We start from the raw sequence: 55435 nt of genomic DNA on the forward strand, positions 1-55435 counted from the left end.
CCGTACGGTGAATGACCCGCCCAGCTTCCCGGTTCCGCCTTGGCGGGGCAAGCGAAAATCTACAGGCCGGCCGCGTCGATATCGATTAACAGCAAGCGCTGACCGTTATCGAAGAATTGTCCGGCGGTGAGGCAGTACTGGTTGGTGGTGGCATCGCGGTAGGTCGAGGACAGCGTCAGGCGACGCTCCTCCCAACCTTCGGCCAGCAGGTGATAGAAGTACGGGCGCCATGACCAGTTGTGGCCCAGGTAGCGGCTGTCGGCCTGCCAGGCGTCCTGGCGCCATTCGAAGTTGGGGGTCAACTGGGTGCCATGCCGGTCGCATTGGTAAAAACGCAGCAGCCAGGGGAAGGCCGGCAGTTGGGGCAAGTGATCCAGCGGGGCTTGGGCCTGTGCCCAGGATTGCAGGATCTTCATCAGTTCGGTCAATTGCTGGCGCAGTTGCATGATGCGCCCGCGTTCGGCCAGCTTCTGCTGGACATACGCCGCGCGCAGTTGGTCAAAGCGCGGCACGAAGGCGTCGGTGGCGAACCAGTCCAATTGCGCCTGGGCAAACAGATAGCCCTGCACGTAGCGCGAACCGCATTCCAGGGCGAAGCTCAGCTGCGCCTCGGTTTCCACGCCTTCGGCAATGATCCAGCAGCCGGTCTTTTCCGCCATCTGCGCCAGCGCCCGCACGACGTCACTGCTCGGTCCGCCCCTGGCGGCTTGCTGGAACAGGCGCATGTCCAGCTTGAGGATGTCCGGCTGCAGCGCCAATACCCGGTCAAGCTGGGAATAGCCGGCGCCGAAATCATCGATGGCGATGCGCGCACCGGCCTCGCGATAACGTGCCACCACCTCGGCCAGGCGCTGGATGTCGCCGCCCAGTTCGGTGATCTCGAACACGATGCGCTGCGGGTCGACGCCATGGCTGTGGATCTGTTTTAGGCTAGGCAGCGCCTGGCCCGGGCGCAGTTGGTTGATCCAGCGCGGCGAGATATTCAGGCTGAGGAACCAGTCTTCGGGGGCTTCATGCAGGCGGCTTAACGCGTTGTCGCGAATCTGCCGGTCGAGACGGCGCAAGCTCGCGCCTGGCGTGCGTGGGTCGGCGAACAGCGGGCCAACGGACTGCAGGCGGCCATCAGCCTGGCGTAGACGCCCCAAGGCCTCGACGCCGGCAATGCGCCCGGTGGCGGTATCGATAAACGGTTGGAAGCAGGCGAGCGGTTGCCCGTCGATCACGGGGCCTCCTTAAAAACACTGGCGAAAAAAGACCCGGCCCTCGAAACGAGGACCGGGCCATTCTGTTAGCAAGAATGCAGCCAGCAGGCTCAACCTTTGCGTGAATTGCCCTGCATGGCCAGTTTGATCAGCGGGATCAGGCCGGCACCGAGGCGCACCAGGCGCGTCACACTGCTGATACCGCCGCCCTTGGCGCCCTTGCCGGTGAAGAAACCGATCAGGGTTACAGCGGCCACGCCCCACAGCGGCGCGTGCTTGATGCCCAGGCCGCCCTGAAAGTTTTGGCCCAGGTTGCGCACCTTGTTCAGCGGCGCCATCAATTGCTGGGATTCGTGGCGTATCTCCTGGCGGTGCATCTCCATGCGCAGGCGGATCAAGGCCTTGCGCATTTCCCGGCGGGAGGTTTGCTGGATTTCATTCGAGCTCATGGCAGCAGGCGCTCCCGATCATTGGCCAGCTCTTCAAGGGTGGCGTGGAACGGCGTGGACTCATCGAACACCGCCGCTTTCAAGCGCACCCCGCAGAAGGCAGCGGCCAGGCTGTAGAACACGCAGAGGCAGATGATCCCGGTCAGGCGGTAGCCGGTGTCCCATACCAGGATCATCACCAGTGTCGACAACCCCACCAGCAACAACAGGGCAAATACCAGCGCCAGGCCGGCAAACAGCAGCAGGCTGACGGTACGGGCCTTCTGCTCCTGCAATTCGATGCCAAACAGTTCGACGTGGCTGTGCAGCAAGCCAAGAACGGCCGCGCCCAGGCGTCGTGAGGTGGTACCCGTGGACGAGCCAGTTTCGCCGATAGACATGATTAGCGCCTTGTGGCCAGCAGGCCGATCAGAAAGCCCACGCCGGCGGCAATGCCTACCGACTGCCAAGGGTTGGCCTGCACGTAATCTTCGGTCGCGGTGATCGCCGCCTGGCCGCGTTCGCGCAGGGAGTCTTCGGTTTGCTTGAGGGTTTCGCGGGCCTGCAACAGCGTGTCATGAATCTTGGCGCGCAGCTCATCGGCCTGGTCGCCCGCAAGCACCTTGGTGTCGTCCAGCAACCTTTCGGTGTCAGTCACCAGGGTTTGAAAATCCGCCATCAGTATTTCTTGAGCAGTCTTTGCAGTTCTTCTGGCCATGGTTATCTCCGTGATTGGCTGATCGGTACGTGTGGTTTCGAGTCATCGGTATCGGTGAAGGTTCAGTGCAATTGTCTGGTACAGCTTTTGCTTTGCCTTGGTGCGCACGCCCCGTGGCTTGCGCTGAATCCGGGCGGTCGGGGCTCAGGTCTCGAAAAACCTTACCCTAAATAACTCAAACTCGCGGAAAAACCCTGTCGGCAACGGCCGGTTGTGTTGAACGCTGCGCTAAAGCGGTTCACGCCCTCTGAAGAGGGGCGGTGCCGGAGGTGCCAATTTAGTGCGCGCAACCCCTGGCTTGAACCGCTTTGGTGCTTTTTGCCTTACACAGGCCTGCCAACTTCAATGGAAAATCTGCAAAGTGCGGTGGACACTCTGGTCCACAGCTCCAATACCCTGTTTATCCTGATCGGTGCGGTCATGGTCCTGGCCATGCACGCCGGCTTCGCGTTTCTGGAAGTCGGGACGGTGCGCCAGAAAAACCAGGTCAACGCCCTGTCGAAGATCCTCAGCGACTTCGCCATCTCCACCCTGGCCTATTTCTTTATAGGCTATTGGATCTCCTACGGGGTGAGCTTCATGCAACCGGCGGCCGTGATCAGCGCCGACCATGGTTATGGCCTGGTGAAGTTCTTCTTCCTGCTGACGTTTGCGGCAGCGATCCCGGCGATCATCTCCGGCGGTATTGCGGAGCGTGCAAAGTTCGCTCCGCAGTTGTGCGCCACCGCGTTGATCGTGGCGTTTATCTATCCGTTTTTCGAAGGCATGGTGTGGAACGGCAATTTCGGTTTGCAGGCCTGGTTGCTCAAGACGTTCGGCGCCAGCTTCCATGACTTTGCCGGCTCGGTGGTGGTGCATGCCATGGGCGGCTGGCTGGCGCTGGCGGCGGTGCTGCTGCTGGGCCCGCGCAATGGGCGCTACCGGGAAGGGCGCCTGGTGGCGTTTGCGCCGTCGAGCATTCCGTTCCTGGCGTTGGGCTCGTGGATCCTGATTGTCGGCTGGTTCGGCTTTAACGTGATGAGCGCGCAGACCCTGGACGGCGTCAGCGGCCTGGTGGCGGTGAACTCGCTGATGGCCATGGTCGGCGGCACCGTCGCCGCCCTGGTGATCGGCCGCAACGACCCAGGCTTCCTGCATAACGGTCCGTTGGCCGGGCTGGTGGCGATCTGCGCGGGTTCCGACCTGATGCATCCGGTGGGCGCGCTGGTCACCGGTGTGGTTGCGGGCGGGCTGTTTGTGTGGTGCTTTATCGCCGCCCAGGACCGCTGGAAGATCGACGATGTGCTGGGGGTGTGGCCACTGCATGGCCTGTGCGGTGTATGGGGCGGGATTGCCTGCGGTATCTTTGGGCAAAAGGCGCTGGGGGGATTGGGCGGCGTGAGTCTGATCAGCCAATTGATCGGTACGGGGCTCGGTGTGGTCGTCGCGTTCGGCGGCGGCCTGCTGGTGTATGGCGTGATCAAGCGCGTACACGGGCTGCGCCTGAGCCAGGAGGAGGAGTATTACGGCGCAGATCTGTCGATCCACAAGATCGGTGCGGTCAGTCAGGATTGATAGGCGCCTCTTCGTCGGTGCTCGGGTGCGTGTAGAAACCGTGCAGCAGGCGATAGCGGTTATGCCGGACTTCATCGACCCGCGCCTGCACCTGTTGGTCCGGCAGGCCCAGCAGGATCAAGGCGTGGGAGGCGAGCATCAGGCTTGACTCCAGCAGCTCGGGCACCACTTCGCTGGCGCCCGCGGCTTTCAATTCAGCCCATTGGCTGTCATCGCGGGTGCGCACCAGGATCGGCACGTCGGGGTTGATATGGCGGGCTTCCTTGAGCACCGCCAGGGCCACATCACTGTTGTCCACGGCAATCACCACCAGGCGCGCCCGTTCCAGGCCCACGGCACTGAGCAAGGCGCCACGGCGACAGTCGCCGTAATGCACGCTGCTGTCTTCGGTGGCGGCTTCCTGGACCCGTTCCGGGTCGTCATCCAGGGCGATAAACGCCTGTTGCTCATTGCGCAGAAAGCGCCCGATGGATTGCCCGACCCGGCCATAGCCGCAGATGACCGCATGCCCGTGTAATTGGGCGTTGAGGGCGGCAATTTCTTCAAGTTGTACCTGTTGGTTGGGCTTACGATGCAGGCGCAGGGCAATCGCCGGCGCGGCGCGCAACAGCAGTGGCGTCAACAGCATCGAACAGAACGTGGCGGCGAGCAGCAGACCGTTGAATTCATCGGGTATCAGCCGGCTCTGTTGCATCTGCGCCATCAGCGCAAAACAGAACTCACCGCCCTGGGCCAGGGCCAGGCCGCTGCGCCAGGCGGTTTCACTGTCGCTGCCGCGCAGCTTGACCAGCGCAGCCACCACACTGCCTTTGATCAGCATCAGCGCGAGGGTCATGCCGAGGATCAACAGACTGTGGCTGACGAACAACTGCAGGTCGATAAGCATGCCGATGCTGACGAAAAACAGCCCCAGCAGGATGTCGCGGAAGGGCCGGATATCCGCTTCGATCTGATGGCGGTAATGGCTTTCGCCCAGCAGCATGCCGGCCAGGAAGGCACCGAGGGCAGGGGAGAGGCCCAGCAGATGCGTGAGCCAGGCGGTCAGCAAGACGATCACCAGCGCCAGCAGCACAAACAGCTCCGCCGAATGGGAAGCGGCGACCTCATGAAACAAGCGCGGCAATAACCAGCGGCTGGCGAGCAACAGGCCCACGAACAACACCACGGTTTTGCCCAGCGTCAGCGGCAACGCCCAGTACCAGGCCTGTTCGCTGCTGCCGGCGAACACCGGCACCAGCGTCAGCAGCAACACCGCCACCACATCCTGGAACAGCAACACGCCGATCGCGTTCTGGCCATGGCTGCTGAAGATTTCGCCGAGGCTGGTCAGTTCCTTGCTGACGATCGCCGTGGACGACAGCGCCAGCCCCGCACCCAGCAACAAGGCGATGCCCGGTGCCACACCGAAGGCCATCAACAGGCCCCCCAGCAGCACGCTGCACCCCAGCACCTGCAAGCTGCCGAGGCCAAACACCACGCGGCGCAGGGCGAGCATCCTGGTCAGGGAAAACTCCAGGCCCAGGGAAAACAGCAGGAACACCACGCCCAGTTCGGCAAGGTCGGGCAGCTCTTCGCTGTCATTCACCCAGTCCAGGGCAGTCGGCCCTACGGCCAGGCCCACGCACAGGTAGCCCAGCACGGGTGGCAGTTGCAGCCGGCGAAACAGCGCAATCACCACCAGGGATGAGGCCAGAATGATCAGCAGGTTGGCGAACACAAGCATCTCCGTTGCAGGGTGAGCGGGCAAAAAGCCGCGAGAATCGCTGAATCAGTTATAGGCCATGGTGATCTGGGTCAGGGTTTATTGTGGCCGGCAGGTTTCCGGGGAGCGAACGCTGTACCTGTGGCGAGCGGGCTTGCCCCGCGTTGGGCTGCGAAGCGGCCTCAAAACAAGCACCGTATTTCTGTCTGAAGGAGCGCGGTGGCACTACCGGGGCCGCTTCGCGCCCCAACGCGGGGCAAGCCCGCTCGCCACAGGTTTTTGTGAGGATTAGAATGCTTGTCTACTTACTGATCAGGGCCATTCGTCATGCTTCCTGAATGCCAGTTGTTCGGCACCCTGGGTTGCCATCTTTGTGAAATTGCCGAAGCCGAAATCATGCCGCTCGTCGAACGCGGGTTGCTGGTCGAGTTGGTTGATATCACCGACCCCGACGACCTGACCGACGCCTATGGCCTAAGGATTCCGGTGCTTCGGCGGGTGGACACGGGGGCTGAACTGGATTGGCCCTTCGATGCGGATCAGGTTGTCGCCTTCCTGCGCTGACGTTTATGCGATGGCGGGTTTCCGAATATTACGTTACTGTATGTTTGTACAGCGATTGAATAGAGGGAACGCCCGTGGTGAATGTTGAACAACTGAAAAGCAGCGTCAATCGCATGTCTGCCGATGTCGTGCGCGACGCGGTGAACGAGCTGCGCCTCGACGGCCTGGTCACGGAAGGCAAGACGCCGTTTAACAAAGTGCATTTCAATACCTGCTTTGCCGAGATCGAGGCGTTGTTCCAGCGCGCCGGTTATCACAAGCAGCTCGATGTGGTGGGTTATCAGGGCCTGTTGTACGCGCTTTACGATCCCGGCCGCTGGGAAGCGGTGGACGTGCTGCGCTGGCTCAAGGAGTTCACCGAGGCGGCGAGTGCTTCGCCGATCCTGCGCGCGGAATTGGCCAAGGCCTGAGATCCGCCCTAGGTTTCATCCCGCTTGATGCGGGATAATGCCCGCCTGTTTTTTCAAGGCTTCGAGCATGTCCACATCCGCTTTTTCCGCGTCCCAGCACCAAGCCAGCACCCTGTACCTGCCACCTGGCCCCTGGGCGACGGTGCTGGAGTGCCTGTGCGAGCACTTTGCGGCGATCAGTCGCGAACAGTGGCTGGACCGCATCGCCCGTGGGCGGGTGCTGGATGTCACTGGCACCCCGATCCCCCTGGACCTGGCCTACAGGGAAGGCCTGTGCATCTATTACTTCCGTGAAGTCCCCAACGAAAAAGTCATCCCGGTGCAGGAAAGCATCCTCTACGCCGATGAGCACCTGGTGGTGGCGGACAAACCGCACTTCCTGCCCGTGACCCCGGCCGGCGAGTACGTCGAGCAAACCCTGCTGCGCCGCCTGATTCGCCGCCTGGACAACCCGGCGCTGGTGCCCCTGCACCGCATCGACCGACACACCGCCGGGCTGGTGCTGTTCTCGGCCAACCCGGCCAGCCGTTCGGCCTATCAGCAGCTGTTTCCCACGCGCCGGATCGATAAATTCTACGAAGCCATCGCCCCGGCTTTGCCTGGCCTGACGTTCCCGTTGGTACACAAAAGCCGCCTGGTGGATGGCGAACCTTTCTTCCGCATGCAGGAAGGCCCCGGTGCCAGCAACACCGAAACAGCGGTGGAGGTGCGGGAAAAGAACGGCGACTTATGGCGCTACGGCCTGTTTCCCGTGACCGGCAAGAAACACCAGCTGCGTGTACACATGACCGCGCTGGGGGCGAGCATCTGCAACGATCCGTTCTATCCGGACGTGATCAAGGATGCGGTCGATGATTACGCCAATCCCCTCAAGCTGCTGGCCCAGGGCGTGCGGTTTATCGACCCGGTCACCGCTGAAGAACGCCGGTTTCGAAGCCTCATCACCCTCGACTGGTAACCCCCGGAAACGACAAGGCCCGCGCGAGGCGGGCCTTGTGTGCAAGCGCTGAGGCTTACAGGTCTTTAACGGTGCGAACCTGATCTTTGTTGATGCGGGTTCGCTTGCCATCAAGCTGTTCGAATTCGTAGAAACCCGAATCTTCGTTGTATTTCGGGGTGTCGACGGCCTGGATTTCGCGACCGTCATTCAGGGTGATCACTGTCGGCGAGGCGCAACCGGCGAGGGTAGCCAGGCCCAGTGCAAGCATGAGAGCGGCGATGGTCCGTTGAGTCATGGGTGTTGTCTCCAAGAGAATACTTTTTGATTGCTGACCTTGAGACGTGTGAGACGTCGCCAAAGTTCCTTGTGCGAAGGTTCATTCTGACACGTCAGACCTTGGGCGCAACAGCTCTGGTGTATTCAGGTTGGCCAGGCGCGGGTCATCGGTTGGGCATTCCACGCCCACGCCGCCCAATTGCAGGAGGATCTTTCGCGGGCTGCGTTCACCGGCATGCCAGGCCTGTTCTACCTCGGTTCGCAGGCCGATGGGGATGATGCAGATCAAGGGTTCCCAGAATTCACCGTGGCGCACCATCACCGGCAACAAGGGATGGCGTTGTGCGGTTTCACGCAGGTCGGCGAGGAGTCGAGCGTCGATATGGGGCACATCGCACGGCAGGATCAGCAGGTGCCCATGGCGCGCGGCGGCCAGTCCTGCGCGGATACCCGCCAGCGGCCCGGGAAAATCCGGGCTGTCGTCGCTTACCAACTGGTCGGCATAGGCGGCGTACTGCGCCTGGTTGCGGTTGCACGAGATGATCAGGTCATCGGTCAGTGGCCGTACCAGGCGCTGCACGTGTGCGATCAAGGGCAGGCCGTGCCAGTCCAGCAGGCCTTTGTCCTGGCCGCCCATGCGCTGGCCGCGGCCACCGGCCAACAGCAGGATCGAACAGGGCAGGGGGATTGAGTCGAGTGGCATGTGGGTTCCGCGCAGGCAGCTGAACAGGGGCCTGTGATATAACATCGGGCCGTTCCTTCGACAACCGGACCGTGCCATGAAAGCCAAGGCCGATGCACCCTTCGTACCCCTGAATATCGCGGTATTGACCGTCAGCGACACCCGCACCCTGGACACCGACACCTCGGGCCAGGTCTTCGTCGACCGCCTCACCGCCGCCGGCCACCACCTGGCCGAGCGCGTGCTGCTCAAGGACGACCTCTACAAGATCCGCGCCCAGGTCGCCCACTGGATTGCCGAAGACGTGGTGCAAGTGGTGTTGATCACCGGCGGCACCGGCTTCACCGGCCGCGACAGCACCCCCGAAGCGGTCGGCTGCCTGCTCGACAAACAGGTCGACGGCTTTGGCGAACTGTTCCGCCAGATCTCCGTGGCCGACATCGGCACCTCCACCGTGCAATCCCGCGCCCTGGCCGGCCTGGCCAACGGCACCCTGGTGTGCTGCCTGCCGGGCTCCACCAATGCCGTGCGCACCGGTTGGGATGGCATCCTCGCCGAACAACTGGATAACCGTCATCGCCCCTGCAACTTCGTGCCGCACCTGAAGCTGGCCGAACCCTGTGAATCCCGTGGGTAAGCCCGGCAAGACCGGCGCCCTGATGCCGGTAGAACACGCCCTGCAACAGCTGCTGGCGATGGCCGAAGCCGCGCCGATCCGCGAGCAGCACGTGCTGCCCCTGGCCGAGTGCGACGGCCGTGTATTGGCCCAGGACCTGGTCTCCACCCTCGACCTGCCGCCCTGGCCCAACAGCGCCATGGACGGTTACGCCGTGCGCCTGGTGGATTGGACCGGTGAACCCTTGCCCGTCAGCCAGCGTATTTTCGCTGGCCAGGCGCCACAGCCGCTGGCGGCCGGCACCTGTGCGCGCATCTTCACCGGGGCGCCGGTACCGGAAGGCGCGGACTGCGTGGAAATGCAGGAAAACGCCGTGGTCCACGCCGATGAGCGCGTGAGCTTCAGCGAACCGTTGCAGCCCAACCAGAACATCCGCCCCCAAGGCCAGGAAACCACCGTCGGCGAGCGGGTGCTCACGGCCGGTACGCGCCTGGGCCCGATCGAGCTGGGCCTGGCGGCTTCCCTTGGCCGTGATCGGCTGGACGTGATCCGCCGCCCGCGTGTCGCGGTGTTGTCCACCGGCGATGAGCTGATCGAGCCCGGTTTGCCCCTCGGTCCGGGCCAGATCTACAACAGCAATCGCCGCGTGTTGTGTTCCTGGCTTGAGCGCATGGGTTGCGAAGTCATCGACGCAGGCATCCTGCCGGACGACCTGGAGCAGACCCGTTCGCGACTGGCAGGCTTGAGGGCGGTTGATCTGATTTTGTCCACGGGCGGTGTGTCGGTGGGCGAGGCGGATTTCCTTGGTATTGCCCTGCGCGAAGAGGGTGAGCTGGCGTTATGGAAGCTGGCGATCAAGCCGGGCAAACCCCTGACTTTTGGTCATTTCCGTGGCGTGCCGGTGATCGGCCTGCCGGGCAATCCGGCCTCGACCCTGGTGACCTTTGCGCTGTTGGCGCGCCCCTACTTGCTGCGCCGCCAGGGTGTGGCGGACGTGGAACCGCTGCGTTTCGACGTGCCGGTGGGGTTCACCTGGCCCAAGCCGGGCAACCGCCGCGAGTATCTGCGCGGGCGCATCGAACAGGGCAAGGCGATCATCTACCGCAACCAGAGCTCCGGCGTGCTGCGCAGCGCGGCGTGGGCGGAGGGGTTTGTGGAGGTGTTGGAAGGGACGACGCTGGAGGTGGGTGATCGGGTCAATTTCATCCCTCTGAGTGAAGTCTTGAATTGACCCCCAATCCAAATGTGGAAGGGGGCTTGCCCTGATGCCAGTCAGTTAAGCGTACATCGCCTCCTGTAGGAGCGAGCTTGCTCGCGAAAAACGTCAACGATAACGCGTTCTTCCTGAATGAACGCGGCGCCTGTGAGTTTTTCGCGAGCAAGCTCGCTCCTACAAAAAGCCTTAGGGCAAGCCCCCTCCCACATTTGAACCTGTATATGCCTGTGGCTATTCAGTAATCGTCGCCACGCTCCGTGACATCCCGCTCCACCGGGCGCGCATCCGGGTCATAGCCCACCGGGAACTTGCCCTTCAACGTCCAGGCAAATGCAATGATCTCGGCGATGGTGCGGTACAACTCCTCCGGAATACTGTCGCCCAGTTCCATGCGTGCCAGCAGTTTCACCAGCTCGGCATTTTCATAGATCGGCACTTCATTTTCCCGTGCCAACTTGAGGATGGCTTCGGCCAGGGCATCGTCGCCCTTGGCGGTCAGGGTCGGCGCTTGCTGGCCGTCGTACTTGAGGGCAATCGCCTGGCGCGGCGGGTTGGCGTTGTTCATGCGGTTTCATCCACCCAGCGTTGTTCAAGTCCGGTTTTCGGCCCGCGTGGCGGGGTGCCGAGGTGGCAGTCCAGGTCGCCGACATTCAGCCCTGACGACACCAGGCGCTCGCGCAGGCTGCCCAAATGGCTTTCGATCAGGCTGGCAGTGAAAGGTCGGGTTGCCCACAGTTGGCTGGACAGCTTGCCCTGAGTCAGCTGCGCCTGGACCTGCAACGGCCCCAGGGGCTCCATGTCGAAGGCCAGTTCGACGCGCCAGAGCATCTGTTTGGGCTCCTTGGAATCCTTGCGTTCGGGCTGGTCCTTGTCCGGCGCCGGCTCTTCGCGCTGGAACTTGACCTGCAACGGCACGATGTCCTGCAGGGTGCGCATGGGGATCTCCAACTGCCAGGTGGTTTGCAGGCGGCCATCGGCGGTGGTGCCGGTTTGCTCCAGGCTCGACAGCTGGTGGCTCTGCAAGCGGGAAATGGCCCCGGCGGCCAGGCGCAGCAGGTTTTCCAGGTCGCCTTCGCCCTCCAGTTTTGCCATCAGCCGCTCCGGCAGTGGGAAGCTGACCGGTGCTTGCCGCGCGCCGACCTGGCCGAGGGTGCCCAACGGGCTGCGCACGAAGTTGGGCAGCACCTGGGCCAGGGTGTTGGCGGCAAGAATGGCATTCAGGTTGGTGCTGGCGGGCAAGGCAGGCAGCAGGTCGGCGACCAGGCGCAGCAGCGCGCCCTTCATATCCAGCGGTGGCACCTGCGGGTTTTGCCCGGCGAGTAACTTGGCTTCAAGAAAGGCGCCGCTGTTCTGGATCACCTGGGCCAGCACCTTGGGGTTGCTCACCTGTGCCAGGTCGGGCAAGGCCGCCAGCAAACGGTCGGCGGCGGCGCGCAGGTCGGTGGAGGTGCTGTCGCCGCGGGGCAGATTTTGCAACGCCTTGAACACCGCATCCAGGGAGCCCTGGCGACTTTGCTGGGTCGACAATTGCTGGGTGACGGCCAGTTGATCCTTGAGCCCGCTCAACGGCACAAAATTCAGGGTTTGCGCGTTCTGCACCACGGCGCTGAGCAAGCTGCCCACGCGCAACGGTTGCGGGCTTTCCAGTGTCAGGGTCGCGCCGGCCAGGGCGCTATTGAGTACGGTCACCAACGAACGGTAGATCGCCGGCTGCGCGGTGCCTTGGGGCAGGGCCTGGGTGGTCAGCACCTTGGCCTGCAGCAGGGTGCCTTCCGGCATCCTGGCCGTATCGATACGGGTGAGGGCGGCAACGTTGGCGCTCAGGGCTTGTTGCAGGCTGATGGCCAGGTTGCCTGCGGGCGTCTGGCTCACAGCCACATTGCTGCCCAACGGCAAGGGTTGTGGGCTGCTGGCTTGCACCAGCGTCTGGCGGCCGCCTTCAAGGGTCAGCTTGAGCAACAGCTGAAACGCCTCGCCGCCTTGTTTCAGGGCCAGCACCTCGGCATTCACGGTTTTGCCCGGGTCGATCAGCCCGATCTGCGGCTCCAGCAGTTTCAGCAGCGCCCCTGGCGCAGGCGCAGGGCTTTGCCCGGTTGCCGGGGTGGGAGGAAGCGTAGGAAGGTTGATCTCGCCGGTCATCGTGCGCATCGTCTCTGGGGAAATAGCCCTCTTTAGCGTAGGGCATCGCATGTATAATGCCGCGCGTCTGCAAAGAGAGCGGTAAAAACCTCACAACTATTTGATCCAGCTCTCTAAAATCGGTCGCCAAAGCCGTTATTGTGCTTCTTTCTATAACGGCCGCTGCACCGCCGACTTGAACCGTAAAGGCCCGCGATCTCTTGACCAGCCCTCTTCTTGAAGCCGTAGCGCTCTCCTGTGAACGCGACCTGCGCCTGCTGTTCGAGCACCTCGACCTGCGGGTGGCGGGCGGCGACATGGTGCAGATCAGCGGCCCCAACGGCAGCGGCAAGACCAGTTTGCTGCGCCTGCTGGCCGGCTTGATGCAGCCCACGGCCGGTGAAGTCCGACTGAACGGCAGGCCGCTCAACGAACAACGCACCGAACTGGCACGCAACCTGATCTGGATCGGCCACGCCGCCGGCATCAAGGACGTGCTCACCGCCGAAGAAAACCTCAGCTGGCTCAGCGCCCTGCATCATCCCGCGACCCGCAACGCCATCTGGCAGGCCCTGGCCGCCGTCGGCCTCAAGGGGTTCGAAGACGTGCCCTGCCACACCCTGTCCGCTGGCCAGCAGCGCCGCGTGGCCCTGGCGCGCCTGTACCTGCCTGGCCCGCCGCTGTGGATTCTCGACGAACCCTTCACCGCCCTCGACAAACAAGGCGTCACCCAATTGGAACAGCACCTGGCGCAGCACTGCGAGCAGGGCGGCCAGGTGGTGCTCACCACCCACCACACCCTGGCGCGCATGCCCGTCGGTTACCGCGACCTCGACCTGGGGCGGTGGTCGGTATGAGTGTGTTTGCCCTGTTGGTCGCCCGCGAAGCGCGGTTGCTGTGCCGCCGCCCGGCCGAATTGGCCAACCCGCTGGTGTTCTTTGCCATCGTGATCGCATTGTTCCCGTTGGCGGTCGGCCCGGAGACTAAACTGTTGCAAACCTTGTCTCCGGGACTGGTGTGGGTCGCGGCGCTTTTGTCCGTCCTGCTCTCGCTGGACGGGCTGTTTCGCAGTGATTTCGAAGACGGTTCCCTCGAGCAGTGGGTCCTTTCGTCGCACCCCCTGCCACTTCTGGTCCTGGCCAAGGTACTGGCACACTGGGCTTTTTCCGGCCTGGCGCTAGTCTTGCTCTCGCCACTGCTGGCGATGATGCTCGGATTGCCCGGCGAATGCCTGCCGATCCTGCTGCTGAGCCTGCTGCTCGGCACCCCGGTACTCAGCCTGTTGGGGGCGGTGGGTGCCGCGTTGACCGTCGGCTTGAAACGGGGTGGCCTGTTACTGGCCCTGTTGATTCTGCCTTTGTACATCCCGGTACTGATCCTGGGCAGCGGCGCGTTGCAAGCCGCGCTCATGGGCATGCCGGCGACCGGTTACCTCCTGTGGCTTGGCAGCCTGACCGCCCTGGCGGTAACCCTGACACCCTTTGCTATAGCCGCCGGCCTGAAGATCAGCGTCGGTGAATAATGAGGTCTGACTGGGCGGTATACGCATAGTCAGTAAAGACCCTACGCTTCTTGCCAAGACAAGAAGCAACCGTGATGGAAACAGCAATGAACTGGACCTGGTTTCACAAGCTCGGCTCGCCCAAATGGTTCTACGGCATCAGTGGCAGACTGCTGCCCTGGTTCAGCATCGCCGCCGTGTTGCTGATCGGCATCGGCCTGGTCTGGGGCCTGGCCTTTGCACCGCCGGACTACCAGCAAGGCAACAGCTTTCGCATCATCTACATCCACGTGCCTGCCGCGATGCTGGCCCAGTCCTGCTACGTGATGCTGGCGGTGTGCGGCGTCGTCGGCCTGGTGTGGAAGATGAAACTCGCGGACGTCGCCCTGCAATGCGCCGCGCCCATCGGGGCGTGGATGACCGCCGTGGCGCTGGTCACCGGTGCGATCTGGGGCAAACCCACCTGGGGCTCGTGGTGGGTGTGGGATGCGCGACTAACGTCGATGCTGATCCTGCTGTTCCTGTACTTCGGTCTTATTGCCCTGGGCAACGCGATCAGCAATCGTGACAGCGCCGCCAAGGCCTGCGCGGTGCTGGCGATTGTCGGCGTGATCAACATCCCGATCATCAAGTACTCGGTGGAGTGGTGGAACACCCTGCACCAGGGCGCCACCTTCACCCTCACCGAAAAACCGGCAATGCCCGTGGAAATGTGGGCACCGTTGCTGCTGATGGTGCTGGGGTTCTACTGCTTCTTCGGCGCCGTGCTGCTGATGCGCATGCGCCTCGAAGTGCTCAAGCGTGAAGCCCGCGCCAGCTGGGTCAAGGCCGAAGTGCAAAGCTGCCTGGGAGCGCGCGGATGAGTTTTGCTTCTTTCAGTGATTTTCTCGCCATGGGCCACCACGGCCTGTATGTCTGGACGGCCTATGGCATCTGCCTGGCCGTGCTGGCCCTCAACGTCGTCGCGCCGATCCTGGCCCGCAAGCGTTACCTGCAACAAGAGGCGCGTCGTCTGCGCCGGGAGACCGAAAAGTGAATCCGCTGCGTAGAAAGCGTCTGTTGATCATCCTTGCCATCCTGGCCGGCGTCAGTATTGCCGTGGGCCTGGCGATGAGCGCCCTGCGGGAGAACATCAACCTGTTCTACACCCCGACCCAGATCGCCAACGGCGAAGCGCCGCTGGACACGCGCATCCGTGCCGGCGGCATGGTGGAGAAGGGCTCGCTGAAGCGTTCCGGCGATTCCCTCGACGTCACCTTCGTGGTTACCGATTTCAACAAGGCCGTGACCATCACCTACCGCGGCATCCTCCCGGACCTGTTCCGCGAAGGCCAGGGCATCGTCGCCCTGGGCAAGCTCAACGCCGACGGCGTGGTGGTGGCCGATGAAGTGCTGGCCAAGCACGATGAGAAATACATGCCGCCGGAAGTCACCAAGGCCTTGAAAGACAGCGGCCAGTCCGCACCCACCCCCGCCAAGGAGGGCTAAGTGATGACGTCTGCATTGTTTATTCCGGAACTGGGCCAGTTGGCGATGATCCTCGCCCTGTGCTTTGCCATCGTCCAGGCGGTGGTGCCGTTGCTCGGTGCCTGGCGCGGTGACCGCCTGTGGATGAGCCTGGCGCAGCCGGCGGCCTGGGGCCAGTGTGCGTTCCTGGTGTTCGCGTTCGGCTGCCTGACCTACGCCTTTATGACCGACGACTTTTCCGTCGCCTATGTAGCGAATAACTCCAACAGCGCCTTGCCCTGGTACTACAAGTTCAGCGCGGTGTGGGGCGCCCACGAAGGCTCGCTGCTGCTGTGGGCGTTGATCCTCGGCGGCTGGACCTTCGCGGTGTCGGTGTTCTCGCGCCAGTTGCCGCAAGTCATGCTCGCACGGGTGCTGGCGGTGATGGGCATGATCAGCATCGGCTTCCTGCTGTTCCTGATCATGACCTCCAACCCGTTCACCCGCATCCTGCCGCAGATCCCGGCGGACGGTCACGACCTCAACCCGCTGCTGCAGGACATCGGCCTGATCGTGCACCCGCCGATGCTCTACATGGGCTACGTGGGTTTTTCCGTAGCCTTTGCCTTCGCCATCGCCGCCTTGCTCGGCGGGCGCCTTGATGCGGCCTGGGCGCGCTGGTCGCGGCCGTGGACCATCGTCGCCTGGGCGTTCCTCGGCATCGGCATCACCCTTGGTTCGTGGTGGGCCTACTACGAACTCGGCTGGGGCGGCTGGTGGTTCTGGGACCCGGTGGAAAACGCGTCCTTCATGCCATGGCTGGTCGGCACTGCACTGATTCACTCGTTGGCCGTCACCGAAAAACGCGGCGTGTTCAAGAGCTGGACCGTGTTGCTGGCCATCGCGGCCTTTTCCCTCAGCCTGCTCGGCACCTTCCTCGTGCGTTCGGGCGTGTTGACCTCGGTGCATGCGTTTGCCTCCGACCCGGAGCGCGGTGTGTTCATCCTGATCTTCCTGCTGTTTGTGGTCGGCGGCTCCCTCACCCTGTTCGCCCTGCGCGCACCGGTGGTCAAGAGCCAGGTCGGCTTCAACCTGTGGTCGCGGGAAACCCTGCTGCTGGGCAATAACCTGGTGCTGGTGGTGGCCGCGTCGATGATCCTGCTCGGCACCTTGTACCCCTTGGTGCTGGATGCCCTGAGCGGCGCCAAGCTGTCCGTCGGCCCGCCGTACTTCAACGCGTTGTTTATTCCGTTGATGGGCCTGTTGATGGGGGTGATGGCGGTCGGTGTGCTGGTGCGCTGGAAGGACACCCCGGTCAAATGGCTGGCCGGCATGTTGATGCCGGTGCTGCTCGGCAGCGTGGCCCTGGCCGTGGTCGCCGGTATCGCCTATGGCGACTTCAACTGGGCGGTGCTCGCCACCTTCCTGCTCGCCGCCTGGGTACTGCTGGCCGGTGTGCGTGACATCGTCGACAAGACCCGCCACAAAGGCCTGGTCAAAGGCCTGCCGACCCTCACCCGCAGCTACTGGGGCATGCAGATCGCCCACATCGGCATCGCCGTGTGCGCCCTCGGCGTGGTGCTCTCCAGCCAGAACAGCGCCGAGCGCGACCTGCGCCTGGCGCCGGGCGAGTCCATGGACCTGGCCGGTTACCAGTTCATCTTCGAAGGCGCCAAGCACTTCGAAGGGCCGAACTTCACGTCAGACAAAGGCACCGTGCGCGTAGTGCGTAACGGTAAAGAGATCGCCGTGCTGCACCCGGAAAAACGCCTGTACACCGTGCAGAGTTCGATGATGACCGAAGCCGGTATCGACGCCGGTTTCACCCGTGACCTCTACGTGGCCCTGGGTGAACCCCTGGGCGAGGGCGCCTGGGCCGTGCGCGTTCATGTGAAACCGTTCGTGCGCTGGATCTGGTTCGGTGGTTTGCTCACCGGCTTTGGTGGTTTGCTCGCGGCACTGGATCGCCGGTATCGGGTCAAGGTCAAGAGCCGGGTGCGTGAAGCGATTGGTTTGACCGCTCAAGGGGTTAGCTGATGAGTATTGATGGTAAGCGTTGGATAGTCGTGGGCTTGATAGCAGCAGTACTTGGCGCGTTCGCCACGATTGTAGTTGTGCAGCTTAAAAAGGGTGATCCCACTACATTGCCCTCAGCGCTGATAAATAAACCGTTTCCCGAATTTTCACTGGCAGACGTGCAGGGCACTAAGCAACTTACGAGAGCTGATCTTCCTGGGAAACCTGCGCTCGTAAATGTGTGGGCCACCTGGTGCATCTCCTGCCGCGTCGAGCACCCGGTGCTGAACAAGCTGGCCGAGAAGGGCGTGGTGATCTACGGCATCAACTACAAGGACGACAACGCGGCGGCCTTGAAGTGGCTGGCGGAGTTCCACAATCCCTACCAGCTGGATATCCGTGATGAAGACGGCAACCTTGGTTTGAACCTCGGCGTGTATGGCGCCCCGGAAACCTTCTTCATCGATGCCAAGGGTGTGATCCGCGACAAATACGTCGGCGTGATCGACGAAGTGGTGTGGCGCGAGCAACTGGCCGCCAAGTATCAGGCGCTGGTCGACGAGGCCAAGCCATGAAGCGCCTGTTAGCCGCTGCCGTGCTGGCGCTGGGCTTGGCCGGGGTGGCCCACGCTGCCATCGACACTTATGAATTCGCCAAGGACAGTGACCGCGAGCGTTTCCGCGAACTGACCAAGGAGCTGCGCTGCCCCAAGTGCCAGAACCAGGACATCGCCGACTCCAACGCGCCCATCGCCGCCGACCTGCGCAAGGAAATCTTCCGCATGCTGGGGGAGGGCAAGGACAACCAGCAGATCATCGACTTCATGGTCGACCGCTACGGTGATTTCGTGCGCTACAAACCGGCCCTCACCGGCAAGACCGCGTTGCTCTGGTTCGGCCCCGCCGGGCTGCTGCTGGCCGGCGTGGTGGTGATGGCCGTGATCGTCCGCCGTCGCCGCGCCGCGCCTACCGATGGTTCCGACGCGCTATCCCCCGAAGAGCGTAAACGCCTCGACCAATTGCTGGACACCAAGACTGATGATTGATTTCTGGCTCGCAGCCGGCTTGCTGCTTCTGATTGCCCTGAGTTTCCTGTTGATCCCTGTGTTGCGTGGCCGCCGCGCCCAGCGTGAAGAGGATCGCACCGCGCTGAACGTGGCGCTTTACCAAGAACGTGTGGCCGAGCTGCAAGTGCAGCAGGACGAAGGTGTGCTCGACGCCGCGCAGCTCGACAGCGGCCGCGCCGAAGCCGCCCGCGAGCTGCTGGCCGACACCGAAGGCGTGGAAAAGCCCCGCGAATCGCGCCTGGGCAAGCCGCTGCCGTTGCTCGCCGCCATCCTTGTGCCGGTGCTCGGCCTTGGCCTGTATATGCATTTCGGTGCCAGCGACAAGGTTGAACTGACCCGCGAGTTTTCCCAACCGCCGGTGTCCATGGAAGACATGACCCGGCGCCTGGAACGCGCCGCCGCCGCCCAACCGGACTCGGCGGAAGGCCTGTACTTCCTCGGTCGCGCCTATATGGCCCAGGATCGTTCCGCCGATGCCGCCAAGGTCTTCGAGCGTACCGTGGCGCTGGCCGGGCGCCAGCCGGAACTGCTCGGCCAGTGGGCCCAGGCGCAGTACTTTGCCGACAACAAACAGTGGTCGCCCAAGGTCCAGGCGCTGACCGACGAAGCCTTGAAGCTTGACCCCAAGGAAGTCACCAGCCTCGGCCTGCTCGGTATCGCCGCGTTCGAAGGCCAGCGTTATCAAGAGGCCATCGACTACTGGAAGCGTCTGCTGGCCCAGTTGCCGCCGCAAGACAGTTCCCGTGTCGCGTTGCAAGGTGGCATCGACCGCGCAGCCGAGAAGTTGAAAGAGAGCGGCGGCACCGTCGCCCCGGCGCCTGGAGCGGTTCTTAAAGTGCGTGTGGATTTGTCCGCGGATGTGAAGGCCAAATCCCTGCCTACCGACAGCGTATTTATCTTCGCCCGCGCCGTCAGCGGCCCGCCGGCACCCTTGGCGGCCAAGCGCGTCACCGTTGCCGAGTTGCCTGTCACCGTCGAACTCGGCGATGCCGACGCGATGATGCCGCAGTTGAAACTGTCCAACTTCCCCGAAGTCCAACTGGTTGCGCGCATATCCCGGGCCGGTCAACCGACCACCGGCGAGTGGATCGGCCGCAGCCAACCCCTGGCCAGCACCACCACTGCGCTGCAGCAGCTGACCATCGACAGTCCGGACAAGTAATTTCGAGGAAACGCCCATGACCGCATTTGCACGCATCACCCTGCTCAGCCTGGTAGTGGGCCTGAGCGCCTGTGCGGTCCACCGCCCACCGCCTGCGCCGACCGGCCCGACTATCCCATCGTCAGGCCCTTCGACCCAGCCGAGCACCAAGCCCTCGGGCCCGGTTACCCCGCCGCCGAAGCCACTGCCGACCAAATCCCCCACCTTCGCCCCGCCACCGGGCGCCGCCAGCCACTGGGACGGCAAGATGCAGGTGTATGTGCTGGACGACCAGCCTGACACCTTCTACCGCCAGCGCACCTACTACCGCTGGAGCAACGGCTGGAGCCGCTCCATCAGCCCCAACGGGCCATGGGAAGACACCGACGTGCAAGGCGTGCCGCCGGGATTGAGCAAGCAGTACGCGCAATGACAAAAGGCGACCTTCGAGTCGCCTTCTTCATGCCTGTGAAACCCATTCTTCCAGACACTGGAGGGCAAATGTGGGAGGGGGTGTGCCCCCTCCCACAGGAGGTCTCCTCGGCCATCAAGCCACAGTACACTCCCGCTCCAGTGCCGCACCCCCTAACAACTGCGCAATCTCAACCATCCGTACCACCGCTAGCACCTGCTTGCGGCTTGAATCATCTTCAAATGGGGCGATGTTGGCTCTGGAAGATTTTGAATTGAAGATACTTCCGGCTGTCTCGCCCTTTGAAACGGACTGAATCACCGCCACAGGCGACTTTCAAAAAACTTACCAACCCGTCAGGGTTGAGCAAGCACTACGCCCAGCAAATATTGAGGCGGCGCGCACTTCAGTAACGTGGTCGCTGCCGAGGGATTGCTGGATATACTTTCCAGTGCGGGGAAAATCGCCATTGGCCTGCGCGTCGACCTGGTCCAAGCCAGGAGTCGCGCAGGGCTACCCGTGGTGCAACCAATCTGGCAACAAGCGAAGAGGATGTTTTGATGGCGGGCAGGTTGATCTATCTCATCGGGCCATCGGGTTCGGGCAAGGACAGCCTGCTGGAGGCTGCACGCCCGCGGTTGGCCGAGCGCGGTTGCCGGATTGTGCGCCGCGTGATCACGCGCTCGGCGGAAGCGGTGGGCGAGGCGGCCCAGGGCGTCAGCCCGGAGCAATTCGCCGTGATGCAGGCCGAGGGTGCGTTTGCCCTCAGCTGGCACGCCAACGGGTTGTCCTACGGCATCCCCAAGGTCATCGACGAATGGCTGGCAGCGGGGGAGGACGTGCTGGTCAATGGTTCTCGCGCGCACCTGGCGCAGACCCGCGAGCGCTACCCGGATGTGTGGGTGCTGTTGCTGGCGGTGGATCAAGCCGTATTGCGCCAGCGCCTGGTGGCGCGGGGGCGTGAGGCCCAGGCGGATATCGAGGAGCGTCTGGCGCGCAATGCACGGTTCACCGCCGAACTGATCGCCGGCAATGGCTCGGGGTTGTTTGTGCTGGATAACTCCGGGCCACTGGAACACACGGTCGAGCGCCTGCTGTGTTGCCTGAACCAGGGGCATTGCGTATGGGCCTGACCCTGCCTGCACCGGTGACGTGCGGGGCATGTCAAGCGGCGAGATCCTGACATGCAGCGAATTCGGCGGAAAACCTTAAGTGCATGTATCTGGGTGAGGCCGGATTTGGTGTAGTCAAATCAGCACGGTTTTGTAGGATTATGTTTTTTTCCTGAAAATCCAATAAGTTTTTTTGCGCGAAAGTGTGTGTTCAGTTGTTTAAATTGCAAGTGGTTTAGTGCCTGTCTTAGCGCATGTTGCGCCGCCTTAGTGTGTTTCAGTACGAACTAAATCAGCGCTGTCCTGAGCGTTTTCTGCATGGGAGTTTATTGCGTCGATTCTGATTGACTCGACTCATTAACTTACTATAGGGAGCGCACTGCCCATGATTTGCTCTGAACGTTCTCGGCTCAACTTCTCACTTGAAAACCTGCCGCCTTCCGATCCTGGCCCCTATGGTGTGGGCGCCGGTCGCAAACCAACCTTCACGACGGAACAGGCCGGAAAGTACATCACCCGCAATAATCTGCATTTCCACGACCGTAATGGCGACAAGCGGATCGACCTCTCCTATACGGTAGACCCGACGTTCAGCGTCGCGCAGCAACGCCGAGTGCGCCAGGCGGTGCAATATTGGGAGGACGTGGCCAACATCAGTTTCAAGGAACGGGCAGCCGGCGCCGACGGCACGGTCCACATCAAAAACAACCCGCGCGGTGACCGTGGCGTCGCCAGCTCACCCTCGCGCGGCATTACCACCACCACGGCCACGGTCGGCACACTGCGAGAAAGTAGTTCGCCGGCGCAGGGCAGTCACTTTTCAGTCACTACCGTGCATGAAATCGGCCACGCCATCGGCCTGCAGCATCCGGGTGACTACAATGGCGGCGGTGCTGATTACAACAATGGTGCCAGGTATGCCGGCGATACAAAGGCACGCAGTGTGATGAGCTACTGGTCGGAGACGAACCAGGCCGGCCATGATTTTCGGTATTCGAATCCCTCTGCCCCGATGATGGATGACATCGCAGCCGTTCAGCGGCTCTATGGGGCCAATCACAAAACCCGCAACACCGACACCACCTACGGTTTCAATTCCAATACCGGCCGCGACGCCATGACCCTCACCAGTGCCAGGGATAAAGCTATCTTTTGCATATGGGATGGGGGCGGTAACGACACCCTGGATTGTTCCGGGTTTTCCCAGAACCAGAACATCAATTTGAACGCCGAGTCGTTTTCCGATGTGGGCGGCTTGAAGGGCAATGTTTCCATCGCCAAGGGCTGCGTGGTTGAAAACGCCATCGGTGGGGCCGGACGTGATGTCTTGACGGGGAATGAGGCGGACAATCGGCTCAAGGGCGGCTTGGGTGCAGACAGGCTGCGGGGCGGCGGCGGGGCGGATATTTTTGACTACGACAAGGCCAGCGACTCCACACCGCAGCAGCCTGACCTGATCGAGGACTTTACCAGCGGGACGGACAAGATTGACGTCTCGGGTGCATTGAAAGAGGCGCGCGTCGGTGCCCTGACGTTCACTGATCGATTCTCTGGTCGCGCCGGCGAGGCATTGCTCAGGCACGACGCGGCCACCGGGCGTTCAAGCCTGGAGATAGATCTGAAGGGGAGCGGCAGCGCCGACCTGGTGGTCAAGAGCATTGGCCAGATCAAACCCGGCGATGTGCAGTGGCAGGGGCAAAAGCCGGAGGTTAAACCCGCACCGAAGGTTGTCCCCACACCGGCCCCTGCGCCGCCGCCGCCGCCCCCGCCGGATAGCAGCACGGACCCGCTTGCAGCGTTACGCGAGGTAATGATCAAGGCGTTCTCAGCCTTGTTGCAGTGGATACAAAACATCGTCCAGCCGTCGGATGCCCGCAGATAACACTGCCATGACGAGGCGCTGACAGGCTCGGGCCTTGATCAGCGCCTGCCATAGTCGGCAAACGCCGGCGCCCTGGCCCTTGCCATGCACAGACAAGCCTGTGGGGAATACCCATGGCATGTCATTCGGTTGGCGGTTTTCAACATCGCGCAAAACAACCATCAGTCAGCCTGACCTATTTTGTGCTTGAGTAAAGATAACTCTAGGGTTACTTTTATTTAGGCCGAGCCAAGGAGGCTGGTGTGCAAAGCAGGCTATTGATCAAGGAGCTGCAAGAGGCGGGTTGGGTGCTGGATCGGGTCACGGGCAGTCATCCTATTTTTACCCACCGCTATAACCCGTACACGATCCCGGTGCCGCATCCGAAGAAGGATCTGCCGCTGGGCACCATCAGAAGCATCAGGAAACGTGCCGGGCTGTTTCAGTTTTAAGGAGAGCATTCATGCAATACCCAATCTGTATCGAATGGGGCGATGACTTCACCGCCACCGGAATCCAGATCCCCGATATTCCAGGCGCAGTCACCGCCGGGGACAGTTTCGAAGAGGCCTACAACGCCGCGGTAGAAGTCGCGCACATCCTGCTGCAGGAGATCGCCGCAGAGGGCGGGGTGATTCCGATGCCAACGTCGGTGGCCGATCATCACACCCACGAAGATTACGCCGGGATGGGCTGGGGCATGCTGGAACTGGACATCTCGCCCTATCTGGGCAAGACCGAGAAGGTCAATGTGACCTTGCCCGGCTATGTCATCCAGCGAATCGACCGCTATGTGCGCGAGCACAAGGTCAAAAGCCGCTCGTCATTTCTGGCGGATGCGGCTTTGGAGAAGTTGGTGCGTTCCTAGGCGGTGGCGACAGCCGTTTGCCGCGACGCACTGAGGAACCGCAACAACGCCACCAGCGGGAACGCGCTGCCCACCAGCATCACACCCAGCCAGCCGCCGTGTTCGTACACGCTGCTGGCAATCGCCGAGCCGAAGGCACCGCCGATGAAGATGCTGGTCATGTACAGCGCGTTCAAGCGGCTGCGGCTGTTGGCGTCGAGGGCGTAGATGGCGCGTTGGCCGAGGACCATGTTCATCTGCACGCAGAAGTCCAGGACCACGCCGGTCACCGCCAGGCCGATGACGCTGTACAGCGGGCGCACGAAGGCCGGCAGGAAGCTCAACACCGCAAAGACCATGGCCAGCAGCGACGCGCGGTGGGTGTGGCCGGCATCGGCCAGGCGCCCGGCGATGGGGGCGGCAATAGCGCCGATGGCACCGACCAGGGCGAAGATCGCGATCTGGGTCTGGCTCAGGCCGTGGTTGCGCACCAGCTCCAGCGGGGCGGCGGTCCAGAACAAGCTGAACGTGGCGAACATGCAGCCTTGGTAAAACGCACGTTGGCGCAGCAGCGGTTGTTCTCGCAACAGGGTGCCCAGGGAGCGCAGCAATTGGCCATAGCTGGCGCTGTGGTCCGGCTGGCGCTTGGGGATGGTCAGCATCAGCACCACGCTGATAAACGCCATTAACGCGGCGGCGGCCATGAACATCGCGCGCCAGCCAAAATGGTCAGCCACGACGCTGGACACTGGCCGCGCCAGCAGGATGCCCAGCAGCAGGCCACCCATGATGCTGCCGACCACCCGGCCCCGAGACTCGGCAGGCGCCAGGTGTGCGGCCAGGGGGATCAGGATCTGTACCGACACCGAACTGAAGCCGATCAGCAACGACACCAGCAGGAACAGGTTCGGTTGTTCGGTAAAGGCCGCGCCCAACAGGCTGGCAATCGCCACCAGGGTCGTGATGATCATCAGCTTGCGGTTTTCCAGCAGGTCGCCCAGGGGGACCAGGAAAAACAGGCCGAGGGCATAGCCGATCTGCGTCAGGGACACAATCAGGCTGGCCATCGCGGGGGTGAGGCCGATGTCGGGGGCGATCAGTTCGATGATCGGCTGGGCGTAGTAGATGTTGGCGACGATGGCGCCGCAGCAAAACGCAAACAGCATCACCATTGCGCGGGTCATGGTGCTCGTAGCGTGTGGGGTAGCATTCATGGTGTTCTCATAAAAGCGAAGGTAGATGGCGAGCGAGAGTAAAGACAAGGCGCAACGGCGAGTAGGCCGTTTGTGGTGATATCACTTATGCCGGGTGATGATACATTCAGAAACAACTGCTGAAACAGGAAATCCAGCGCCATGAAAATCACGTTCAACAAGATACTCCTGGCTTCAAGCCTCGCTGCTGCAATGGCCCTGGGCCTGGCCAATGCCGCCGATGCCCCGCGCGTAGGCGTACGCGGGGCAATCACCGCGATGGACGGGGATGCGATGCAGGTCAAGGTCAACAGCGGTGAAGACGTCACCGTGCACCTGACCAAGGATACCCAGGTGCGCGCCGTTACCCTGGCCAGGATCGACGAAATAAAACCCGGCAGCTACATCGGCTCGGCCGCCATGCCCAACGCCGACGGTACTCTCACGGCGCTGGAAGTGCATGTGTTCCCGCCAGCCATGGCTGGCACGGGGGACGGGCATCGGGCGTTTGACCTGAAGGAGGGCAGCAGCATGACCAACGGCACCGTCGGCGACCTGGTGGTCAGCAAAGGGCGGACGTTGACCGTGAAATACAAAGGCGGCGAACAGAAGATCGTGGTGCCGGAGGATGTGCCGATCGTCAACCTGGAACCGGGGGACCGCAGCTTGCTCAAGCCGGGGGTGAAGGTGGTGTTGTTTGCCGCGCAGGGGGCGGATGGGAAAATCACGGCCCAAGCCATCTCAGCCGGCAAGGATGGCGTGACACCGCCGATGTAGCTGCAAAACCCAGATCTAAATGTGGGAGGGGCGAGCCTCCTCCCACATTTGTCAGTTACTGACCGGAGTAGATCTGGTCGAAAACCCCACCATCATTGAAGTGGGTTTTCTGCACGGTGCGCCAGTCACCAAAGGTCTTCTCCACCGACAGGAAGTCGACTTTCGGGAAGCGGTCGGTGTACTTGGCCAGCACCTTCGGGTCACGCGGGCGCAGGTAGTTGTTGGCGGCGATTTCCTGGCCTTGCGGCGACCACAGGTACTTCAGGTAGTCTTCAGCCGCCACGCGGGTGCCTTTCTTCTCGACCACTTTATCCACCACCGACACCGGCGGCTCGGCTTCGGCGGAGACGCTTGGGTAGATCACTTCGAACTGGTCACGGCCGAATTCACGCGCGATCATTTCCGCTTCGTTCTCGAAGGTCACCAGCACGTCGCCGATCTGGTTGGTCATGAACGTGGTGGTGGCGGCGCGGCCACCGGTGTCCAGCACGGGCGCCTGTTTGAACAGCTTGCCGACAAAGGCCTTGGCCTTGTCTTCATCGCCGCCGTTCTTGAGCACATAACCCCAGGCCGACAGGTAGGTGTAGCGGCCGTTACCCGAGGTTTTCGGGTTGGGCACGATCACCTGCACGCCCTCTTTCAACAGGTCAGGCCAGTCTTTCAGGGCTTTCGGGTTGCCCTTGCGCACGATGAACACGGTGGCCGAGGTAAACGGCGCGCTGTTGTTCGGCAGGCGGGTGACCCAGTCGTCCGGCACCAGTTTGCCGTTGTCGACCAGAGCGTTGATGTCGGTGGCCATGTTCATGGTAATCACGTCAGCCGGCAGGCCGTCGATCACCGAGCGCGCTTGTTTGCTGGAACCGCCGAAGGACATCTGCAGGGTCAGCTTGTCGTTCGGGTGCTCGGCCTCCCAGTGCTTCTGGAAGGCGGCGTTGTAGTCCTTGTAGAAGTCGCGCATCACGTCGTAGGAGACGTTGAGCAGAGTGACCGGGGCGGCCTGGACGGCGCCCGCCAGGGCAAGGCCGGCGGCCAGGAGAGAGGCGCTTACGAGTTTTTTCACTGCTCATTCCTTGTTGTTCGGGAGAAGAGGGGAGGCACATTGCCAGCGACTATAGCCGGGGGCACTTAGTCGCTTAAAGATTAAAAAGAACTTTGCTTATTCCACTTTCTTAAAAAGATTGCTGCCGCAGCGCGAACAGAACGCCGCGTTGGGCTCGTGGCTGTTTTTCCTGCACACCGGGCAGTCGTGTTGCAGTTGCTCACCGCGCATGGCACTGGCCAGCTCGGCAGTAAAAATCCCCGTGGGCACGGCGATGATCGAGTAACCGGTGATCATCACCAGCGACGAAATCACCTGGCCCAACGGCGTCTTGGGCACGATATCGCCAAAGCCCACGGTGGTCAGCGTCACGATCGCCCAATAGATGCCCTTGGGGATACTGGTGAAGCCGTGCTCCGGGCCTTCGATCACATACATCAAGGTACCGAACACCGTGACCAGGGTGCACACGCTCACCAGGAACACCACGATCTTCTGCTTGCTGCCGCGCAGCGCCGCCATCAGGTAGTTGGCCTGCTTGAGGTACGGGCTGAGCTTGAGCACGCGGAAAATCCGCAGCATCCGGATGATGCGGATGATCAGCAGGTACTGCGCGTCGCTGTAGTACAGCGCAAGGATGCCGGGCACGATGGCGAGCAGATCCACCAGCCCGTAAAAGCTGAAGGCGTAGCGCAACGGCTTGGGCGAGCAGTACAGGCGCAACCCGTACTCGATCAGGAAGATCAGGGTGAAGCCCCATTCAATGTAGGCCAGCACATCGGCGTAGTTCTGGTGGACCTGGTCGATGCTGTCGAGCATCACGATCACCAGGCTGGCGAGGATGATCAACAGCAGGATGCCGTCAAAGCGCCGCCCGGCGACGGTGTCGCTTTGAAAAACCATGACGTAGAGCCGCTGACGCCAGTCGTTGTTGCTGTCCATAAAGCCCGCCTGAATCGAATATCGAGCAAGCCTAGGGGGATTCGAAGGGGCTGTCCATGCGGGGTTTCCTGAGTATTCGGGCGCCGGCGAGTACCAGCCAGCAGGCAAGGACAAACGGCGCGGTGAGTGCCGGCAGATGCAGGGCAGCAAAGCCCGGTGTGAGAAGGATCGCCAGCAGGATGCCGAGCAGCGGCAGCCAGGGTTGGCGCCGTGCCTGGCTCAGCGCCAGGGCCGCGAGAGCCGGGTTGTAGCTGTGCAGGCCGAGGAGGGCGGCGCTGGTGTCGTCCAGCAGCAAGGCGATCATTACGCCGCTGCTGGCGCCGATCACGGCCCAGACCGCGGCACGCCGGTTCGCCAGCCACAGGCCGAGGGCAATCAGCGCGCCCGCCAGCGGCTGGTCCAGCAGCATGATTTGCGCGAGGCCGGTGAACGGCGCGCCGAGCACCGCCAGGGTATCGGGCTCGCCGAGGGCGAAGGCACTGTGTGGGACGCTGCCCAGCAGCAGCCAGCCCAGGCCGACAAAGGGCGCGGTGTAGGCGGGCAGGTCGTGCGGCCGACTGGCGTGTTTCAGCCACTGCCGCGTGAGGATCGCGCTCAAGCCGCCGCACGCGAGGATCAGCGGTGGCAACAAGGCCGACCAGGCGAAATGCTGGCTGATCAGCAAACCAAGCAACACGCCGTTGTAGCTATAGAGTCCAGCCTGGCGCTCGGCCTTGGGATAGTCGCGACGCTGGGCCGTGAGCAACCCGGCGACCCCACCCAGCAGCGCACCGCCGAGCAAGGCCGGGGCGCCGATCAGGATCGCCAACAGGCACAGCAGGCCGCACAACGGATGGCGTTGCAGGAAGATCTGGCTGAAGCCGTTGAGCAGGGCTTCGGCCCAGTCGGGGCAGGTTGGGGTGTGCATGATGGGTATTCAGTGAGACCGAGTTGTTCCCATCGGGGGCTTGCCCCCGATGGGGCCTCTACAGGCGCTAGATCAGCGTCTCTATACGCAAGGAGTTGGTCGACCCCGTCTGCCCGCGCTGCGCCATGCCCTGGGCCTGGGCAATCTCCAGCGCCGTGGAACACACTTCATCCACCTGGCGAATCCAGTGGTAACGCCGGGCGTGATCGGCATGCTCACCGTGGCTGAAGTTGAGGCGAAAGATATTCACCCCGGCTTGCACCAGCTCGCGGATGTCATCTATACCGTCGGTGGCCGGGCCCAGGGTGGCGAGGATCTTGACCTTCTTGTCAGGCGTCATGGCGGGCAGTCTCAAGGATCAGGATGGCGCGCACGTCATTGACATTGGTGCGGGTCGGCTCGGTAACGATCAAGCCGTCGAGGGCGGCGAAGTAGCCATAACCGTTGTTGTTATCCAGCTCGTCGCTGGCCGACAGGCCCAGGGCTTCGGCGCGCGCATAGCTGCACGGGGTCATGATTGCGCCGGCGTTGTCTTCCGAGCCGTCGATGCCGTCGGTGTCGCCAGCCAGGGCGTACACGCCCGGCAGGCCTTTGAGGCTGTCGGTCAGGCTCAACAGGAATTCGGCGTTGCGCCCGCCACGGCCGTTGCCGCGCACGGTGACGGTGGTTTCACCGCCGGAAAGGATCACGCACGGCGCCGCCAGCGGCTGGCCGTGCTGCACGATTTGCCGCGCGATGCCGGCGTGCACTTTGGCCACGTCCCGCGCTTCGCCTTCCAGGTCGCCGAGGATCAGTGGGCTGAAACCGGCCTGGCGCGCTTTCACCGCCACCGCTTCCAGGGATTGTTGCGGGCGCGCGATCAGTTGGAAGTGGCTGCGGGCGAGTACCGGGTCGCCGGGCTTGACGGTTTCCGAGGCTGGATTCTGCAACCAGCTGCGCACGGCGGCCGGTGCGTCGATGCCATAGCGCTTGAGGATCGCCAGGGCCTGTTGCGAGGTGCTGGGGTCGCCGACCGTGGGGCCGGAGGCGATGACCGTGGCCTGGTCGCCCGGCACATCGGAAATCGCGTAGGTGTAGACCGTGGCCGGCCAGGCCGCCTTTGCCAGCCGACCGCCCTTGATTGCCGAGAGGTGCTTGCGTACGCAATTCATCTCGCCAATGGTGGCGCCGGATTTGAGCAGGGCTTTGTTGATGGCCTGCTTGTCGGCCAGGCTGATGCCTTCGGCAGGCAGTGCCAGGAGTGCCGAGCCGCCGCCGGAGAGCAGGAAGATCACCCGGTCGTCTTCGCCCAGGTTGCTGATCAATTCCAGCACGCGCTTGGCCACCGCCAGGCCGGCGGCATCGGGCACCGGGTGGGCGGCTTCGACCACTTCGATTTTCTGGCAAGGGGCGCCGTGGCCGTAGCGGGTGACCACCAGGCCCGAGACTTCGCCTTGCCAGCAATTCTCGACGACCAGCGCCATGGCGGCCGCCGCCTTGCCGGCGCCGATCACGATCACGCGGCCGCTGCGGTCGGCGGGCAGGCAGGGTTCGAGGACGTGCCGGGGGTGGGCGGCGTCGATGGCTGTGGCAAACAGCTCGCGAAGCAGGTGTTGCGGATCGACCGACATAAGCGGGCTCCCGGGGGATTTTTGTTATTAGAGGTGCAGCCCTTTCAAAGGGGGGTTACTTATCGCGAATCGAGAAGTTCGCCATATGCTCCAATCCCTTGATCAGCGCCGAGTGGTCCCAATTCCCGCCACCAAGCGCCGCGCAGGTGCTGAACACCTGCTGGGTGCCGGCGGTGTTCGGCAGGTTGATCCCCAGTTCCCTGGCACCGGCCAGGGCCAGGTTCAGGTCCTTCTGGTGCAGGTTGATGCGGAAACCCGGATCGAAGGTGCCCTTGATCATGCGTTCGCCATGCACTTCGAGGATCTTCGACGAGGCAAAGCCGCCCATCAGCGCTTCACGCACCTTGGCCGGGTCGGCGCCGTTCCTGGCGGCGAACAGCAGCGCTTCGGCCACCGCCTGGATATTCAGCGCGACGATGATCTGGTTGGCCACTTTGGCGGTCTGGCCATCGCCATTGCCGCCCACCAGGGTGATGTTCTTGCCCATGCTCTGGAACAGCGGCAGGGCGCGTTCGAAGGCCTGTGGTTCGCCACCGACCATGATGCTCAAGGTCCCGGCCTTGGCGCCGACTTCACCGCCGGACACCGGGGCGTCGAGGTACTGCGCGCCGTGCTCGTTGATCTTCGCCGCAAACGCCTTGGTGGCCGTGGGAGAGATCGAACTCATGTCGATCACCACCTTGTTCGGCGACAGGCCCGCCGCCACACCGTCGGCACGGAACAGCACGTCGTCGACCTGCGGCGTGTCGGGGACCATGACGATAATGAACTCGGCTTCCTGGGCCACTTGCTGCGGGGTGGCCAGGGCCACGGCGCCGGCGCTGATCAGCTCGGCCGGCGCCTTGCCGTGGTGTTCGGAAAGAAACAGTTGATGACCGGCTTTCTGCAGGTTCGCCGCCATGGGTTGGCCCATGATGCCGGTGCCGATAAATCCGATTTTAGCCATGATGAAATCCTCTTTTTATTCTCTGTGGGCGCTGGGCTTGCTGTGGTGAGGGGGCTTGTTGTGGTGAGCGGGCTTGTCCCGCGCTGGCTGCGTAGCAGCCCCATGGGGTCAGTGGTAAAGCCCCCCTCACCACAGCAAACCCCCTCCCACAGGGTTTTGTGTGGTGTCGGTTAGATGGCGTTGTGGGCTTTAAGCCAGCCCAAACCCGCTTCGGTGGTGGTCAGCGGCTTGTATTCACAGCCGACCCAACCCGCGTACCCGATGCGGTCCAGATGTTCGAACAGGAAGCGGTAGTTGATCTCCCCGGTTCCCGGCTCATTGCGCCCAGGGTTGTCCGCCAGCTGGATGTGATTGATCTCCTCCAGGTGCGCCGCCATGGTCCGGGCCAGGTCGCCTTCCATGATTTGCATGTGGTAGATGTCGTACTGCAGGAACAGGTTGTCACTGCCCACCTGTTCGCGAATCGACAGGGCCTGTGCAGTGTTGTTGAGGTAGAAACCCGGAATGTCGCGGGTGTTGATCGCTTCCATCACCAGCTTGATGCCCGCCGCCTGCAGCTTGTCGGCGGCGTACTTGAGGTTGGCGACAAAGGTCTTTTCCACGGTTTCATCATCCACACCCTGGGGCCGAATCCCCGCCAGGCAGTTGATCTGGGTATTGCCCAGCACCTGGGCGTAGGCGATGGCCAGCGTGACCCCAGCACGGAATTCCTCGACCCGGTCCGGGTGGCACGCCAGGCCGCGTTCGCCCTTGGCCCAGTCACCGGCCGGCAGGTTGAACAGCACCTGGGTCAGGCCGTGGGCGTCGAGCTGGGCCTTGATGTCAGCCGAGCTGAATTCGTAGGGGAACAGGTACTCGACACCCTGGAAACCGGCATCGGCAGCGGCTTTGAAGCGAGCGAGAAAGTCCTGCTCGGTAAACAGCATGGACAGGTTGGCGGCAAAGCGCGGCATAGGGTTCTCCTTAATCGAGCAGGGAAATGGCAGTCGGTGCATCGTTGCCGACCAGGGCCAGGTCTTCGAATTCGTTGACGGCGTTGATTTCGGTGCCCATGGAAATATTGGTCACGCGCTCCAGAATGATCTCGACGATCACCGGTACCTTGAACTCCTCGATCATTTGTTCGGCCTTGCGCAACGCCGGCGCGATCTGTCCCGGTTCGAACACGCGCAGGGCCTTGCAACCCAGGCCTTCGGCAACTGCGACGTGGTCGACGCCATAGCCGTTCAGCTCGGGAGCGTTGAGGTTGTCGAAAGACAACTGCACGCAGTAGTCCATTTCAAACCCGCGCTGGGCCTGGCGGATCAGCCCCAGGTAGGAGTTGTTCACCACTACATGGATGTACGGCAGCTTGAACTGTGCGCCCACCGCCAGCTCTTCGATCATGAACTGGAAGTCATAGTCGCCGGACAGCGCCACCACCTTGCGGCTCGGGTCGGCCTTGACCACGCCCAGCGCCGCCGGAATGGTCCAGCCCAACGGGCCGGCCTGGCCGCAGTTGATCCAGTGGCGGGGCTTGTACACATGCAGGAACTGCGCGCCGGCAATCTGCGACAGGCCGATGGTGCTGACGTAGCAGGTGTCTTTGCCGAACACCTGGTTCATCTCTTCGTACACCCGTTGCGGCTTGACCGGCACGTTGTCGAAGTGAGTCTTGCGCTGCAGGGTCGCCTTGCGCTGCTGGCAGTCATGCAGCCAGGCACTGCGGTCCTTGAGCTTGCCGGCGGCTTTCCACTCGCGGGCCACTTCAATGAACATCGTCAGCGCGGAGCCGGCGTCGGACACGATGCCCAGGTCCGGGGTGAATACGCGACCAATCTGGGTTGGTTCGATGTCGACGTGAATGAATTTACGCCCTTCGGTGTATACCTCCACTGAACCGGTGTGGCGGTTGGCCCAACGGTTACCGATCCCCAGCACCACGTCGGACTTGAGCAGCGTTGCGTTGCCGTAGCGGTGGGACGTCTGCAGGCCGACCATGCCGACCATCTGGGGGTGATCGTCGGGAATGGTGCCCCAGCCCATCAGCGTCGGGATCACCGGGATGCCGGTCAGTTCGGCGAACTCCACCAGCAGCTCGCTGGCATCGGCGTTGATCACGCCGCCGCCGCTCACCAGCAACGGGCGTTCCGCCTGATCCAGCAGGGCCAGGGCCTTTTCGACCTGGATGCGCGTGGCCAGTGGCTTGGCCAGTGGCAGCGGCTGGTAGGCGTCGATGTCGAATTCGATCTCGGCCATCTGCACATCGAACGGCAGGTCGATCAGCACCGGGCCAGGGCGGCCGGAGCGCATTTCATAGAAAGCTTTCTGGAACGCGTACGGCACTTGGCCCGGCTCGAGGACGGTGGTCGCCCACTTGGTCACCGGCTTGACGATGCTGGTGATGTCCACGGCCTGGAAGTCTTCCTTGTGCATGCGGGCCCGTGGCGCCTGGCCGGTGATGCACAGGATCGGGATCGAGTCGGCCGAGGCGCTGTAGAGGCCGGTGACCATGTCGGTGCCCGCCGGGCCCGAGGTGCCGATGCACACGCCGATATTGCCGGCCTTGGTGCGGGTGTAACCCTCGGCCATGTGCGAGGCGCCTTCAACGTGGCGAGCAAGGACGTGATCGATGCCACCCACCTTCTGCAAGGCTGAGTACAGCGGGTTGATCGCAGCGCCTGGGATACCGAAGGCGGTGTCCACGCCTTCACGGCGCATGACGAGGACGGCGGCTTCGATTGCTCTCATTTTGCTCATGATTTTGGTGCCTCTTGCGTTTTGTAATTGTATACAAGTGGTGTCTGTCCAAAGTGTATTCACGGCGGGCTGCGCAGGTCAATCCATTTTATTGATTGGTCTTTGCGTTCGTCGGAACGGCTTTTTTCGACGTATGGAGTCTTTGTTTGAAAATATTGTATACAAAAATAAATGTCATTGTGTTCTATTTGTTTGGTCGAGCATCTGATCAAACAGACTTCCACCGCTTTCCCAATAACAAAAGAAGGACGGCACCATGAGCGCTTTAACCTTGAAGATTGCCACCCAACTGGCCGGCCAGGCCCTCAGCGCAGGGCGCACGATCTCAGCCGCACCGCTGACCGTTGCGGTCCTCGACTGCGGCGGCCACTTGATCACTCTGCAGCGCGAAGACGGCGCCAGCCTGCTGCGCCCGCAGATTGCCATCGGCAAGGCCTGGGGTGCGATTGCGCTGGGCAAGGGCTCGCGCTTGCTGGCGCTGGACGCACAGCAACGGCCGGCGTTTATCGCAGCGTTGAACAGCCTGGGGCAGGGCAGCGTGGTGCCGGCGCCGGGTGGGGTGTTGATTCGGGATCAGGCGGGGGCGGTACTGGGGGCGATCGGGATCAGCGGGGATACGTCGGATATTGATGAGCAGTGTGCGATCACGGCGATCGAGGGGCTGGGGTTGAGGGCGGATGCGGGGGTGTCAGCTTAAGCATTGAGTGACTATCAGGGCCTCATCGGGGCATAGGTATCTACACATCTTGAGCCGAGCCCCCTGCGTAGCAGCTGTCGAGCCTTGGCGAGGCTGCGTCGGCGGTGTGTCAGACGCGCCGCAAACGCAGCCTCGCCAAGGCTCGACAGCTGCTACGCGTTATCCTACTGAAGTTGTGTAGATACTTATGCTCATCGGGGGCACCTCAGTGTGTCAGTCGGGTTCACAGCCCTTGAGCACCAACCGGATAATCGTCTGCGCCGCCGCTTCATAATCGGCCTCATCCAGCTTGGCTTTGCCGGTCACCGCGGAAATCTGCCAGTCGAAATCCGCATAGGTCTGCGTCGCCGCCCAGATGCTGAACATCAGGTGATGAGGGTCGATAGCTGCAATCAACCCGCGATCCACCCAGCTCTGGATGCAGTCGATATTGTGCTTGGCCTGGGCGTTGAGTTGTTGGACCTGCTCGGCACTCAGGTGCGGTGCGCCATGCATGATTTCGCTGGCGAACACCTTGGAGGCGAAGGGCAGGTCGCGGGAGATGCGGATTTTCGAGCGGATGTAGTTGCTCAGCACCGCTGAAGGCTCGCCCTCGGGGTTGAACGGCGTGGACGCCGCCAGGATCGGCTCGATAATGCTTTCGAGCACCTCGCGGTAGAGGTTGTCCTTGGACTTGAAGTAGTAATAGACGTTGGGCTTGGGCAGCCCGGCCTTGGCGGCGATGTCGCTGGTTTTAGTCGCGGCGAAGCCCTTGTCGGCAAACTCCTCGCTCGCCGCCCGCAGGATCTTTTCTTTGTTGCGCTCGCGAATGGTGCTCATAAAGTGCTCAGTCTCACAGATACTGTTTCTTTTTGACGGCGTCTGTTGCCGCCATTCTGCGTCGCCGCTCCTCCCCATAGCGAGCTATGAGTCGTCGCGGCTCCTTGCCTGACGACAACAGCCACTCGCCAAAAGAGAAACGTATCTATGAAACTGAGCACGGGGAGTTTCCTTGCCAGGACAGGCGGTTGCGCATGGTAGCACCGGCTATCCGCGGGCCTCAACAATGTGCCCGCAAAGCCCTGCGCCGCGTTATGCTCCGCCCATCCCTCTCTTAAGGAAGCCCGATTCATGGCAGGAAGCAGCTTGTTGGTGTTGATCGACGACATCGCCGCAGTACTCGATGACGTTGCCCTGATGACAAAAGTAGCGGCAAAAAAAACCGCCGGAGTGCTCGGCGATGACCTGGCGCTCAACGCCCAGCAGGTTTCCGGCGTGCGTGCCGAGCGGGAAATCCCGGTGGTATGGGCCGTTGCCAAGGGGTCCTTCATCAACAAGTTGATCCTGGTGCCCACTGCGCTGTTGATCAGCGCCTTTGCCCCTTGGGCCGTCACACCGTTGTTGATGCTCGGCGGCGCCTACCTGTGTTTCGAAGGCTTCGAGAAGCTCGCGCATAAATTCCTGCACAGCAAGGCTGAAGTCCAGGCCGACCATGCGCAGCTGGTTGAAGCGGTGGCTAACCCGGCTACTGATCTGGTGGCCTTTGAAAAGGACAAGATCAAAGGCGCTATTCGTACCGACTTCATCCTCTCTGCGGAAATCATCGCCATCACCCTCGGCACCGTGGCCGATGCGCCGTTGATGCAGCAAGTGATTGTCCTGTCGGGCATCGCCATCGTCATGACCATCGGCGTCTACGGGCTGGTGGCCGGTATCGTCAAGCTGGATGACCTGGGCCTGTGGCTTACCCAGAAGCCTGGCCAGATGGCTCGCAGTATCGGTGGCGGCATCCTGCGCGCGGCGCCGTACATGATGAAGAGCCTGTCGGTGATCGGCACGGCGGCGATGTTCATGGTCGGCGGTGGCATCCTTACCCATGGCGTGCCGGTGGTGCATCACTGGATCGAGGGTGTGAGCCAGAGCACAGGTGCATTGGCGTGGTTGATGCCGACGTTACTGAATGCGGTGGCGGGGATTATTGCCGGGGCGGTGGTATTGGCAGTGGTCAGCGTGGTGGGCAAGAGCTGGAAAGCGCTCAGGGCATAAATCGCCGCCACAAAAAAAGGCCATTCAATCGAATGGCCTTTTTTACGGGCGTTATTTACTCGGCAATCTGCAACTTGCGTGATTCCGTATAGATATACCGCACCTTCTCATACTCGAACGGCGAGTTCATCTGACCGTAGCGGAAGCTGGTCTGGTAGCGCTTGTCCACCGCACGCAGGGCCCAGATTTCCGGGTGGTTGGAGCTGACTTCGGAGACGTTGAGGAAGTTGATCTGGGACTCGGCGGTGTAGTCCACCAGCAAGCCGCCGGTGTCGCGCAGGTTCGACGGACCGAAGATCGGCAGTACCAGGTAGGCACCGCCGGGCACGCCGTAGAAGCCCAGGGTCTGGCCGAAGTCTTCGCTCTGGCGCGGCAGGCCCATGGCGGTCGCCGGGTCCCACAGGCCGGCTACGCCGACGGTGGTGTTGAGCAGCAGGCGCCCGGTGGTTTCCAGGGAGCGGTGGCCCTTGAGTTGCAAGAGGCTGTTCAACAGGTTGGGCACGTCGCCCAGGTTGTTGAAGAAGTTGCTCACGCCGGTGCGCAGGAAGCTTGGCGTGACGTAGCGGTAACCGTCGACCACCGGCAGGAACACCCATTGGTCAAAGCGATAGTTGAAGTGGTACACGCGGCGGTTCCACGATTCGAGCGGGTCATACACGTTGAGGGCGTTGACCGACGAGCGTTCGAATTCACGCTGGTCCAGGCCCGGGTTGAACTTGAGTTTGCTCAACGGCTCCTTGAAACCGTCGGAGTCCATCACCACAGGCGCGTGAGCCTTGCTGTTGTCGGCATTGGCAACGCCTGCGCACATCAGGGCGGCAAGCAGCAGAAGATATTTAGCCACGGAAGAACTCCAGCATGGCGTCGGCGTTGACGCGGTAATTGAGGTTGCCGCAGTGGCCGCCCAAGGGGTAGACGGTCAAGCGATCGCCGAAGGTCTTGCGCAGGAAGCCGAGGTCGCCCGGGCCGAGGATCACGTCGTCGGCGTTGTGCATGACGGCGATTTTCGGGCTGGCGTGCAGGTAGTCCTTGAGGGCGTACAGGCTGACCTGGTCAACCAGTTGCAACAGGCTGCCGCCGTCGGAGCGGGCGCGCCACATCGGGATTACCTGTTCGGTGAGGTAGCAATCGAAGTCGCATTGCAGCGCACGCTTGAGGAACGGCGTGAGGCTGGTGCCTTCGCTGATCGGGTACTTCGGCGGGATGATCAGGCCGCGGCGGTTGATCAGGTCCGAAGTAAAGGCGATGTCGGCCGCCGAGAAGCGGAACGAGGTGCCGATCAGCATGGCCATCTGTTCGTTGGTCAGGTGCTGCTTGGATTGCTGGAAGTCGTAGAGCAGGGCGTCGTTGAGGTCGATGTAGCCCTTTTGCTGGAAGTAACGGGTCAGCTTGTTCAACACCAGTTCATAGAAGGTGGTGGTGTTGTTGATGCCCTTGACCTCGGTCTGTACCAGCTTGTCGAGGTTGGTGATCGAGGTGTAGAGGTTGACCGGCGGGTTGAGCAGCAGCACTTTCTTGAAGTTGAAGCTGCGGCGGGTCTCGTCGAGCTTGCTGACAAACGCCGCATCCAGCGCGCCGAGGCTGTAGCCGGTGAGGTAGAAGTCGGTCACCGGCAGCGAGGCATTCTGGGCACGCACGGCCTGCATCACGCGGTACATGTCTTCGGCATCTTCCTGGCTGATGCCGGGGGTGGCGAAGCGCGAAGCCGAGGCGATGAAGTCGAAGCTGGTGGGCGACGACAGTTGCACCACGTGGTAGCCGGCCTGGTAATACAGTTTTTTCAGGTATTCGTTGATGCTGCTGTCAAACCGCGCACCGGTGCCTGCGATCAGGAAGATCAGCGGCGCGGCGCGATCCTGCTTGGCGATGCGGTAAGTGAGTTTCTTCACTGCCCAGAAGTTGTCCGGCAGGCTGAACTCGCGCTCGGGGCGCATGTTCAGGGTGTAGTCGGACTGGTTGATCTCGTCATCGGTCGGCAATGTAGGCCGAAGGTCAGGCGGTGTGGTGGCGATGGTCGCTTCGAACGGATTGGTCAAAGGGTAGCCATAGCTGGCTTGGTCGATATCGACGGCCAGTGCTGACGCACTCAAAAAAAGGCTGCCCAGTAAGGCAGCACAGCGCAAGGAACGGAGCATGACTTAATCCCTAAGAGGAAACGTGCTTAATGAAGTTCGCAGGCTATGACCACCGCGTTGCCACCGAAGTGCCAGCTCTCGGCACGAAAAGTCGGAAAATAACGTCGGAATCGGGGTAATAGTAGCGAGACGATACACTTTGCCATGCATTAGTGAACACTAATTGTGTGTACGCACCTTGCTAACGGCCGCCGGCGCATTAAGCTGAGCGCCGTTTTTGCCTATCGGAGTGCTCCATGTCCCGCCGCTTGCCGTTGATTTTGCTGCTTATTGCCCTGCCGTTATGGCTGGCTGCCAGTTATGGCGCGCGTTACGGCTTTATGGAAGATGGCCAGTGGGTCGGCATCTGTGCCGACGAGGCCAGCCGCTGGGAATGCCAGGTACGTTCGAACCTGGGTTTGATGATTCACTTCAAAGTGCTGGGCTGGGCCGCGCTGGTGACCTCGGTGCTGGCGTTTTTCGTGCCGGGCCGTGCGGGATGGGGCTTGGCGGTACTGGGGCTGGTGTTCGGGCTGCCGGCCCTGGCGTTGTACAACACCTCGTTTGCGGTGTTTGCGGTGGTGATTGCGGGGTTGCGGTTGGTCAGGCAGTCGCGGCGCGCCTGATAAGGCCAATCGGGGGCTTGCCCCCGATGGCGCTCTTAAGCCTTGCGCACCCGCAAGCACCGCCACAAAGCCGCAACCATCAACCCACTGACCACCGCCCAACCCCACGCCTGCTGGTTCAGCAAGCCTTCACGGTACAGCTGTGGCGCGATGCCGGCCCCGATGATAAAGGTCAGCAAGGCAATCTCCCGGCGTGGCCCGGTCACCGGACGAACCAGGTACACCAACGCCGGCAGCAGCAGCGCCGCACTCGGGAAGCTGCGGTAGCGTGGGTCAAACACCAGTGCCAGCATCATCACGGCGCCCGCGAACCCGGCGATTGCCACCAGCCAGCCGGCACGGTGTTCCAGCCAGTTGAACAGGCGTTCGCGCCAGCCTTCACGGGCACTCAAGGCCAGTGCAGCGTGGGCCAGCACCAGCACGTTCAGCGCCACGAGCAAACCGGCCCATGCCCATTCATCGTTGAAGCGCGCAGTCACGCGGGTCAGTTCAGCCCAGGTGCCGATGGAACAGGCCGCCACTGCACCCAGCAGCGGCAGGGCCATCGCGGCACGAGTGCTGCGAACGCGGCCACCGAGCACCAGCGTGCCCAGCAGGATAATCCCGCCGACCCCCAGCCAGAGCGGCCAGTACGGCACGTTGGTCACCGGTCCGGCGAGGACGCCCTTGTCCTGGCGGTCGGCATCGAACAGGCCCCAGTAGCCGCCCACGGCACCTTCACTGGCGCGCTTCCACGGCTGGTCAAACGCTTCGATCAGGTTGTAGTGCCAGCCATTGGCTTCGGCCATGGCCACGAAACCGCGCATGAACCTGGCTTCATTGACCCGGCTTGGCACTGCGGTTTCGCGCTGGCGACCTTCGCTGGGCCAGCCGGTCTCGCCGATCAATATGTCCTTGGGCGCGAATTTGTTGCCAAAGGTCTGGCGTACATCGCCCACATGCTTGAGGGCCTGGTCGATGCCGGAGGGGTCATCTTCCCAGTAGGGCAGCAGGTGGATGGTCAGGAAGTCCACCGCCGGAGCGATTTCCGGGTGCTGCAGCCAAAACTCCCAGACGTCGGCGTAGGTGACCGGCTGCTTGATCTGGCTTTTGACTTTATGGATCAGCGTCACCAGCTGTTTGGCGGTGACTTCCTTGCGCAGCAGCGCTTCGTTGCCGACGATCACCGAGGTGACCACATCGGGGTTGGCGTTAGCCGAGGCGATCAGTTGGTCGACTTCTTTTTCGGTCGCGACCGGGTCGCTGCTGACCCAGGCGCCCGCCATCACCTTTAACCCATGCTTGCGCGCCAGGTCCGGCAAGGCTTCCAGGCCGGTCATGGAGTAGGTGCGGATGCATTCGAAGCGGGTGGCCAGCAGGGCCAGGTCGGCGTCCATGCGTGCGGGGCGCAGTGTGAACGGTTGGTCGAAGGGCGATTGGTCCTTGTCGAACGGTGTGTACGACGCACATTGCAGCTTGTGACTGGCACTGGCCACATCCGGCAGCACCACCGGGCGGCCGAGGCCATACCAGTAGCCGACAAGGGCCAGCAGGCCGAGGATCAAAGCGAAGCAATAGGGCAGGGCAGGGAAGCGGGCAGTGGCGGGCATGGTCGGCTTATCTGGGGGAGCAAAGGCGCGCATCTTACCCGGATTTGCGCTATCCCAGTGGGGCTGCATAATTTTGACATGCAAAGTTCAGGCGGGATCGTGCGGTTAAGTCCTACAAAAAGTCCTACTGGCGATGTGATGTCGTTTCTTGCTTGCATGAGGTCGCTGACAGAGCAGGTCGAAGGCTGCGGCAGGTTGATGATCGACGTGTCAGCACTCCACTGATGTCGCAGCAGCCGGATCGATGCGCGTGAAGGGGGCGCGGCGCACCACATAACAACAGGTTGACGTCGCTCGACATCCGTCGGGCGCAGCACTTTCGGGGAAGTACGATGAAGATGCGACGACTCTTGGGCGCAGCTGCCACTCTGGTAGTTGCGATGAGCTCCACACTGGCCAGCGCCGACAGCAAAACCCTGAGCATCGGTTATGTAGATGGTTGGTCCGACAGCGTTGCCACCACGCATGTGGCGGCAGAGGTGATCAGGGAAAAGCTCGGTTATGACGTCAAACTGCAAGCGGTCGCCACCGGGATCATGTGGCAGGGCGTGGCCACCGGCAAGCTCGATGCCATGCTCTCCGCCTGGCTGCCGGTAACCCATGGCGAGTATTGGACCAAGAACAAGGACAAGGTGGTCGACTACGGCCCCAACTTCAAGGATGCGAAGATCGGCTTGATCGTGCCGGAGTACGTCAAGGCCAAGTCCATCGAAGACCTCAAGACCGACACCACCTTCAAGAACAAGATCGTCGGCATCGACGCCGGTTCAGGCGTGATGCTCAAGACCGACGAAGCCATCAAGCAGTACGGCCTCGACTACAAACTGCAAGCCAGTTCGGGTGCGGCGATGATCGCCGAGCTGACCCGTGCCGAAGACAAACAGGAATCCATTGCGGTCACCGGCTGGGTGCCACACTGGATGTTCGCCAAGTGGAAACTGCGTTTCCTGGACGATCCAAAAGGGATTTATGGTGCTGCTGAAACCGTCAACAGCATCGGCAGCAAGGGCCTGGAGAAGAAAGCGCCGGAAGTCGCGGCGTTCCTGAAGAAATTCCAGTGGGCCTCCAAGGATGAGATCGGCGAAGTCATGCTCGCTATCCAGGAAGGCGCCAAGCCTGATGCAGCGGCCAAGGACTGGGTTGCCAAGCACCCTGAGCGCGTAGCCGAGTGGACCGGTAAATAACCCCCCCAATGCCTTGATACAACCCCTGTGGGAGGGGGCTTGCTCGCGATTGCGGTGTGTCAGTCGTCAATGATCTGACTGGTTCACCGCTATCGAGAGCAAGCCCCCTCCCACATTATTTTCGTCACCCGCAAATGTTTCTGCGCCCTCTCAATCCCTCGCTACACTCCGTCTAATACTAAGGTCGTCTGGAACCTGTTCCGCAGCCGCATACAGTGGATACGTACCAATAATAAAAAAGCTGTGCTGCGAGGATAAAAACAATGAACGACAGCATTTACCTCTCGATTCAAAACAGCCCGCGTTTCAAGGAGCTGGTAAGAAAAAGGGAAAGGTTCGCCTGGATTCTCTCGGCGATCATGCTAGGGCTGTACTCCGGCTTCATCCTGTTGATCGCCTACGGGCCACAAGTACTGGGGGCCAAGCTCAGTCCCGGTTCGTCCATCACCTGGGGCATCCCCATCGGTGTCGGGCTGATTGTCTCGGCCTTTGTCCTCACCGGCATCTATGTGCGACGCGCCAACGGCGAATTCGACGACCTGAACAATGCGATTCTCAAGGAGGCTGCGCAATGATCCGTCGTCTATTGGCTGTATTCGGCGCTTCGGTCTTTGCACCCGCTGTTTGGGCGGCGGATGCATTGACCGGTGAAGTGCACAAACAACCGCTGAATATCGCAGCGATCCTGATGTTCGTGGCCTTTGTCGGCGCGACGTTGTGCATCACCTACTGGGCGTCCAAGCGCAACAAGTCGGCGGCCGACTACTATGCGGCCGGCGGCAAGATCACCGGTTTCCAGAACGGCCTGGCGATTGCCGGCGACTACATGTCGGCCGCGTCCTTCCTGGGTATTTCCGCACTGGTGTTCACCTCCGGCTACGACGGCCTGATCTACTCGATCGGCTTCCTGGTGGGCTGGCCGATCATTCTGTTCCTGATCGCCGAGCGCCTGCGTAACCTGGGCAAGTACACCTTTGCCGACGTGGCGTCCTATCGCCTCGGGCAAACCCAGATCCGCAGCCTGTCGGCCTGTGGTTCCCTGGTCGTGGTGGCGTTCTACCTGATCGCGCAAATGGTGGGGGCGGGCAAGCTGATCCAGCTGCTGTTCGGCCTCGACTACCACGTGGCGGTGATCCTGGTCGGGATCCTGATGTGCATGTACGTGCTGTTCGGCGGCATGCTGGCGACCACTTGGGTGCAGATCATCAAGGCGGTGCTGTTGCTGTCCGGTGCCTCGTTCATGGCGCTGATGGTGATGAAGCACGTCAACTTCGACTTCAACATGCTGTTCTCCGAGGCGATCAAGGTTCACCCTAAAGGTGAAGCGATCATGAGCCCCGGCGGCCTGGTGAAAGACCCGATCTCCGCGTTCTCCCTGGGCCTGGCACTGATGTTCGGTACCGCCGGCCTGCCGCACATCCTGATGCGCTTCTTCACTGTAAGTGACGCCAAGGAAGCGCGTAAGAGCGTGCTATATGCCACGGGCTTCATCGGCTACTTCTACATCCTGACCTTTATCATCGGCTTCGGCGCGATCCTGCTGGTCAGCACCAACCCGGCGTTCAAGGATGCTGCAGGCGCCTTGCTGGGCGGTAACAACATGGCGGCGGTGCACCTGGCCAACGCGGTGGGCGGCAGCATCTTCCTGGGCTTCATCTCGGCTGTGGCCTTCGCCACCATCCTGGCAGTGGTTGCCGGCTTGACCCTGGCCGGTGCTTCGGCGGTGTCCCATGACCTGTACGCCAGCGTGATCAAGAAAGGCAAGGCCAACGAAAAGGATGAGATTCGCGTATCGAAGATCACCACTATCGCCCTGGCAGTGCTGGCGATTGGCCTGGGCATCCTGTTCGAAAGCCAGAACATCGCGTTCATGGTCGGCCTGGCGTTCTCGATTGCCGCCAGCTGTAACTTCCCGGTACTGCTGCTTTCCATGTACTGGAAAAACCTCACCACCCGTGGCGCGATGATTGGCGGCTGGCTGGGCCTGATCAGTGCCGTTGGCCTGATGATCCTGGGTCCGACCATCTGGGTCTCGATCCTGCATCATGAAAAAGCCATCTTCCCGTACGAGTACCCGGCGCTGTTCTCGATGATCATTGCGTTCATCGGTATCTGGTTCTTCTCCATCACCGACAAGTCGGCGGCGGCAGAGAAAGAGCGTGCGCTGTACTTCCCGCAGTTTGTGCGTTCGCAGACTGGCCTGGGGGCGAGTGGGGCGGTTAATCACTAAGGTTGTAGCTGGATAAAGAAATGCCCCGGTCGAAAGGCCGGGGTATTTTTTTGCCTGGGGTTTATGGGGGGCTGCTACTGGCCTCATCGGGGGCAAGCCCCCGATGGTGGTAGATCAGTCGACACAAATAAAAACGGCCTCCACTGAGGGAGGCCGTTTTCGGTGCTGCTGAAAGGTGCTTACTTGCGATCTTCCAGCTTGGTGATGTCACGCGACTCGTAGCCGGTGTACAGCTGGCGCGGGCGGCCAATCTTGTACGGGCTGGAGAGCATTTCTTTCCAGTGGGAGATCCAGCCCACGGTCCGTGCCAGGGCGAAGATCACGGTGAACATGCTGGTTGGAATGCCGATCGCCTTGAGGATGATCCCCGAGTAGAAGTCGACGTTCGGGTACAGCGAGCGTTCGATGAAGTACGGGTCGGTCAGGGCGATCTCTTCCAGGCGCATGGCCAGTTCGAGTTGCGGATCGTTGTTGATGCCCAGTTCCTTCAGCACTTCGTCGCAGGTCTGCTTCATGACGGTGGCGCGTGGGTCGCGGTTCTTGTAGACCCGGTGACCGAAGCCCATCAACTTGAACGGATCGTTCTTGTCCTTGGCCTTGGCAATGAACTTGTCGATGTTGGACACATCGCCGATTTCATCGAGCATGGTCAATACGGCTTCGTTCGCACCGCCGTGGGCAGGGCCCCACAGCGCGGCGATGCCGGCGGCGATACAGGCGAACGGGTTGGCACCCGAAGAGCCTGCCAGGCGCACGGTGGAGGTGGAGGCGTTTTGCTCGTGGTCGGCGTGGAGGATGAAGATCCGGTCCATTGCCTTGGCCAGCACCGGGCTGATCGGTTTGATCTCGCACGGGGTGTTGAACATCATGTGCAGGAAGTTTTCCGCGTACGTCAGGTCGTTGCGCGGGTACATCATGGGTTGGCCCATGGAGTACTTGTAAACCATTGCGGCCAGGGTCGGCATCTTGGCAACCAGGCGGATCGCGGAAATTTCGCGATGCTGCGGGTTATTGATGTCGAGGGAGTCGTGATAGAAGGCCGACAGGGCGCCGACCACGCCGCACATGACGGCCATCGGGTGGGCGTCGCGACGGAAGCCGTTGAAGAAGGTCTTCAACTGCTCGTGAACCATGGTGTGGTTCTTCACGGTGCTGACGAACTGGGCTTTTTGCTCGGCTGTTGGCAATTCGCCATTTAGCAGCAGGTAGCAGGTTTCCAGGTAGTCCGATTTTTCCGCCAGTTGCTCGATCGGGTAGCCCCGGTGCAGCAGGATGCCATTGTCGCCGTCGATATAGGTGATCTTCGACTCGCAAGAGGCGGTCGACATGAAGCCTGGGTCGAAAGTGAAACGGCCCGTGGCCGTCAGGCCCCGTACGTCTATAACATCGGGACCAACGGTGCCGGTTAAAATGGGCAGCTCGACGGGGGCTGCGCCCTCGATGATCAACTGCGCTTTTTTGTCAGCCATGTGGCCTCCTATTTATGCTTCAAATCATCAGACAGACCCCCCACGCAGGGCCCGCACCACTATAGTGAGATAAATTCAGATGTCAATTTGCCTAAAGTCTTGCCCCAGAAGGCTTTAACCGTACTTTTTCCTCGAAATTGCCCGCCATTTACGCCTTTTATCCCGCCAGCGCAATCCGCTATTAGGGTGAGGTGCGCGCGTTGTCATTAGTAACCTAACTGTCTATACTCGGCCACCGACCGCCAAGGGCTTTTGGGCTTGCTTTCATTGGGGGTCGCACTCCCTGGGTGGTGCTTACCTGACCAGTCGCACTCCCCAACAACTTTGCCCTGATTGTTAGGGGCTCTTCAGTGTGAAAAAAAGCCGTGAATAGCCAACGACCTGTAAACCTAGACCTAAGGACCATCAAACTCCCCATCACCGGCGTTACGTCGTTCCTGCACCGTGTTTCCGGCATCATCCTGTTCCTGGGCTTGGGCATCATGCTTTATGCATTGAGCAAATCCCTGGGTTCCGAGGAAGGATACGCCGAGGTGAAGGCATGCTTGACCAGCCCGCTGGCCAAGTTCGTAGCATGGGGCCTCCTGTCCGCTCTGCTGTATCACTTGGTAGCCGGTGTGCGCCACTTGATCATGGACATGGGCATCGGTGAGACGCTGGAAGGCGGCCGCCTGGGCTCGAAAATCATCATCGCCATTTCCGTGGTGCTGATCGTTCTGGCAGGAGTTTGGATATGGTAACCAGCGTTACGAACCTATCGCGTTCGGGCCTCTATGACTGGATGGCGCAGCGTGTGTCTGCGGTCGTTCTCGCGGCTTATTTCATTTTCCTGATCGGATACCTCGTCGCAAACCCGGGCATCGGCTACGAGCAATGGCACGGGCTGTTTTCCCACAATGCGATGCGAATCTTCAGCCTGCTGGCCCTTGTAGCCCTGGGCGCTCACGCCTGGGTCGGCATGTGGACCATCGCGACCGACTACCTGACGCCGATGGCGCTGGGCAAGTCCGCGACCGCAGTCCGTTTCCTCTTCCAGGCAGTATGCGGCGTCGCGATGTTCGCTTACTTCGTCTGGGGTGTGCAGATTCTTTGGGGTATCTGATTCATGGCTAACATTCCAACTATTTCCTTCGACGCCATCATCATTGGTGGCGGCGGTGCCGGCATGCGCGCAGCGCTGCAGCTGGCCCAGGGCGGTCACAAGACTGCCGTGATCACCAAGGTATTCCCGACGCGCTCCCACACCGTGTCGGCCCAGGGTGGCATCACCTGCGCCATCGCGTCCGCCGACCCGAACGATGACTGGCGCTGGCACATGTACGATACCGTCAAGGGTTCCGACTACATCGGTGACCAGGACGCTATCGAATACATGTGTCAGGAAGGCCCGGCCGCAGTGTTCGAGCTGGACCACATGGGCCTGCCGTTCTCCCGTACCGAACAAGGTCGTATCTACCAGCGTCCATTCGGCGGCCAGTCGAAGGACTACGGTAAAGGCGGCCAGGCTGCCCGTACCTGCGCTGCGTCCGACCGTACCGGTCACGCGCTGCTGCACACCCTTTATCAGGGCAACCTGAAAGCCGGCACCACGTTCCTGAACGAATACTACGCAGTGGATCTGGTGAAGAACGCCGACGGTGCATTCGTTGGCGTGATCGCCATCTGCATCGAAACCGGTGAAACCACCTACATCCGCGCCAAGGCTACCGTTCTGGCGACCGGCGGTGCAGGTCGTATCTACGCTTCCACCACCAATGCCCTGATCAACACCGGTGACGGCGTCGGCATGGCACTGCGTGCCGGCGTGCCGGTGCAGGACATCGAAATGTGGCAGTTCCACCCGACCGGCATCGCCGGCGCCGGTGTACTGGTCACCGAAGGTTGCCGTGGTGAAGGTGGTTACCTGATCAACAAGCACGGCGAGCGTTTCATGGAGCGTTATGCTCCGAACGCGAAAGACCTGGCGGGTCGTGACGTCGTTGCCCGTTCGATGGTCAAGGAAATCATCGCCGGTAACGGCTGTGGCCCGAATGGCGACCACGTACTGCTGAAGCTTGATCACCTGGGTGAAGAAGTGCTGCACAGCCGCCTGCCGGGTATCTGTGAGCTGTCCAAGACCTTTGCCCACGTTGACCCGGTGGTTGCTCCGGTTCCGGTTGTCCCAACCTGCCACTACATGATGGGCGGTGTTCCGACCAACATTCATGGCCAGGCGATCACCCAGAACGCCGAAGGCGTGGACGAGATCATCCACGGTCTGTTCGCGGTAGGCGAAGTGGCCTGCGTATCGGTACACGGTGCCAACCGTCTGGGCGGCAACTCGCTGCTCGACCTGGTGGTATTCGGCCGCGCGGCTGGCCTGCACCTGGAAAAAGCCCTGACCGACGGCATCGAATACGATGACGCCACCGACGCCAACATCGAGGCCGCCCTGTCGCGCCTGAACGCTCTGAACGAGCGCACTGATGGCGAAGACGTGGCAACCCTGCGTCGCGAGCTGCAAAGCTGCATGCAGAACTACTTCGGTGTATTCCGTACCGGCGAATACATGCAGAAGGGTATTGCCCAGCTGGCCGATCTGCGCAAGCGCATCGCCAACGTCAAGATCAACGATAAGAGCCAGGCGTTCAACACCGCTCGTATCGAAGCCCTTGAACTGCAAAACCTGCTGGAAGTGGCTGAAGCGACTGCGATCGCCGCCGAGGTTCGTAAGGAATCCCGTGGTGCTCACGCTCGTGAAGACTTTGAAGATCGCGATGACGAAAACTGGTTGTGCCACACCCTGTACTTCCCGGGTGACAAGCGCGTAACCAAGCGTGCCGTGAACTTCTCGCCGAAGACGGTTCCGACGTTTGAACCGAAGATTCGGACTTACTAAGGGTGGCTGCCATGTTGAAAGTCAGTGTTTATCGCTACAACCCTGATCAGGACGCTGCGCCGTTCATGCAGGAGTTCCAGGTCGATACCGGTGGTAAAGACCTGATGGTGCTGGATGTATTGGCACTGATCAAAGAGCAGGACGAGGGTTTCTCCTATCGTCGCTCTTGCCGTGAAGGTGTTTGCGGTTCCGACGGCATGAACATCAACGGCAAAAACGGCCTGGCGTGCATCACGCCGCTGTCCGCTGTTGTCAAAGGCAACAAGCTGATCGTTCGTCCTCTGCCAGGTTTGCCGGTTATCCGTGACCTGGTCGTCGATATGAGCATCTTCTACAAGCAATACGAGAAAGTTAAGCCGTTCCTGCAGAACGACACGCCGGCTCCGGCCATCGAGCGTCTGCAGTCCCCGGAAGAGCGTGAAAAGCTCGACGGTCTGTACGAGTGCATCCTGTGCGCCTGCTGCTCGACCTCGTGCCCGTCCTTCTGGTGGAACCCGGACAAGTTCCTGGGTCCAGCTGCCCTGCTGCAAGCGTATCGCTTCCTGGCAGACAGCCGTGACACCAAGACGTCCGAGCGCCTGGCTTCGCTGGATGACCCGTTCAGCGTATTCCGCTGCCGCGGGATCATGAACTGCGTCAACGTATGTCCCAAAGGCCTGAACCCGACTAAGGCCATTGGTCACATCCGTAACATGCTGCTGCAAAGCGGCGTGTAACTGACGTTGTAACAAGGCAGGACCGTTGTGCCCGTAAATGCTACGGCGCAGGCTTCAACCGGCGCCGTAGTTTTAACTTGAGCAGCGACTTACAAAGCCGCGGCTCTTATTTTGAAGAAATGAGACAAGCAGGGGCATTCGGGTTGGTACCCGAACTATCAGCGTGATCCTAAGTGGCTTGTTTTGGTCGCTGCACTTGGCCTTTTGCAAGCAAACTCGGTGTTTTCGCCGGTGGTGTCCCCAAATCGAGGGTGACCAAGCATGCAAGAAAGCGTGATGCAGCGCATGTGGAACAGCGGCTATCTTTCAGGTGGTAACGCTGCCTATGTGGAAGAGCTTTATGAGCTCTACCTGCACGACCCTAACGCTGTGCCAGAAGAATGGCGCACCAAATTTCAGACGTTGTCTTCAGACGGCAACGCTGCCACCGATGTATCGCACGCAACAATTCGCGATCAGTTCGTGCTGCTGGCAAAGAACCAGCGCCGCGCCCAGCCGGTTTCCGCCGGCAGCGTGAGCAGTGAGCACGAGAAGAAGCAAGTTGAAGTACTGCGACTGATCCAGGCCTACCGGATGCGTGGCCACCAGGCGGCCCAGCTTGACCCGCTGGGGCTCTGGCAGCGTCCTGCACCTGCAGACCTGTCGATCAATCATTACGGCTTGACCAATGCCGATCTTGATACGACCTTCCGTGCCGGCGACCTGTTCATCGGCAAAGAGGAAGCGAGCCTACGCGAAATTCACGAAGCGTTGCAGCAGACATATTGCCGCACCATCGGCGCTGAGTTCACGCACATCACCGATTCGGAGCAACGCCACTGGTTCCAGCATCGCCTGGAAGGCGTGCGTGGCCGTCCGGTATTGTCCGCCGACGTGCGCAGCCACCTGCTTGAGCGCGTGACCGCAGCCGAGGGCCTGGAAAAATACCTGGGTACCAAATACCCGGGCACCAAGCGTTTCGGCCTGGAAGGCGGCGAGAGCCTGATTCCGATGCTCGACGAGCTGATCCAGCGTTCCGGTTCCTACGGCACCAAGGAAATCGTGATCGGCATGGCCCACCGTGGTCGCCTGAACGTGTTGGTCAACACCTTCGGCAAGAACCCGCGTGAGCTGTTCGACGAGTTCGAAGGCAAGAAGAAGGTCGAGCTGGGTTCCGGTGACGTTAAATACCACCAGGGCTTCTCGTCCAACGTGATGACCACCGGCGGTGAAGTTCACCTGGCCATGGCGTTCAACCCATCCCACCTGGAAATCGTTTCTCCAGTGGTCGAGGGTTCGGTCCGTGCTCGCCAGGATCGTCGTAACGACACTACCGGTGAAAAGGTCCTGCCGATTTCCATCCACGGTGACGCGGCATTCGCCGGTCAAGGCGTGGTCCTGGAAACGTTCCAGATGTCGCAGACCCGCGGCTTCAAGACCGGCGGTACCGTTCACATCGTCATCAACAACCAGGTTGGCTTCACCATCAGCAACCCGTTGGATGCGCGTTCCACCGAGTACGCCACCGACGTTGCCAAGATGATCCAGGCGCCGATCCTCCATGTGAATGGCGATGATCCGGAAGCCGTGCTGTTCGTGACCCAACTGGCTGTCGACTACCGCATGCAGTTCAAGCGTGACGTGGTGATCGACCTGGTTTGCTACCGCCGTCGCGGTCACAACGAAGCCGACGAGCCAAGCGGCACCCAGCCGTTGATGTACCAGCAGATCACCAAGCAGCGCACCACCCGTGAGCTGTATGCCGAAAGCCTGACCAAGGCCGGTATCGTTGACGATGAACGGGTTCAGGCGAAGATCGATGAATACCGCAACGCGCTGGACAATGGTCTGCATGTCGTAAAAAGCCTGGTCAAGGAGCCGAACAAAGAGCTGTTCGTTGACTGGCGTCCGTACCTGGGTCACACCTGGACGGCGCGTCACGACACCTCGTTCGATCTGAAGACCCTGCAGGAACTGTCCGCCAAGCTGCTGGAAATCCCGGATGGCTTCGTGGTGCAGCGCCAGGTTGCGAAGATCTACGAAGACCGTCAAAAGATGCAAGCCGGCGGCCTGCCGATCAACTGGGGTTATGCCGAAACCATGGCGTACGCGACCCTGGCGTTCGAAGGTCACCCGATCCGCATGACCGGCCAGGACATCGGCCGTGGTACGTTCTCGCACCGTCACGCGGTACTGCACAACCAGAAAGACGCGGGCACCTACATCCCGTTGCAGAACCTGTACGAAGGCCAGCCGCGTTTCGACCTGTACGATTCGTTCCTGTCCGAAGAAGCCGTACTGGCGTTCGAATACGGTTACTCGACCACCACGCCGCAGGCGCTGGTGATCTGGGAAGCCCAGTTCGGCGACTTCGCCAACGGTGCCCAGGTGGTTATCGACCAGTTCATCACCAGCGGCGAGCACAAGTGGGGCCGTCTGTGCGGTCTGACCATGCTGCTGCCACACGGTTATGAAGGTCAGGGGCCGGAGCACTCCTCGGCCCGTCTGGAGCGTTACCTGCAGCTGTGCGCCGAGCACAACATCCAGGTGTGCGTGCCGACCACCCCGGCGCAGATCTACCACTTGCTGCGTCGCCAGGTGATCCGCCCGCTGCGCAAGCCGCTGGTAGTGCTGACCCCGAAATCGCTGCTGCGTCACAAATTGGCCATCTCGACCCTGGAAGATCTGGCGGATGGTTCGTTCCAGACCGTGATTCCAGAGATCGATACGCTGGACGCGGCCAAGGTCACTCGCCTGATCCTGTGCAGCGGCAAGGTCTACTACGACCTGCTGGAAAAACGCCGTGCCGAAGGCCGCGAAGACATCGCCATCGTGCGTATCGAGCAGCTTTACCCGTTCCCGGAAGATGACCTCATGGAGATCATCGCGCCTTACACCAACCTCACCAATGTGGTGTGGTGTCAGGAAGAACCGATGAACCAGGGCGCTTGGTACAGCAGCCAGCATCACCTGCGCCGCAGCATCGGTAACCACAACAAGGCCCTGGGCCTGGAATACGCCGGCCGTGATGCTTCCGCTGCACCTGCGTGTGGTTATGCGTCGATGCACGCCGAGCAGCAGGAAAAACTGCTGCAAGATGCTTTCACTGTTTAACGCCTTCGCGCTGACTGAAACCGAATTTTAAGGACCCACAGATAATGGCTATCGAAATCAAAGCCCCGTCATTCCCGGAATCGGTTGCCGATGGCACCGTTGCCACCTGGCACAAGAAACCAGGTGAGGCCGTCAAGCGTGACGACCTGATCGTCGACATCGAGACCGACAAAGTCGTGCTGGAAGTGTTGGCCGAAGCTGACGGCGTGCTGGGCGCAATCGTTGCCGAAGAGGGCGCTACCGTTCTGTCGAACCAGGTACTCGGCTCGATCGAAGAGGGCAGCGCTGCCGCTGCTCCTGCTGCCGCTGCTGCACCGGCCGCTGCCTCGGCACCTGCTGCCGCTCCGGCTGCGGGTGGCGAAGATCCAATCGCTGCACCGGCTGCTCGCCAGTTGGCCGAAGAAAACGGCATCAACCTGGCTTCCATCAAAGGCACCGGCAAAGACGGCCGTGTGACCAAGGAAGATGTGGTCGCTGCTGTTGAAGCCAAGAAAAACGCTCCGGCTGCCGCGCCTGCCAAGGCTGCTGCCCCGGCTGCCGCTGCGCCTGTGTTCGCTGCCGGCGACCGCACCGAGAAGCGTGTACCGATGACCCGCGTGCGTGCCACCGTGGCCAAGCGCCTGGTTGAAGCACAGTCGAACATGGCGATGCTGACCACTTTCAACGAAGTCGACATGACCGAAGTCATGGCCCTGCGTTCGAAGTACAAGGATCTGTTCGAGAAGTCCCACAACGGCGTGCGCCTGGGCTTCATGTCGTTCTTCGTGAAAGCGGCCACCGAAGCGCTGAAACGCTTCCCGGCAGTCAACGCTTCCATCGACGGCGGCGACATCGTTTATCACGGTTATGCAGACGTCGGCGTTGCCGTGTCCAGCGACCGTGGCCTGGTGGTCCCGGTCCTGCGTAACGCCGAACTGATGAGCCTGGCTGAAATCGAAGGCGGCATCGCCGGCTTCGGCAAGAAAGCCCGTGACGGCAAGCTGACCATCGACGAGATGACCGGTGGTACCTTCACCATCACCAACGGTGGTACCTTCGGTTCGATGATGTCGACGCCGATCGTTAACCCGCCACAAGCCGCGATCCTGGGCATGCACAACATCATCCAGCGTCCGATGGCCATCAACGGCCAAGTCGTGATCCGCCCAATGATGTACCTGGCGCTGTCTTACGATCACCGCCTGATCGATGGTAAAGAAGCCGTGACTTTCCTGGTGACCATCAAGAACCTGCTGGAAGACCCGGCTCGTCTGCTGCTGGATATCTGATAGAAGCAGCTGCAGGTCTCAAGTGACAGATTGCCGGATAAGGCAGTTGGGCTTGGGGCTTGCGGCTTGAAAGCTTGCTGCTAAATAGAGGAACTATTTTCATGTCGCAGAAATTTGACGTTGTAGTGATTGGTGCGGGTCCTGGCGGCTACGTTGCCGCCATCAAGGCCGCACAACTGGGCCTCTCGACTGCTTGCATTGAAAAATACACCGACAAGGAAGGCAAACTGGCACTGGGCGGTACTTGCCTGAACGTCGGTTGCATTCCTTCCAAGGCGCTGCTGGACAGCTCCTGGAAATTCCACGAAGCCCAGGACGGCTTCGCGATCCACGGCATCAACCATGCCGGCGTGACCATGGACGTGCCAGCAATGGTCGGCCGTAAAGCCAACATCGTTAAAGGCCTGACTTCCGGCGTTGCGACCTTGTTCAAGGCCAACGGCGTGACTTCCCTGCAAGGCCACGGCAAACTGCTGGCCGGCAAGAAAGTTGAAATCACCAAGCCGGACGGCTCGGTAGAAATCATCGAAGCCGAGAACGTGATCCTGGCCCCAGGTTCGCGTCCAATCGACATTCCACCGGCTCCGGTTGACCAGAACGTGATCGTTGATTCGACCGGCGCCCTGGAATTCCAGGCCGTGCCTAAGCGCCTGGGCGTGATCGGCGCTGGCGTCATCGGCCTGGAACTGGGTTCGGTCTGGTCCCGCCTGGGTTCCGAAGTGACCGTGCTGGAAGCCCTGGACACGTTCCTGCTGGCTGCCGACACCGCGGTGTCCAAAGAAGCGCTGAAAACCCTGACCAAACAAGGTCTGGACATCAAGCTGGGCGCTCGCGTGACCGGCTCTAAGGTTAATGGCGAAGAAGTCGTCGTGACCTACACCGACAAGGATGGCGAACAGACCATCACTTTCGACAAGCTGATCGTGGCCGTTGGTCGCCGTCCAGTGACCACCGACCTGCTGGCTTCCGACAGCGGCGTGAACATCGACGAGCGTGGCTTCATCCACGTTGACGATCACTGCGCTACCACCGTTCCGGGCGTCTACGCCATTGGCGACGTGGTTCGCGGCATGATGCTCGCGCACAAGGCTTCCGAAGAAGGCATCATGGTTGTCGAGCGCATCAAGGGTCACAAGACCCAGATGAACTACGACCTGATCCCATCGGTTATCTACACCCACCCGGAAATTGCATGGGTCGGCAAGAACGAACAGCAGTTGAAAGCTGAAGGCGTTGAAGTTAACGTCGGCACCTTCCCGTTCGCCGCTTCTGGCCGTGCCATGGCAGCCAACGACACCGGTGGTTTTGTCAAAGTCATCGCTGATGCCAAGACTGACCGCGTATTGGGCGTCCACGTGATTGGCCCAGGCGCAGCAGAACTGGTTCAGCAGGGCGCGATCGGTATGGAATTCGGCACCAGTGCCGAGGACATCGGCATGATGGTCTTCTCCCATCCGACCCTGTCCGAAGCGCTGCACGAAGCCGCGTTGGCAGTGAATGGCCATGCCATCCACATCGCCAACAAGAAGAAGCGCTAAGCGAGATAATAAGAAACCACGGCGGAG

Annotated in this window: 56 protein-coding genes and 1 pseudogene; 34 read left to right on the forward strand and 23 right to left on the reverse strand. The window is 61.4% G+C overall.

What is annotated here, in order from left to right:
* Positions 1-59 precede the first annotated feature (59 nt).
* The 4 genes from BFQ01_RS05125 to BFQ01_RS05140 all read right to left on the reverse strand — a co-directional run bounded on the left by BFQ01_RS05125 (position 60) and on the right by BFQ01_RS05140 (position 2348).
* On the reverse strand, positions 60-1223 hold the full coding sequence (locus BFQ01_RS05125; RefSeq protein ID WP_027607012.1) for an EAL domain-containing protein: 1164 nt from the start codon (positions 1221-1223) through the stop codon (positions 60-62).
* 89 nt (positions 1224-1312) lie between these two features.
* Positions 1313-1651, reverse strand: a complete 339-nt coding sequence (locus tag BFQ01_RS05130; RefSeq protein WP_027607013.1) for a hypothetical protein — start codon at positions 1649-1651, stop codon at positions 1313-1315.
* Positions 1648-2031: a phage holin family protein gene (locus BFQ01_RS05135; RefSeq protein WP_012723020.1), complete on the reverse strand. Its 384-nt coding sequence runs from the start codon at positions 2029-2031 to the stop codon at positions 1648-1650. Before BFQ01_RS05135 ends, BFQ01_RS05130 begins: the two co-directional genes overlap by 4 nt.
* A gap of 2 nt (positions 2032-2033) precedes the next feature.
* Positions 2034-2348 carry a DUF883 family protein gene (locus BFQ01_RS05140; protein WP_065924454.1) on the reverse strand — a complete coding sequence of 105 codons (315 nt, stop codon included), beginning with the start codon at positions 2346-2348 and terminating at the stop codon, positions 2034-2036.
* A 345-nt stretch (positions 2349-2693) separates the two neighbouring features.
* Between BFQ01_RS05140 and BFQ01_RS05145 the strand changes: the two genes are divergently transcribed.
* On the forward strand, positions 2694-3902 hold the full coding sequence (locus BFQ01_RS05145; RefSeq protein WP_065924455.1) for an ammonium transporter: 1209 nt from the start codon (positions 2694-2696) through the stop codon (positions 3900-3902).
* Here the strand turns inward: BFQ01_RS05145 and BFQ01_RS05150 are convergent.
* Entirely contained in the window at positions 3889-5625 is a 1737-nt protein-coding gene (locus tag BFQ01_RS05150; protein WP_137212966.1) for a cation:proton antiporter, read from the reverse strand. The two genes, BFQ01_RS05145 and BFQ01_RS05150, sit on opposite strands and share 14 nt — an antisense overlap.
* A 306-nt stretch (positions 5626-5931) precedes the next feature.
* Here BFQ01_RS05150 and BFQ01_RS05155 point away from each other — a divergent pair, with 306 nt between their 5' ends.
* From BFQ01_RS05155 to BFQ01_RS05165, 3 genes are all read left to right on the forward strand, one after another.
* Complete coding sequence (locus BFQ01_RS05155; RefSeq protein WP_027607016.1) at positions 5932-6168, forward strand: glutaredoxin family protein; 237 nt, start codon at positions 5932-5934, stop codon at positions 6166-6168.
* 74 nt (positions 6169-6242) lie between these two features.
* Positions 6243-6578 (forward strand): hypothetical protein, encoded by a 336-nt coding sequence (locus BFQ01_RS05160; protein WP_010565034.1) that lies wholly within the window; start codon positions 6243-6245, stop codon positions 6576-6578.
* 67 nt (positions 6579-6645) lie between these two features.
* Positions 6646-7536: a pseudouridine synthase gene (locus BFQ01_RS05165; protein ID WP_065924549.1), complete on the forward strand. Its 891-nt coding sequence runs from the start codon at positions 6646-6648 to the stop codon at positions 7534-7536.
* 55 nt (positions 7537-7591) lie between these two features.
* Here the strand turns inward: BFQ01_RS05165 and BFQ01_RS05170 are convergent, their stop codons facing one another.
* A complete protein-coding gene (locus BFQ01_RS05170) occupies positions 7592-7813 on the reverse strand; it encodes a YgdI/YgdR family lipoprotein (protein WP_010211805.1) in 222 nt (73 codons plus the stop codon).
* A gap of 81 nt (positions 7814-7894) precedes the next feature.
* Entirely contained in the window at positions 7895-8497 is a 603-nt protein-coding gene (mobA, locus tag BFQ01_RS05175; RefSeq protein WP_065924550.1) for a molybdenum cofactor guanylyltransferase MobA, read from the reverse strand.
* A gap of 76 nt (positions 8498-8573) precedes the next feature.
* Between mobA and moaB the strand changes: the two genes are divergently transcribed.
* Both moaB and glp read left to right on the forward strand, forming a co-directional pair.
* Positions 8574-9113, forward strand: coding sequence for a molybdenum cofactor biosynthesis protein B (moaB, locus tag BFQ01_RS05180; protein WP_027607019.1), 540 nt, complete (start codon positions 8574-8576; stop codon positions 9111-9113).
* Positions 9097-10323, forward strand: a complete 1227-nt coding sequence (glp, locus tag BFQ01_RS05185; protein WP_065924456.1) for a molybdopterin molybdotransferase MoeA — start codon at positions 9097-9099, stop codon at positions 10321-10323. The genes moaB and glp overlap by 17 nt, the downstream gene beginning before the upstream one ends.
* Before the next feature lie 220 nt (positions 10324-10543).
* Here glp and BFQ01_RS05190 read toward each other — a convergent pair whose 3' ends face one another.
* Entirely contained in the window at positions 10544-10873 is a 330-nt protein-coding gene (locus BFQ01_RS05190; RefSeq protein ID WP_027607021.1) for an EscU/YscU/HrcU family type III secretion system export apparatus switch protein, read from the reverse strand.
* A complete protein-coding gene (locus tag BFQ01_RS05195; RefSeq protein WP_065924551.1) occupies positions 10870-12447 on the reverse strand; it encodes a flagellar hook-length control protein FliK in 1578 nt (525 codons plus the stop codon). Before BFQ01_RS05195 ends, BFQ01_RS05190 begins: the two co-directional genes overlap by 4 nt.
* A 200-nt stretch (positions 12448-12647) precedes the next feature.
* Here BFQ01_RS05195 and ccmA point away from each other — a divergent pair, with 200 nt between their 5' ends.
* From ccmA to BFQ01_RS05265, 14 genes are all read left to right on the forward strand, one after another.
* Positions 12648-13283, forward strand: coding sequence for a cytochrome c biogenesis heme-transporting ATPase CcmA (gene ccmA / locus BFQ01_RS05200; RefSeq protein ID WP_065924457.1), 636 nt, complete (start codon positions 12648-12650; stop codon positions 13281-13283).
* Positions 13280-13948: a heme exporter protein CcmB gene (gene ccmB / locus BFQ01_RS05205; RefSeq protein WP_065924458.1), complete on the forward strand. Its 669-nt coding sequence runs from the start codon at positions 13280-13282 to the stop codon at positions 13946-13948. The genes ccmA and ccmB overlap by 4 nt, the downstream gene beginning before the upstream one ends.
* 86 nt (positions 13949-14034) lie before the next feature.
* Entirely contained in the window at positions 14035-14790 is a 756-nt protein-coding gene (locus BFQ01_RS05210; protein ID WP_065924459.1) for a heme ABC transporter permease, read from the forward strand.
* The gene (gene ccmD, locus BFQ01_RS05215) at positions 14787-14963 is read left to right on the forward strand and encodes a heme exporter protein CcmD (protein ID WP_065924460.1); all 177 of its coding nucleotides are present in this window, start codon (positions 14787-14789) and stop codon (positions 14961-14963) included. Before BFQ01_RS05210 ends, ccmD begins: the two co-directional genes overlap by 4 nt.
* Positions 14960-15415 carry a cytochrome c maturation protein CcmE gene (gene ccmE / locus BFQ01_RS05220; protein WP_027607026.1) on the forward strand — a complete coding sequence of 152 codons (456 nt, stop codon included), beginning with the start codon at positions 14960-14962 and terminating at the stop codon, positions 15413-15415. The genes ccmD and ccmE overlap by 4 nt, the downstream gene beginning before the upstream one ends.
* 3 nt (positions 15416-15418) lie before the next feature.
* Positions 15419-17410, forward strand: coding sequence for a heme lyase CcmF/NrfE family subunit (locus BFQ01_RS05225; RefSeq protein ID WP_065924461.1), 1992 nt, complete (start codon positions 15419-15421; stop codon positions 17408-17410).
* Entirely contained in the window at positions 17410-17964 is a 555-nt protein-coding gene (locus BFQ01_RS05230) for a DsbE family thiol:disulfide interchange protein (RefSeq protein ID WP_065924462.1), read from the forward strand. The genes BFQ01_RS05225 and BFQ01_RS05230 overlap by 1 nt, the downstream gene beginning before the upstream one ends.
* Positions 17961-18434: a cytochrome c-type biogenesis protein gene (locus BFQ01_RS05235; protein ID WP_065924463.1), complete on the forward strand. Its 474-nt coding sequence runs from the start codon at positions 17961-17963 to the stop codon at positions 18432-18434. The genes BFQ01_RS05230 and BFQ01_RS05235 overlap by 4 nt, the downstream gene beginning before the upstream one ends.
* Positions 18427-19617 (forward strand): c-type cytochrome biogenesis protein CcmI, encoded by a 1191-nt coding sequence (gene ccmI, locus BFQ01_RS05240; protein WP_065924464.1) that lies wholly within the window; start codon positions 18427-18429, stop codon positions 19615-19617. Before BFQ01_RS05235 ends, ccmI begins: the two co-directional genes overlap by 8 nt.
* A gap of 16 nt (positions 19618-19633) precedes the next feature.
* Positions 19634-20029: a hypothetical protein gene (locus BFQ01_RS05245; RefSeq protein WP_065924465.1), complete on the forward strand. Its 396-nt coding sequence runs from the start codon at positions 19634-19636 to the stop codon at positions 20027-20029.
* Positions 20030-20568: 539 nt separating this feature from the next.
* Positions 20569-21141 carry a phosphonate metabolism protein/1,5-bisphosphokinase (PRPP-forming) PhnN gene (gene phnN, locus BFQ01_RS05250; protein ID WP_065924466.1) on the forward strand — a complete coding sequence of 191 codons (573 nt, stop codon included), beginning with the start codon at positions 20569-20571 and terminating at the stop codon, positions 21139-21141.
* A 364-nt stretch (positions 21142-21505) separates the two neighbouring features.
* Complete coding sequence (locus BFQ01_RS05255) at positions 21506-23002, forward strand: M10 family metallopeptidase C-terminal domain-containing protein (RefSeq protein ID WP_065924467.1); 1497 nt, start codon at positions 21506-21508, stop codon at positions 23000-23002.
* 242 nt (positions 23003-23244) lie between these two features.
* Positions 23245-23433: a type II toxin-antitoxin system HicA family toxin gene (locus tag BFQ01_RS05260; protein WP_065924468.1), complete on the forward strand. Its 189-nt coding sequence runs from the start codon at positions 23245-23247 to the stop codon at positions 23431-23433.
* Positions 23434-23444: 11 nt separating this feature from the next.
* Positions 23445-23849 (forward strand): type II toxin-antitoxin system HicB family antitoxin, encoded by a 405-nt coding sequence (locus tag BFQ01_RS05265; protein WP_065924469.1) that lies wholly within the window; start codon positions 23445-23447, stop codon positions 23847-23849.
* On the opposite strand, the gene BFQ01_RS05270 is transcribed toward BFQ01_RS05265, so the two are convergent.
* Positions 23846-25042, reverse strand: coding sequence for an MFS transporter (locus tag BFQ01_RS05270; RefSeq protein WP_083244844.1), 1197 nt, complete (start codon positions 25040-25042; stop codon positions 23846-23848). The genes BFQ01_RS05265 and BFQ01_RS05270 overlap by 4 nt on opposite strands.
* 141 nt (positions 25043-25183) lie before the next feature.
* Here BFQ01_RS05270 and BFQ01_RS05275 point away from each other — a divergent pair, with 141 nt between their 5' ends.
* Entirely contained in the window at positions 25184-25798 is a 615-nt protein-coding gene (locus tag BFQ01_RS05275) for a DUF5666 domain-containing protein (RefSeq protein WP_065924471.1), read from the forward strand.
* Between the two features lie 55 nt (positions 25799-25853).
* Here BFQ01_RS05275 and BFQ01_RS05280 read toward each other — a convergent pair whose 3' ends face one another.
* The 8 genes and pseudogenes from BFQ01_RS05280 to gcl form a co-directional block, all read right to left on the reverse strand.
* Positions 25854-26858 carry a sulfate ABC transporter substrate-binding protein gene (locus BFQ01_RS05280; protein ID WP_065924472.1) on the reverse strand — a complete coding sequence of 335 codons (1005 nt, stop codon included), beginning with the start codon at positions 26856-26858 and terminating at the stop codon, positions 25854-25856.
* 96 nt (positions 26859-26954) lie between these two features.
* Positions 26955-27779, reverse strand: a complete 825-nt coding sequence (locus BFQ01_RS05285) for an ion transporter (RefSeq protein WP_065924473.1) — start codon at positions 27777-27779, stop codon at positions 26955-26957.
* 31 nt (positions 27780-27810) lie between these two features.
* Positions 27811-28686, reverse strand: a complete 876-nt coding sequence (locus tag BFQ01_RS05290) for an urea transporter (RefSeq protein ID WP_065924474.1) — start codon at positions 28684-28686, stop codon at positions 27811-27813.
* Positions 28687-28828: 142 nt separating this feature from the next.
* Positions 28829-29026, reverse strand: a pseudogene (locus tag BFQ01_RS32815) (pyruvate kinase); the annotation flags it as partial.
* Positions 29016-30296, reverse strand: a complete 1281-nt coding sequence (locus BFQ01_RS05300; protein WP_065924476.1) for a glycerate kinase type-2 family protein — start codon at positions 30294-30296, stop codon at positions 29016-29018. The gene BFQ01_RS05300 and the pseudogene BFQ01_RS32815, both read right to left, overlap by 11 nt.
* A gap of 55 nt (positions 30297-30351) precedes the next feature.
* The gene (locus tag BFQ01_RS05305) at positions 30352-31242 is read right to left on the reverse strand and encodes a 2-hydroxy-3-oxopropionate reductase (RefSeq protein WP_065924477.1); all 891 of its coding nucleotides are present in this window, start codon (positions 31240-31242) and stop codon (positions 30352-30354) included.
* 170 nt (positions 31243-31412) lie between these two features.
* Positions 31413-32195 (reverse strand): hydroxypyruvate isomerase, encoded by a 783-nt coding sequence (hyi, locus tag BFQ01_RS05310; RefSeq protein WP_065924478.1) that lies wholly within the window; start codon positions 32193-32195, stop codon positions 31413-31415.
* 10 nt (positions 32196-32205) lie between these two features.
* A complete protein-coding gene (gcl, locus tag BFQ01_RS05315; RefSeq protein WP_065924479.1) occupies positions 32206-33981 on the reverse strand; it encodes a glyoxylate carboligase in 1776 nt (591 codons plus the stop codon).
* Between the two features lie 256 nt (positions 33982-34237).
* On the opposite strand from gcl, the gene BFQ01_RS05320 reads away from it, so the two are divergent.
* Positions 34238-34678, forward strand: coding sequence for a GlcG/HbpS family heme-binding protein (locus BFQ01_RS05320; protein WP_065924480.1), 441 nt, complete (start codon positions 34238-34240; stop codon positions 34676-34678).
* 213 nt (positions 34679-34891) lie between these two features.
* On the opposite strand, the gene BFQ01_RS05325 is transcribed toward BFQ01_RS05320, so the two are convergent.
* Entirely contained in the window at positions 34892-35497 is a 606-nt protein-coding gene (locus BFQ01_RS05325) for a TetR/AcrR family transcriptional regulator (protein ID WP_065924481.1), read from the reverse strand.
* A gap of 291 nt (positions 35498-35788) precedes the next feature.
* Here BFQ01_RS05325 and BFQ01_RS05330 point away from each other — a divergent pair, with 291 nt between their 5' ends.
* Complete coding sequence (locus BFQ01_RS05330) at positions 35789-36703, forward strand: DUF808 domain-containing protein (protein WP_065924482.1); 915 nt, start codon at positions 35789-35791, stop codon at positions 36701-36703.
* Positions 36704-36758: 55 nt separating this feature from the next.
* On the opposite strand, the gene BFQ01_RS05335 is transcribed toward BFQ01_RS05330, so the two are convergent.
* Both BFQ01_RS05335 and BFQ01_RS05340 read right to left on the reverse strand, forming a co-directional pair.
* Positions 36759-37547 (reverse strand): MlaA family lipoprotein, encoded by a 789-nt coding sequence (locus tag BFQ01_RS05335; RefSeq protein WP_065924483.1) that lies wholly within the window; start codon positions 37545-37547, stop codon positions 36759-36761.
* Entirely contained in the window at positions 37540-38838 is a 1299-nt protein-coding gene (locus BFQ01_RS05340) for a serine/threonine protein kinase (RefSeq protein WP_027607050.1), read from the reverse strand. The genes BFQ01_RS05335 and BFQ01_RS05340 overlap by 8 nt, the downstream gene beginning before the upstream one ends.
* A gap of 236 nt (positions 38839-39074) precedes the next feature.
* Between BFQ01_RS05340 and BFQ01_RS05345 the strand changes: the two genes are divergently transcribed.
* Positions 39075-39443 carry a hypothetical protein gene (locus BFQ01_RS05345; protein WP_065924484.1) on the forward strand — a complete coding sequence of 123 codons (369 nt, stop codon included), beginning with the start codon at positions 39075-39077 and terminating at the stop codon, positions 39441-39443.
* Between the two features lie 35 nt (positions 39444-39478).
* Here the strand turns inward: BFQ01_RS05345 and BFQ01_RS05350 are convergent, their stop codons facing one another.
* Positions 39479-41032, reverse strand: coding sequence for a glycoside hydrolase family 17 protein (locus tag BFQ01_RS05350; RefSeq protein ID WP_065924485.1), 1554 nt, complete (start codon positions 41030-41032; stop codon positions 39479-39481).
* A 332-nt stretch (positions 41033-41364) separates the two neighbouring features.
* Between BFQ01_RS05350 and BFQ01_RS05355 the strand changes: the two genes are divergently transcribed.
* From BFQ01_RS05355 to BFQ01_RS05365, 3 genes are all read left to right on the forward strand, one after another.
* Positions 41365-42216, forward strand: coding sequence for a glycine betaine ABC transporter substrate-binding protein (locus BFQ01_RS05355; RefSeq protein ID WP_027607053.1), 852 nt, complete (start codon positions 41365-41367; stop codon positions 42214-42216).
* 263 nt (positions 42217-42479) lie between these two features.
* Entirely contained in the window at positions 42480-42791 is a 312-nt protein-coding gene (locus BFQ01_RS05360) for a DUF485 domain-containing protein (RefSeq protein WP_027607054.1), read from the forward strand.
* Positions 42788-44446 carry a cation acetate symporter gene (locus BFQ01_RS05365; protein WP_065924486.1) on the forward strand — a complete coding sequence of 553 codons (1659 nt, stop codon included), beginning with the start codon at positions 42788-42790 and terminating at the stop codon, positions 44444-44446. Before BFQ01_RS05360 ends, BFQ01_RS05365 begins: the two co-directional genes overlap by 4 nt.
* A gap of 179 nt (positions 44447-44625) precedes the next feature.
* Here the strand turns inward: BFQ01_RS05365 and gltA are convergent, their stop codons facing one another.
* Complete coding sequence (gene gltA / locus BFQ01_RS05370; protein WP_003222994.1) at positions 44626-45915, reverse strand: citrate synthase; 1290 nt, start codon at positions 45913-45915, stop codon at positions 44626-44628.
* 365 nt (positions 45916-46280) lie between these two features.
* Here gltA and sdhC point away from each other — a divergent pair, with 365 nt between their 5' ends.
* From sdhC to lpdA, 7 genes are all read left to right on the forward strand, one after another.
* On the forward strand, positions 46281-46655 hold the full coding sequence (sdhC, locus tag BFQ01_RS05375) for a succinate dehydrogenase, cytochrome b556 subunit (protein ID WP_003172804.1): 375 nt from the start codon (positions 46281-46283) through the stop codon (positions 46653-46655).
* Positions 46649-47017 carry a succinate dehydrogenase, hydrophobic membrane anchor protein gene (gene sdhD / locus BFQ01_RS05380; protein ID WP_003172805.1) on the forward strand — a complete coding sequence of 123 codons (369 nt, stop codon included), beginning with the start codon at positions 46649-46651 and terminating at the stop codon, positions 47015-47017. Before sdhC ends, sdhD begins: the two co-directional genes overlap by 7 nt.
* Positions 47018-47020: 3 nt before the next feature.
* Positions 47021-48793 (forward strand): succinate dehydrogenase flavoprotein subunit, encoded by a 1773-nt coding sequence (gene sdhA / locus BFQ01_RS05385; protein ID WP_065924487.1) that lies wholly within the window; start codon positions 47021-47023, stop codon positions 48791-48793.
* An 11-nt stretch (positions 48794-48804) separates the two neighbouring features.
* The gene (locus tag BFQ01_RS05390) at positions 48805-49509 is read left to right on the forward strand and encodes a succinate dehydrogenase iron-sulfur subunit (protein ID WP_003172807.1); all 705 of its coding nucleotides are present in this window, start codon (positions 48805-48807) and stop codon (positions 49507-49509) included.
* Positions 49510-49770: 261 nt separating this feature from the next.
* On the forward strand, positions 49771-52602 hold the full coding sequence (locus BFQ01_RS05395) for a 2-oxoglutarate dehydrogenase E1 component (protein WP_065924488.1): 2832 nt from the start codon (positions 49771-49773) through the stop codon (positions 52600-52602).
* Between the two features lie 44 nt (positions 52603-52646).
* Positions 52647-53870, forward strand: a complete 1224-nt coding sequence (gene odhB, locus BFQ01_RS05400) for a 2-oxoglutarate dehydrogenase complex dihydrolipoyllysine-residue succinyltransferase (RefSeq protein WP_065924489.1) — start codon at positions 52647-52649, stop codon at positions 53868-53870.
* A 101-nt stretch (positions 53871-53971) separates the two neighbouring features.
* On the forward strand, positions 53972-55408 hold the full coding sequence (gene lpdA / locus BFQ01_RS05405; protein WP_065924490.1) for a dihydrolipoyl dehydrogenase: 1437 nt from the start codon (positions 53972-53974) through the stop codon (positions 55406-55408).
* Positions 55409-55435: the final 27 nt, after the last annotated feature.

This window comes from Pseudomonas sp. 8 R 14 (assembly GCF_900005955.1).
Classification (GTDB): Bacteria; Pseudomonadota; Gammaproteobacteria; order Pseudomonadales; family Pseudomonadaceae; genus Aquipseudomonas; species Aquipseudomonas marginalis.

Coding starts and splice junctions, on each gene's coding strand:
- BFQ01_RS05130 (WP_027607013.1), bottom strand. CDS start 1,651: ATGAGCTCGAATGAAATCCAGCAAACCTCCCGCCGGGAAATGCGCAAG.
- BFQ01_RS05135 (WP_012723020.1), bottom strand. CDS start 2,031: ATGTCTATCGGCGAAACTGGCTCGTCCACGGGTACCACCTCACGACGC.
- BFQ01_RS05140 (WP_065924454.1), bottom strand. CDS start 2,348: ATGGCCAGAAGAACTGCAAAGACTGCTCAAGAAATACTGATGGCGGAT.
- BFQ01_RS05145 (WP_065924455.1), top strand. CDS start 2,694: ATGGAAAATCTGCAAAGTGCGGTGGACACTCTGGTCCACAGCTCCAAT.
- BFQ01_RS05150 (WP_137212966.1), bottom strand. CDS start 5,625: ATGCTTGTGTTCGCCAACCTGCTGATCATTCTGGCCTCATCCCTGGTG.
- BFQ01_RS05155 (WP_027607016.1), top strand. CDS start 5,932: ATGCTTCCTGAATGCCAGTTGTTCGGCACCCTGGGTTGCCATCTTTGT.
- BFQ01_RS05165 (WP_065924549.1), top strand. CDS start 6,646: ATGTCCACATCCGCTTTTTCCGCGTCCCAGCACCAAGCCAGCACCCTG.
- BFQ01_RS05170 (WP_010211805.1), bottom strand. CDS start 7,813: ATGACTCAACGGACCATCGCCGCTCTCATGCTTGCACTGGGCCTGGCT.
- mobA (WP_065924550.1), bottom strand. CDS start 8,497: ATGCCACTCGACTCAATCCCCCTGCCCTGTTCGATCCTGCTGTTGGCC.
- moaB (WP_027607019.1), top strand. CDS start 8,574: ATGAAAGCCAAGGCCGATGCACCCTTCGTACCCCTGAATATCGCGGTA.
- BFQ01_RS05190 (WP_027607021.1), bottom strand. CDS start 10,873: ATGAACAACGCCAACCCGCCGCGCCAGGCGATTGCCCTCAAGTACGAC.
- BFQ01_RS05195 (WP_065924551.1), bottom strand. CDS start 12,447: ATGACCGGCGAGATCAACCTTCCTACGCTTCCTCCCACCCCGGCAACC.
- ccmB (WP_065924458.1), top strand. CDS start 13,280: ATGAGTGTGTTTGCCCTGTTGGTCGCCCGCGAAGCGCGGTTGCTGTGC.
- BFQ01_RS05210 (WP_065924459.1), top strand. CDS start 14,035: ATGAACTGGACCTGGTTTCACAAGCTCGGCTCGCCCAAATGGTTCTAC.
- ccmD (WP_065924460.1), top strand. CDS start 14,787: ATGAGTTTTGCTTCTTTCAGTGATTTTCTCGCCATGGGCCACCACGGC.
- BFQ01_RS05225 (WP_065924461.1), top strand. CDS start 15,419: ATGACGTCTGCATTGTTTATTCCGGAACTGGGCCAGTTGGCGATGATC.
- BFQ01_RS05230 (WP_065924462.1), top strand. CDS start 17,410: ATGAGTATTGATGGTAAGCGTTGGATAGTCGTGGGCTTGATAGCAGCA.
- BFQ01_RS05235 (WP_065924463.1), top strand. CDS start 17,961: ATGAAGCGCCTGTTAGCCGCTGCCGTGCTGGCGCTGGGCTTGGCCGGG.
- ccmI (WP_065924464.1), top strand. CDS start 18,427: ATGATTGATTTCTGGCTCGCAGCCGGCTTGCTGCTTCTGATTGCCCTG.
- BFQ01_RS05245 (WP_065924465.1), top strand. CDS start 19,634: ATGACCGCATTTGCACGCATCACCCTGCTCAGCCTGGTAGTGGGCCTG.
- phnN (WP_065924466.1), top strand. CDS start 20,569: ATGGCGGGCAGGTTGATCTATCTCATCGGGCCATCGGGTTCGGGCAAG.
- BFQ01_RS05255 (WP_065924467.1), top strand. CDS start 21,506: ATGATTTGCTCTGAACGTTCTCGGCTCAACTTCTCACTTGAAAACCTG.
- BFQ01_RS05265 (WP_065924469.1), top strand. CDS start 23,445: ATGCAATACCCAATCTGTATCGAATGGGGCGATGACTTCACCGCCACC.
- BFQ01_RS05270 (WP_083244844.1), bottom strand. CDS start 25,042: ATGAATGCTACCCCACACGCTACGAGCACCATGACCCGCGCAATGGTG.
- BFQ01_RS05275 (WP_065924471.1), top strand. CDS start 25,184: ATGAAAATCACGTTCAACAAGATACTCCTGGCTTCAAGCCTCGCTGCT.
- BFQ01_RS05285 (WP_065924473.1), bottom strand. CDS start 27,779: ATGGACAGCAACAACGACTGGCGTCAGCGGCTCTACGTCATGGTTTTT.
- BFQ01_RS05290 (WP_065924474.1), bottom strand. CDS start 28,686: ATGCACACCCCAACCTGCCCCGACTGGGCCGAAGCCCTGCTCAACGGC.
- BFQ01_RS05300 (WP_065924476.1), bottom strand. CDS start 30,296: ATGTCGGTCGATCCGCAACACCTGCTTCGCGAGCTGTTTGCCACAGCC.
- BFQ01_RS05305 (WP_065924477.1), bottom strand. CDS start 31,242: ATGGCTAAAATCGGATTTATCGGCACCGGCATCATGGGCCAACCCATG.
- hyi (WP_065924478.1), bottom strand. CDS start 32,195: ATGCCGCGCTTTGCCGCCAACCTGTCCATGCTGTTTACCGAGCAGGAC.
- gcl (WP_065924479.1), bottom strand. CDS start 33,981: ATGAGCAAAATGAGAGCAATCGAAGCCGCCGTCCTCGTCATGCGCCGT.
- BFQ01_RS05320 (WP_065924480.1), top strand. CDS start 34,238: ATGAGCGCTTTAACCTTGAAGATTGCCACCCAACTGGCCGGCCAGGCC.
- BFQ01_RS05325 (WP_065924481.1), bottom strand. CDS start 35,497: ATGAGCACCATTCGCGAGCGCAACAAAGAAAAGATCCTGCGGGCGGCG.
- BFQ01_RS05330 (WP_065924482.1), top strand. CDS start 35,789: ATGGCAGGAAGCAGCTTGTTGGTGTTGATCGACGACATCGCCGCAGTA.
- BFQ01_RS05340 (WP_027607050.1), bottom strand. CDS start 38,838: ATGCTCCGTTCCTTGCGCTGTGCTGCCTTACTGGGCAGCCTTTTTTTG.
- BFQ01_RS05345 (WP_065924484.1), top strand. CDS start 39,075: ATGTCCCGCCGCTTGCCGTTGATTTTGCTGCTTATTGCCCTGCCGTTA.
- BFQ01_RS05350 (WP_065924485.1), bottom strand. CDS start 41,032: ATGCCCGCCACTGCCCGCTTCCCTGCCCTGCCCTATTGCTTCGCTTTG.
- BFQ01_RS05355 (WP_027607053.1), top strand. CDS start 41,365: ATGAAGATGCGACGACTCTTGGGCGCAGCTGCCACTCTGGTAGTTGCG.
- BFQ01_RS05360 (WP_027607054.1), top strand. CDS start 42,480: ATGAACGACAGCATTTACCTCTCGATTCAAAACAGCCCGCGTTTCAAG.
- BFQ01_RS05365 (WP_065924486.1), top strand. CDS start 42,788: ATGATCCGTCGTCTATTGGCTGTATTCGGCGCTTCGGTCTTTGCACCC.
- gltA (WP_003222994.1), bottom strand. CDS start 45,915: ATGGCTGACAAAAAAGCGCAGTTGATCATCGAGGGCGCAGCCCCCGTC.
- sdhD (WP_003172805.1), top strand. CDS start 46,649: ATGGTAACCAGCGTTACGAACCTATCGCGTTCGGGCCTCTATGACTGG.
- sdhA (WP_065924487.1), top strand. CDS start 47,021: ATGGCTAACATTCCAACTATTTCCTTCGACGCCATCATCATTGGTGGC.
- BFQ01_RS05390 (WP_003172807.1), top strand. CDS start 48,805: ATGTTGAAAGTCAGTGTTTATCGCTACAACCCTGATCAGGACGCTGCG.
- BFQ01_RS05395 (WP_065924488.1), top strand. CDS start 49,771: ATGCAAGAAAGCGTGATGCAGCGCATGTGGAACAGCGGCTATCTTTCA.
- odhB (WP_065924489.1), top strand. CDS start 52,647: ATGGCTATCGAAATCAAAGCCCCGTCATTCCCGGAATCGGTTGCCGAT.
- lpdA (WP_065924490.1), top strand. CDS start 53,972: ATGTCGCAGAAATTTGACGTTGTAGTGATTGGTGCGGGTCCTGGCGGC.